Here is a 57,266-nt window from a genome sequence, read left to right as displayed (position 1 = left end):
GCGCTCGAGGATGGCGTGGCGCCGCTGATCTCGCGCCGCGGCGCCGTCACCTGCACCTTCAACTTCCTCGCCCGCGTCGCCGCCTTCGATCAGAATTTCTGGGAGGGCTATGCCGCGCGTACGATCCGCGAGGCCATCGGCGGCCAGCGCGCCAACCGCACCGTCTACGAGCGGCTGGGGCACCTCTCCATCCCCGACGAACGGGCCCGCGTCATGGCAACGGCGCGCAGCGCGGGCCTCATCCCGATCGATGACATCCCGCCCTATCACCGCCGCCTGCTGCGGCTGCATCACCCCTTCCGCTAGGCCGGTTCAGGCGCGCGCGGCCTCGGCGCGTTCCGCCATGAAGCGCTTGAGCCGCGCAAGCCCCTCCTCGATGTCCGCGGTGGCGCGGGCATAGGAAAACCGCAGCGTGCCGCTACCGCGGGTCTTGTCGAAATCGTGGCCCGGCGTCACCGCCACGCCCGCCTGCTCGAGGATCTCGCGGGCAAAGGCCAGCGAATCCGTGGTCAGGTCACGCACATCGGCATAGATGTAGAAGCCCCCGTCGGGCGGCGCGATTCGGGTGAACCCGGCCTGCGGCAGCCCCTCCAGCAGCAGCGCCCGGTTGCGCGCATAGACGGCCAGGTTCTCCTGCAGCTCGTCGCGACAGTCGATCGCCGCCAGCGCAGCCACCTGGCTCGCCGTGGGGGCACAGATGAACATATGCTGGGCAATGCGTTCCACCCGCCGCACGTGGTCCTCCGGCACCACCATCCAGCCCACGCGCCAGCCGGTCATGCTGAAGTACTTGGAGAAGGAGTTGATGACATAGAGATCGTCGCTCAGCTCCAGCGCGCTCACCGCCCGCTTCTCGTAATGCAGCCCGTGATAGATCTCGTCCGAGATCAGGCTGATGCCCTCCTCGGCACAGGTCTCCACGAGGTCGCCGAGCGCCGCCCGCGACAGCATCGTGCCGCTGGGATTGCCCGGAGAGGCCACCATCAGCCCGTCGAGGCCGCGTCCCTTCAGATCGGACGGCACCGGCTGATAGCGCGCCTCGGGCGAGGTCTCGATGATCTCCGGGGTCAGGTCCATCGCCTTCAGCAGCTGCAGATAGCTCGGATAGCCCGGCGCGCCGATGCCCACCTTCTGCCCCGCGTCAAAGAGCGAGGTGAAGCTCAGCAGGAAGCCCGCAGACGACCCCGTGGTCACCACCACCCGCTCCGGATCCAGGTCCACGTCGTACCATTCACCATAGAGCTTCGCGATGCGCTCGCGCAGCGGCGGGATGCCCAGGGTCAGGGAATAGCCCAGCGATTTTTCCTCCAATGCCCCGGCCAGCGCGCGCCGCGCGCCCTCCGGTGCTGGGGTCCCCGGTTGGCCGACTTCCATGTGGATGATCCTGTGCCCCTCCGCCTCCAGTTCGGCGGCCCGGGACATCACATCCATCACAATGAAGGGATCGACCTCTCCGCGGCTTGAAACTCGCATGTGCTTCTCCGACAGTGATTTCGCTCAGGGACGCTTTCATCAGCCAAAGGTCACGACGTCAATGCGTGGAGGAATCTTAACGCCGTGGAGCCAGGTGCGCCTGCGCACAGTTTTGGCAGCATTCCTCGTTCTGCTGGCATTTCCCGCACAGGCCGTGTCGCTTTTGCGCGATCCGGATGTCGAAAACGCGCTAAATCGCCTTGCAAAGCCCATCCTGAATGCCGCCGGTCTCTCCACTGCGACAAAAATTCTCGTGGTGGATTCCGACACGATGAACGCCTTCGTCATCGACCGCACCGCCATCTACCTGCACGCCGGGCTGATCATCCGCGCCGGTTCCGCCGAAGAGCTTCAGTTCGTCATCGCCCACGAGGCCGCGCATATCCTGAACGGCCACCTCGAGCGGCGCGCCCTCAATGCCGCCTCGGCCGGGCGCATCGCCAATATCGGCATGGCGCTGGCCGTGGCCGCCGCCGCCGGCACCGGCCAAGGAGAGCTCGCCGCCGCCGGCATGGGCATCGCAAGTTCGGCCCAGGGCGCCTTTCTCAGCTACACCCGCGCCGAGGAGAGCAGCGCCGACCTCTCCGCCATCCGCACCATGGCCTTTGCCGGCGTCGGCACCCAGGGCGCGGTCGACATCACCCAGAGGCTGGCCAATCAGGTCAATGGCGTCGAGAGCAACATCAACGCCTATGCCCGCGCCCATCCCCTCACCACCGACCGCCTGCGCGCCCTGACCGAGCTTGCCGATCGCTATGGCCGCGCGCCCAAGATCCCGCAGACGGAAAACGCCTACTGGTTCGACCGCGCGCAGGGCAAGGTTTCCGCCTTCCTGCGTCCGCCCGCCTGGACAGAGGCCCGCGCCGATCGCTCGCTCACCCCCGATATCGCTCTGATGCGGCGGGCCGTGGCGCACCACCGCAACGCAGACTGGCGCGGCGCCGTGGCCCTGATGGACCAGGCGCTCGCCGCCCGCCCCGACGATCCCTACTACTACGAGCTCAAGGGCCAGATCCTGCTCGAGGGCCGGCAGTTCGCCGCCGCCGAGGCCGCCTATCGCCAGGCCGAGGCGCTTTCGCCCTATGACACGCTGATCCTGGCCTCGCTCGGCCATGCGCTGGTGGTCCAGGGTGGCACCGGTCGCCTGAACGATGCCGTGGCCCTGCTCGAACGCGCCCGGATCTACGATTACGGCAACCGCATGGTGCTGCGCGATCTCGGCTCGGCCTATGCCCAGCTGGGCCAGCCGGGACAGGCTGCCCTGGCCACGGCAGAGAGTTACGCCCTCGCGGGCGACATGGACAATGCCGCCATCCAGGCCGGGCGCGCCGCAGGCCTGCTCTCCGCGGGGTCACCGGACTGGCAGCGCGCCCAAGATGTGCTGAATGCGGCTGACACCGCCCGGGCCAGGCGTTAGCATCGCCCGAAACCAGACACCGGCGGTCCCTCCCCGGCCCGCCCCCTGCCGCCCCGGCACCCCCTTTCAGCGCCCGCACCGCCGGGCCGGACACTCCGGGATCGAAAACAAGGAGATCTCCATGCCCAAGCCCCTTCGCAAGCTGCTGCTGGCCGGCGCCGCGGCCCTCGCGCTCGCCCCCACCGTGCCCCAGATCGCCAGCGCCGACATGAGCGAGACCGACCGCGACGAGTTCCGGGACGAGGTCCGCGACTATCTCCTCGACAACCCCGAGGTCATCGTCGAGGCGCTCCAGGCCTATCAGAACCGCCAGGCCCAGGCCGAGGCACAGGCCGATGTCGACCTGGTGCGCGCCAATGCCGATCAGCTCTTCGACGACGGCTTCTCCTGGGTCGGCGGCAATCCCGATGGCGATGTCACCGTGGTGGAATTCATGGATTACCGCTGCGGTTACTGCCGCAAGGCCTTTGACGAGGTCGAACAGCTGATCAGCACCGATGGCAACATCCGCTTCGTGCTCAAGGAGTTCCCGATCCTGGGCGAGGATTCCGTTTCCGCCTCGCGGCTGGCCATCGCTACCCGTCAGCTCGAGGGCGACGAGGCCTACAAGGCCATGCACGACGCGCTGATGACCTATACCGGCGGCTTCGACGAGGTCTCGATGAACCGCCTGATCAGCGGCCTCGGCTATGATCCCGCCCCGATCATCGCCCGCATGGACAGCGACGACGTGACCGAGGTCATCGCCCGCACCCATCAGCTGGCCCAGCAGCTGCAGATCTCCGGCACCCCGACATTCGTCATGGGCGACCAGATGCTGCGCGGCTACGTGCCCCTCAACGGCATGAAACAGATCGTCTCCGAGGCCCGCAGCTGATGCTGCGCTCTCCTGCCGTCCTGGCGCTCCTGCTGCTGCCCTTCGCGGCCTCGGCCGAGGGCGACTGGCGGCAGGCCATGAAGGAGAACCCCTCCCTCTTCAACGAGGAACTCCGGATGCTCTTCCTGGATCAGCCGGAGATCCTCGCCAGCGCCCTCGACCAGGCCCGCGCCGCCGAGATGGAAGACCGTCTCGCGGCCGCCTGGTCGCCTCTGCAGACCGAGATCGAGACCGACCTCGCGCGGATCGAGGCCAATGCCGCCCGGCTCTTTGCCGTTACGGCGCAGGGTTTCGGAAGCGGTGACGGCCCCGCCGCGATCACCCTCTTCTCCCGCCTCGGCTGTACGCCCTGCGCCCGCGCCGAGGACGAGCTGCAGCAGATGGCCGCCCGCGACAGCGGCCTTCGGGTCGAGCTCCGCTCGACCTCCACCGCGCTGCCCGATCGCCTGGCCTATGTCATCGCCCGCGACACCGGCCCCGAGGCCGCCGCCGAATTCCGCCGTGCCGTCGACGCCATGCCGGTCGATACCGATGCGCTGCTAGACCGGGAAATGACCCGCCTCGGCGTCGAACCCGCCCGCGCCCGTGCCGCCGCCGACACCCCCGAGGTGCAAGCCGCCCTCGCCGATCAGGCAGATCTCTTCACCGGGATGGGCCTCGATACCGCGCCTTCCTACGTGCTGCCGACGATGCTCATCCGCGGCCGGATGCCCGCCATCGTGCTGCAGAAATACCTGGCGCCCTAGAAATACCTGGCACCTTTTGCCCCGGCTCCGCTCCCCGAACGCAAACGGGCCGGGCACATGGCCCGACCCGTGCAAATCTGCCTCGCAGGTGGCGCCTATTCCGCCGCCTGCGCCTCCACCTTGCCATCCTCGATGGCCTGGGCGCGCTTTTCGACCTCTTCCACGATGTGGTCGATCATCTGCGCGTTGCTCATCTTGTGGCTGGCCTTGCCCGCCAGGTAGACCATGCCGCTGCCCGCGCCGCCGCCGGTAAAGCCGACGTCGGTCATCAGCGCCTCGCCCGGCCCGTTCACCACGCAGCCGATGATCGACAGGCTCATCGGCGTCTTAATGTGCTCGAGCCGCTTCTCCAGCGTCTCGACCGTCTTGATCACGTCGAACCCCTGCCGCGCGCAGCTCGGGCAGGAAATGATGTTCACGCCGCGGTGCCTAAGGCCCAGACCCTTCAGGATCTCGTAGCCCACCTTCACCTCCTCCACGGGATCGGCAGAGAGGCTCACGCGCAGCGTGTCGCCGATCCCCATCCACAGCAGGTTGCCCATGCCGATAGCACTCTTGATCGTGCCGCTCATCAGCCCGCCGGCTTCGGTGATGCCAAGATGGATGGGCGCATCGGTCTGCTCTGCCAGCATCTGGTAGGCCGCCGCCGCCATGAAGACGTCAGAGGCCTTCACGCTGATCTTGAATTCGTGAAAATCGTGGTCCTGCAGGATCTTAATGTGATCCAGGCCCGATTCCACCATCGCGTCCGGGCAGGGCTCGCCGTATTTCTCCAGCAGGTGCTTCTCCAGGCTGCCGGCGTTCACGCCGATCCGGATCGAGCAATTGTGGTCCTTCGCCGCCCGGATCACCTCGGCCACGCGCTTCTCGTCGCCGATGTTGCCCGGGTTGATCCGCAGGCAGGCCGCGCCGGCCTCGGCGGCCTCGATCCCGCGCTTGTAGTGAAAGTGGATGTCCGCAACGATCGGCACCGGGCTCTCCCGGCAGATCTCCTTCATCGCCTTGGCACTCGCCTCGTCCGGCACCGACACCCGCACGATATCCGCGCCGGCCTCGGCCGCGCGGATCACCTGGCCCAGGGTGCCCTTCACGTCGGTGGTCACCGTATTGGTCATCGTCTGGACGGAAATCGGCGCACCGCCCCCCACGGGCACGTTGCCCACCATGATCTGCCGGCTCTTGCGACGATCGATGTTGCGCCAGGGACGAACGGGATTGTGAGACATGAACAGACCTCTCTTGCGGCGCTTGAAACAGGTGGCGCCCGCGCACTGGATAACGCCTGCTTCGCCCGAGGGCAATCACCGCCCCGCGCAGCCCCGCCCATGCTGCCCCCTGGCCACCTCGCCGCAAACCACCCGACAGGCCCCGTCCCCGGCCTCCCCGTCATCTGGCCATAAATATCCCGGGGGAGCGCCGCAGGCGCGGGGGCAAAGCCCCCGCCCCCTCTCCCTTGTCGCCCGCCGGCGACGGAGGGCAGAGCGCAGAGCCTTGGCATACCCTCTCGGGCCCCGCACGCCGCATCGGCCACGAAAAAACCCGGCTGCCGAGGCAGCCGGGTTTCCCCAAATCCATCCTGCGCCCGCGCGCCGGAGTCACTCGGCCGGTGGCACCTGGTCGATCTCGGCCTGGGCCACGGAATAGACGCGCTCCGCTTCCGGATCGAGCGTCAGGTCGGCCAGCTGGTAGGACTTCTTCAGGTCATCGACCGAGAGCGCCACGTTGCGCACCACGCCGGTGCCCTTGCCCGCCGGGCCATAGAGCGCTCCATCCACCTCGAAGTAGACCGAGCCCGACATGCCCGCACGCAGGGTCGGCGCCTCTTCGGTCTTCGGCAGCTGATAGCTCTCGCCGGCATCCAGCGTCTTTTCGAACAGGATCGTGCCATCGGCGCTGCGCACCCTCACCCAGGCGGGGCGCACGGCAAAAAGGTTCACGCCCGGCTTGGCCTTGGCCACCACCTGCGGCACCGTCGGCGTGGCCTCGCCCGTCGATCCGTCCAGCCCCAGCGCCATCGCCACGGCGCGGTCCTCGCTGCTCTCGCCGTCCGTGCCGGGCGCCATCGGGGTCAGGTTGCCGGTATCGGCCATGTAGGTGCCCACCTGCGACGGGTTAAGCGTCGAGATCGGGGCATCGCGCGACACCACCACCGGCACGTCAAGTGCCTTGGGCCGATAGAGACGGTCCACAGCATCGCGCGGCGGGCTGAAGACGCCGGCGGCCTGCGCGGCACCGCCCTGCGGCACCGGATCCTCGACCACGCGGGTCACACCGGCCAGCGGGTCCAGGTCGGCCATGACGTCGGGGGTGTTCTCCACCGGGGCGAACTGCACGCGCTGGATCTCGTTCAGCACCGCATAGCCGCCATAGGCCAGCCCGCCGATCAGCGCCAGCAGCACCAGGCCGGAGCCGATCGCGGCCGGCTCGACGCGGCTGAACATGCTCTCGCCGGCGGGAATGAAGGGGGTATTGGGCGAGGTGAAGGGATCACGTTCGGCCTTGGCGGCCCTGGCCGACCTGCGCCGGCCGGTGAACTCGTCCTCGTGCTTGCGCGAGGAGGCCTGCGCCGACATGCCATGGGCGGTGGTAAAGCCGCTTTCGGCACAAAACTGGGCATAGGTCCGGTCCGGGTCCATGCCCAGGTAGCGCGCATAGGAGCGCACGTAACCGGCGATGAAACCGGGGGTATCAAAGGCTTCCGGGTCGCAGTTCTCGATCGCGGCAATGTAGTTTGCCTTGATCCGCAACTCGCGCTGAACGTCGAGCAGGGACTTGCCCAGCGTCGCACGTTCCCCGCGCATGACGTCCCCGAGCCTGATCTCGTAGTCGTCAAAGCTCTTCGGTTCCTGAGTTGCCTGGTCCCGGTCAGGCTTGCCCTTCCGACGCATCATGTCGCTGCCCCATTTGCGATAGAGTGACCCGAACCTTCCCCCGATTCGAGTCCTCCTCTTTGTTTCGGAGACGTTACCACACTTCAAGGAAAATTGCTTAAAACGCTGATTTGCCGTGAACCTTAAGCGTCATATCGCCAGTGGGACCGCGCAGCGGCGCGTCTTTTCGCCCAGCTTTCGCTGGGGCCCAACTGACACTTGCATGAGGGTCCAAAGCACCTGCCGCGCTCGTCAGCCTTCCGGTATTGCCGACCGGTCCGCGCCGTTCCCTGCCGGGGCCCTCCCCGACCGGCGTCATGATCCGCTCCGCGGCCTTGCCGCTCCCGCCATTCCCCGCCGTTTCCCGGCTGTCGCGGGGCCGGCGGTCGTTCCGCCCCGTGCCGGTCCCGTGCGGGTCCGGTCCGGGCCCCTGCATCAGATGCCGGGCCCGAGCCATTGCCTGATCGTCCGTGATGTGACCTCTGTGGCCCGCGCGCCGGCTGTCCCGCGCGCCTGTGCCGGCTCTCTTCCGCCCCGCCTGCGGGGCACCGGCGACGGCCGAAAAGCCGTCCGAACGATGTCAAGACTCTCTCAATCCGCGGTTAACGAGTGGTTAATATCCACAGGTGACCTGCCGTGATTTTTAAGATAATTTCCGGGGGGTTGACCGAAGATCACCGGCCTCGCCATCAGCCCGGGCACCGGTCCCGACCTGATGCATTCGCATCCGGCCCGGAACGCCCGGCGACACACCGCAGCGCGCCGGCCCCGAGAGGCCAGACCGCGCAGTCTCTTGACCCGTCTCTCAGCCCGCCATGTCCTGGCGGTTCAGCGCGCAATGCGACCAGAGCTTGTCCATGGCACGGATCAGCTTCTCGATCTCAAGCGGGCCATGCACCGGCGAGGGCGTGAAGCGCAGCCGCTCGGTGCCGCGCGGCACGGTGGGATAGTTGATCGGCTGCACGTAGATCCCGTGATCTTCCAGCAGCATGTCCGACAGCATCTTGGTGTGCACCGGGTTGCCCACGATCACCGGCACGATGTGGCTGCCATGATCGATGATCGGCAGGCCCATGCCCTTCAGGCGGGTCTTCAGGATCTTGGCGTTTTCCTGGTGCTTGTCGCGGATCCCCTGGTCGTGCTTCAGGTGCGCGATCGAGGCCGCGGCCCCCGCGGCCACCGTCGGCGGGATCGAGGTGGTAAAGATGAAGCCCGGCGCATAGGAGCGCACGGCGTCACACATCTTGGCGCTGGCGGCGATATAGCCACCGAAGACGCCAAAGGCCTTGCCCAGGGTGCCGTTGATGATGTCGATGCGATGCGCCAGGTGGTCACGCTCGCTCACGCCGCCGCCGCGCGGGCCATACATGCCCACCGCGTGCACCTCGTCGAGATAGGTCAGCGCGTTGAATTCGTCGGCCAGGTCGCAGAGCTCCTTGATCGGGCCGAAATCGCCGTCCATGGAATAGACCGATTCAAAGGCGATCAGCTTCGGCGCCTTGGGATCGTCGGCCTCCAGCAGCTCGCGCAGATGCGCCAGGTCATTGTGACGGAAGATGCGCTTTGCCCCGCCGTTGCGGCGGATGCCCTCGATCATCGAGGCATGGTTCAGCGCGTCGGAATAGATGATCAGCCCCGGGAACAGCTTCGGCAGGGTCGAGAGCGTCGCGTCGTTGGCTATGTAGGCAGAGGAGAAGACCAGCGCCGCTTCCTTGCCGTGCAGGTCGGCAAGCTCGGCTTCCAGGCGCTTGTGATAGAGCGTGGTGCCGGAGATGTTGCGCGTACCGCCGGAGCCGGCGCCGACCTCGTCGATGGCATTGTGCATCGCCTCGAGGACAACCGGGTGCTGCCCCATGCCAAGGTAGTCGTTGCCACACCACACCGTCACCGGCTGCTCCACCCCGTCGGGGCGGCGCCATGTCGCGTGCGGGAACTGTCCCTTGTGCCTCACGATGTCGATGAAGGTCCGATAGCGGCCTTCTTCGTGCAACTTGCCGATGGCCTGGTCCAGCTGGCTTTCGTATGTCACGGGCTAACTCTTTCTTCTCATTCACGCCTTGGGCGGGTCTGATCGGTCTAACATTCCATTCTCGGATTTGGAATGAAAATAAACCGCTCTGTTCGCTGCCTCAGACTATCCTTCTACCGGCTTCCGGCCTTGATTTCGGTCAATACGCGCACAGGAATTAACCTGATTTGCGTAAAATGTGCCGAATTCAGCGCCAAACCTCAATTCCTCACCCCGGTTCCAGTTTATTACTTTACGGGACGGCACCTGGCGACCCATCCTGTAACCAGAAGTTGAAGATATTTTTATCCAGTCATTGAACTGACCAGAGCCTTTCTCAAAAAGCCCCGTCTTCCCCCTGGAAGGCGGGGCCTTTTTTACTTATGCTCATGCCCCCAGCGGTTCCACCCCAAAATGGGCCCTCAAATGTGACCTTGCGCCGCACCTTTGAAACAAGGATTTTTTTCCCGTTTTCCAAGGATTTCTCAAGGATCTGCACCAGCCGGGTGCCGATCGCGGGCCAAAACCCGGCCTCTGCGGCCCCGCCTGTCGCACCTCCGCATCGCGCCGCGCTACAGACTCACGGCCCTCGCACGGCCCTTCCGGCGGGGGAATCGGCGCTGCAGCGCAGCATGCCCCCCCCCCCCCCGCCCCTGCGACGGGCGGCTTCCGACAGGCCACCTTCCCACAGGCCCGCCCCCGCAAACGCGCTCTCTGGACACGGGCGCCGCCGGTGCTACGGTCGCGCCTGACCGAAAGACGCTACTGACAGGAGCCGCCATGTCCCTCGCCCCCGTTCTCGCAGAGCTCGATTCCGGGCTGCCCCGCGCCCTCGAACGCCTGATGGAGCTGCTGCGCATTCCCTCGATCTCCACCGATCCCGCCTACAAGGCCGAATGCGACACCGCCGCCGACTGGCTGGTGGCCGACCTCAAGAGCTTCGGCGTCGACGCCAGCAAGCGCCCGACCCCGGGCCACCCGATGGTTGTGGGTCATGTCGAAGGCCCCGAGGGCACGCCGCACGTGCTCTTCTACGGCCATTACGACGTGCAGCCGGTCGATCCGCTGAACCTGTGGAACGCCGATCCCTTCGATCCCAAGCTGGAAGAAACGCCGAAGGGCAAGGTGATCCGGGGCCGCGGCACCGCCGACGACAAGGGCCAGCTGATGACCTTCGTCGAGGCCTGCCGCGCCTGGAAGAAGGTCAACGGCGCCCTGCCCTGCTCCATCACCTTCTTCTTCGAGGGCGAGGAGGAGAGCGGCTCGCCCTCCCTCATCCCCTTCATGAAGGAGAACGCCGAGGAGCTGAAGGCCGACATCGCGCTGATCTGCGACACCGGCCTCTTCGATCCGCAGACCCCGGCCATCACAACGATGCTGCGCGGCCTGCTGGGCGAGGAGATCACCATCAAGGCCGCCGACAAGGACCTGCACTCCGGCATGTTCGGCGGCATCGCGATGAACCCGATCCGCGTGCTGGCCGACATCATCGATGCGCTGCACGACGAGCACGGCCATGTCACCGTGCCGGGCTTCTATGACGGCGTGCCCGAGATCGACCCCGAGATCATGGCGCAATGGCAGGGGCTCGGCTTCGATGCCGCGGGCTTCCTCGGCGGCGTCGGCCTCTCGGTGCCCGCCGGCGAAGAGGATCGCACGCCGCTCGAGATGATCTGGTCGCGGCCCACCTGCGAGGTGAACGGCATCTGGGGCGGCTACACCGGCGCCGGCTTCAAGACGGTGCTGCCCGCCGAGGCCCATGCCAAGCTCTCGTTCCGCCTCGTCGGCACCCAGGATCCGCTGAAGATCCGCGAGAGCTTCCGCGCCATGGTCAGATCCATGCTGCCCGCCGATGTCGAGGTGGAGTTCAAGGACCATTCCTGCTCGCCGGCGGCACAGATGGCCACCGACGACCCCAAGTTCGAACAGGCGCGACAGGCGCTCTCGGATGAATGGCCCCGGCCGGCGGCCTTCGTGGGCTGCGGCGGTTCCATCCCGATCGCCGGCTACTTCAAGACCTATATCGACATGGATTCCATGCTGATCGGCTTCGCCAACGAGGACGACCAGATGCACTCGCCCAACGAGAAATACGATCTTAACTCTTTCCACGCAGGAATGAGGAGCTGGGCCCGCGTGCTGGACGCGTTCTCCCGGGGCTGAGCCCGCCAATCGCGGGATGGCCCTAGGGGGCCGTCCCGATCCGCAGGTCCGCCCGGCCTGCCCGCCGCCCTGATGCGCCGGCCACTGCCGGCCCTTGCGTTTCAGGAGGTGCCCATGGCGCTGAACATCGAGGAAGAGATCGACGCGCGCATTGCCGCGATGGAAGCCGAACCCCAGGCCTCCACCCCCTCTTCCGAGGTCCGGCGCGAGATCCTCTTCATCAACGACACGATCCACACCACCGGAGCCGAGAGCCGCGAGGGCGTCCGCGGTCTCGCCCAGATCGAAGTCTACGGAATCGCCACGCCCAACAGCAACGTCGCGCGCGGCATCATCCGCTTTCGCCCCCGGCCCGAGCTGCGCCCCCCCTACTTCAAGGAAGCCGATCAGACGATCCGTCTCTGGCTCGACATCGCGCACCTGAATCATGTCTCGATGCAGCTGACCCACCGCAAGCGCTGGCTCTGGATCGGCATCTGGCCCGACGGCTATACCTACGCCGACCTGCACAGCCGCCCCTAGGCCCCCGCGCCCGGGCCTCCCCTTCCTGCAATCGCATCACCCGGAGGGGGCTCTGCCCCCGCCGCGCTGGCGCGCGCCTCCCCCGGGATATTTATGACCAGATGACGAGGGAGCCGTGACGCTCCTTCATCTGGCCGGAAATATCCCCGCCGGAGGCTTCGGGCTGCGCCCCGCGCGGCCCGAAATCATGGCCGTTCCGCACCGTCGCGATACCGACGCGATACCGACGTAATACCGACGTTGGAATCCGGCCTTTTCAGGCACTTGCAGATATTCTTTTCCTGGAATTCGAGTACGCCCTCGATGACCCTGGAACAGGGTGTCACGTCATCGATGAAGGGGGAGAAAGTGGCGCGGTTGACGGGGCTCGAACCCGCGACCCCCGGCGTGACAGGCCGGTACTCTAACCAACTGAGCTACAACCGCGCGTGAGGGGGTGAATAAGGGGAGGCGGCTGTGCCGTCAATCGGAAAATCGCCCGAATTCGCGTTTTTGCGACAAAACCATGACCGGGGATGAAACGGCGTTGAAACGGGCCCTGAAGGGGTTTTTCTCCCCCGGCGGGGGCCCTCCGGGACAGGCCCCGAACAGCAAAAAAGCGCCCCCTGAGGGGCGCTTTTTCTGTACAGCAGTGGCGCGGTTGACGGGGCTCGAACCCGCGACCCCCGGCGTGACAGGCCGGTACTCTAACCAACTGAGCTACAACCGCGCTCTTGCTGTGGAGGGGGTTCTATGGTGCTGACCCGGGGCCGTCAAGCAGGAAAAACACCTTTTCTGAAATTTGCCGAAAATCTCGTGTTTTCAGCCGGTTGACCCCGCGTCGCGGCCCTTTGCCCCGCCACGCCCCGGGATCCACCCTCCGGTTTGGCGGGAAGTGATCCGTCCCGGCATGTCCCGGCGCCCTCAGAGCGCTCCGGGCCCCCGCAGCACGCCCATCACCGCGTTTCGCTGCATCGCGATCATGGCCTCGCGGTCATCGGGCAGCATGGGCCCGCCCCCCATCTGCTTGCGCATGGAGATCAGGATGATCAGCTGCAGCCCATGCTGCAGCCGCGTCCCGACCGGCGGCGCGATCTCGTCGCCGAACTCCGCCATCAGGCGCCGGACCAGCTCGCCACCTGCCCGCTCGGTCAGCGCATAGAGACGTTCCCAGATCTCGTGGTCGCGGTGCGCCAGCTCCTCGGCCGCCCGATAGACGCCGATGTTCCTGGCCATCAGGTCGATCGTCGCGCCGATGATCCGGCTGATCGCCCCCTCGAGGCCCCCCTGCTCCTCGCGGCTGATCGAGACCCCACGCACCGCGCTGTCGATCTCCTCGCCGTAGCGGTCCAGCATGACGTGGAACACGCCCTCCTTGTCGACGAACCGGTGATAGAACGAGCCCGTCGAACAGCCCGAGAGCCGGATGATGTCCGAGACCTTGGTGGCGTGGAAACCGTGTTCGGCGAACAGGGTTTCGCTTGCGGCAAGGAACTTCCTTTCCGTTTCCAGGCTGCGTTTCTGGCGTGCCGGTCGATAATTCCTTGGTGATCCGCCCGCTGATGCGTCCAGCGTGGCAGGTGTCGCATCCCCTGCGTTGTCGACCTCTACCGATCGGCCCATTACCCAACTCATCCCAAATGGTGTGTTCATCATATTGAACATCACCGAGACGGACAGTTCAAATGCCAAGGCGCATTCCAGGGCCGCTGTGGCCCGCCTGCCGCGCGCCAAGCGGCCGGGCGCCCGTTCGGCGGGCGTTGGCCCGGCACTGGGCGCCCCTTTCGCGCAACCGCCCGTCGTCGCGCCCCCTTCGGCCGTCGGCGCAGGGGGGCAGACCTGCGCCGACGACCGCCCGGGGTCGCCCCCCCGCGGGGACAATTCGGGGCGATCGTTTCCCTCTCGACCGCGCCGCAAACCGCATTGGCCGGCCACGTGCCCGTCCCCGAACTGGCACGCATCCGCCGGCCCGGCGGCGCCCCGATCCCTCCGGCATCTGCAATACCGCCGCAAGGACCCGGCAGGGTTTCGGCGGGAGATCTTCCGCGCCCGCGCCCAAGGCAACCCGGCAACCGGGAGCGCGCACAATCTCCCCCTCCTCATGTCTCGCCCGCCCGGAAAAATTGGGCGTGGGTCCAACGGATCGACGGTGCGGGACAACGGGATGATCCGCAGCCGGCCGAACAGATGCGCTTTTGCACCGGGCCGCGCCCCCTGCAAATCCCCCGAACAGGTGTTTTTCGCACCCGTGCGATCCCCCGTGCGATCCCCACTTACGATCGCCCGACGGCGTCAGTCCTGCGCGCCGGCGCGCCCCAGCCAGAGCGCCATCAGCTCCGAGCGGCTGCTGACCCCGTACTTGCGAAAGATCCGCTTTACGTGATCGTGGGTGGTGTGCGGGCTCTGGCCGTTGGCCTCGGCGATGGCCCGTTCGCCCAGCCCCTGCAGCAGCCCCTTCAGCACCCGGCGTTCGGTGGCGGTCAGGCTGGCCGAGGCCACGCCCATCCCCTCGCTGATCATCTGCTGGCGATGGAACCAGCGCAGCCCGCGCAGGCACAGCCCCGCGATCATCGCCTCGCGGCGGGCAAAGGGGGGCTGGCTTTCATCGCGGTGCAGCCCGATCTGGATCTCGGCATCCTCGTTGACCGGCACCCCCACCCAGATCGAATCCTTGCGGTCGATGGCGGCGTACCACTCGCGGTAGGCGCGGGTATCATACCAGCCTTCGGGCGCCAGGTCGCTCAGCAGAAGCGCCCGATAGCGCCCCGCCATGACCGCGTTGCGCGTCGTCGTCACGTCGACATTGCCCAGGTCCATCTGCCGGAAGGCCTGCCTGATCCCCGCGGTGATCTCCGGATCAGGGTTCAGCACGGTCAGCACGCGGGGTCGCCAGCCGTTCAGCGGATCGCGCCGTGGCACATTGTCCAGCCGCACCGCGCCGATCCAGTCGGCGTTCTGCGATCCGGTCAGCGCACAGAGCGCCGCAAGCATGTGGTTGCGGGCCTCCAGCGCATGGCCGACCTCGAAATCCGCAAGCTCGTCCCAGAGGCGAAAGATCCCCTCCAGGGTCTCCGGCGCAATCTGCCCCGCCCCTTCCGAGATCTCCGGAACCGCGATCTCCTCGACCAGGTAGCCGTTGCCGATACCGATATTCATGTCCCTCTCCCTCGCCTGCAGCCGCGTTTCGCGGTCTGCGGCCTATCCTGCGGGGGGCTTCAATTGGCTCGCGACCTGGCCCGGGCCTTGGGCTTGATGCCCGGCATCCCGCCGCTCCGCAGCGTTCAGAAGAAGGATCCCCCCGGCACCTTCCTGAAAACAGTTTTTCACCGGAGCAGCATCTCGTTGCAATACACGAAAACGACAGCCTCATGCAGAAACCCGCATTTCACCCGGCCCCCGCGCCCCGCGGCCTCCACGTTGCCGCTTTTCCCGCCACCCCGCTGCCTCTCTCTCGGGCAATGGCATCCCCGGGAACGCCCGTATTGGCCCCTCTGCGACCTCCGTAAAGCATTCCGCGTGGTTTTCCGGGCGCAATCGGGGCCGACAGCACGGCACTTCCCCGCAAACCCCTGCAAAATTCTTGCCCCGACACGCGGCCATGCCCTCAATGAGCGCAGTTTACGGCGGTCCGGCCGGGCAAGCATTACCGGATCATTTTCAGCACATGATTTTCGACAGGGGGACATGTCACCATGGCAATGCAGCGCAATATCGGCCTCGTCGGCCTCACCTTCGTGGCGGTCGGGGGCGTGCTCGGTTCGGGCTGGCTCTTCGCCCCGCTGATGACCAGCCAGATCGCCGGCCCCGCCGCCATGCTGGCCTGGGTCATCGGTGCGGTGGCGGTGCTGCTTCTCGCTCTCGCCTTCGCCGAGATCACCACCCTCTTTCCCGTCGCCGGCGGCATCGCCCGCATCCCGCAGTTCAGCCATGGCCGCATGATGGCCATGCTCATGGGCTGGACGGCCTGGGCCGGCTATTGCACCACCGCCCCGGTCGAGGTCGAGGCAGCCCTGGGCTATGCCTCCGACTGGTTGCCCTGGCTGCAGGAGAGGCCCGACGGCGAGCTGACCGGCGCCGACATGATCACCTCCGCGGTGTTGCTGGCGCTCTTTACCGTGGTCAATGCCTTCGGGGTGCAATGGTTCGCCCGGATCAACACCGCCATGACCTGGTTCAAGCTGGTGGTGCCGGCGATCTTCATCGTCGTGGTCATCGCGGCCCAGTTCGACGGCGGCAATTTCACCCGCTACGACGGCTTCATGCCCTATGGCATCTCGGGCGTCTTCTCCGCCGTGGCCTCGGGCGGCGTGGTCTTTGCCTTCACCGGCTTCCGCCATGCCATCGACATGGCCGGAGAGGCGCGCAACCCCCAGCGCACCATCCCCCTCGCCCTGATCCTGTCGATCGTGATCTGCTTCGTCATCTACGCCGGGATCCAGATCGCCTTCCTCGGCGCCCTCACTCCCGGCGATCTCGCCAACGGCTGGTCCGGCCTCGCCTTCACCTCCGATCTCGGCCCCCTCGGCGCCATCGCCTCGGCGCTCGGCATCCTCTGGCTGGTCAGCCTTCTCAACGTGGCGGCCGTGGTCTCGCCGCTGGGCGGCGGCCTCGTCTCCACCGGCTCCAACGGGCGGCTGGCCATGGCGATGGCCGAAAACGGCGTCTTCCCCGGCATCTTCGCCCGGCTCAACGTCTTCGGCGTGCCGCTCCATGCGCTGATGCTGAACTATGTCGTGGCCATGGTCATCCTGCTCACCATGCCGTTCCAGGAAATCGTCGCCCTGAACGGCTCCGCGATCATCCTCTCCTTCGTCAGCGGCCCGATCGCCGTGGCCGCCCTGCGCAGCCTGGCCGCCAACCGCCCCCGCAGCTTCAGCCTGCCCGCCGCCCGCCTCCTGGCGCCGGCAGGCTTCGTCATCGCCACGCTCATGGTCTTCTGGTCCGGCTGGGATACCACCTGGCGCCTGCTGGTGCTGGTGGGGATCGGCCTCCTGCTCTTCCTGCTGCGCCTGCTGATCGCCGGCCGAGAGGAGCTCGACGCCCGCGGCGTGATCTGGTTCGCGCCCTTCATGGCGGGGCTGGCCCTGCTGTCCTGGCTCGGCACCTACGAGGGCGGCCGTGGCATCATCCCCGCCCCCTGGGACAGCCTGATCACCGGCGTCTTCGCCCTCGGCATATTCTATGTCGCGGTCTCGAACCGCCTGACTCCGGACCAGTTCGAGGCCTTCATCGAGGGCGAGCGCCGAAACGAGGAAGAGGAATACGGCCCCGGCGGCAGCACCATCTGACGCGCGACCGCCCCGCCCGGCATGCGGGCGGGGCAGCGGTGTTCACAGGCGGAAATCGCGCACGTGATCGGGCATCTCCACGCCCTCCAGGTTGCGCGGGTCGGGCACCGGCGCGCCCACCTGCACCGAAACCGGGATCACCCCGGCCCAGATCGGCAGGTCGTAATCGGCATCCTCGTCGGCGGGCCCGCCGGTGCGCGCCTTGGCACTGCCCTCGGCAATCTCCATGCCCAGCACCATCGTCGCCTTCAGGTCCTGCGCATGATCGGGCCGCAGCCCGTCATAGCGACCGGGGAACAGGCCATCGACGAAGCGCCGCAGCTTCTGCAGCTTCTGCTCCGGGTCCACCACCTGGAACGCCCGGCCATAGAGCGTGACCGAACGCGAGTTCACCGAATGGTGCATCCCCGACCGCGCCAGCACGAAGCCGTCGAGCAGCGCCACCGACAGGCAGACCTCGGCCTCGCGCGACGATCTCAGCGCCCGGCTGGCCGCGGACCCGTGCCAGTAGACATGGTTGCCCTCGCGCCATTGCAGCGTCGGCGTGACAAAGGGCCTGCCGTCGATCACGTATCCCACGCTGCACATCGGCTGGGCATCCAGGATCGCATTCACCGTCTCGCGGTCAAAGCTGCCGCGCACATGCGAGCGCCGCAGGCGGGTTCTCTCGGTGACGGCAAGGGTGTCGGTTCCGGTCTCAAGTCGGGTATCAGGCATTTCTGGCTCCAGGCGTGTAATCGCGCCTTGATGCCTCAGGATTGGCCTCATACAAATGTCCAATATGGCAAATTCTGATCAGGCCAATCTACCGCGCGCCCTCTTCTCGCTCAGCCTCGATCCCGCCGCGGATCGCCCGCTTCAGGCCCAGCTCCTGCAGGCGCTGCGCGACATCATCCTGTCCGATCCACGCCACGCCGGCGCCCGCCTGCCGCCAAGCCGCACCCTCGCGGCCGAGCTCTCGGTCTCCCGCACCACGGTGCAGCTCGTCTATGACCAGCTGATCAGCGAGGGCTATCTCGCCGCCCGCCAGGGCAGCGGCACCTTCGTGGCCGAGGAGATCCCGCACCTCGCCTCGCCGCCCCCGCGCAGAACGCCCGCGCCGCGGCCACCGCGCGACTGGCTGCCGTTTCAGCTCGGCCTGCCGGATCAGGCGCTGCTGCCCTACCGGCTCTGGGCGCGCCACCTCGAACGGGCCTGGCGCACCCCCGCGCCGGCGCTGCTGGCGCGCCCCGATCCGCTTGGCTGGCTGCCGCTCCGTCAGGCCATCGCCGATCACCTCGCCGCCTGGCGTCAGCTCTCCTGCACGGCCGAACAGGTGGTGATCACCTCCGGCGCGCGCGAGGCGATGGAGATCATCTTCCAGGGCCTGGTCGCGCCCGGCGCCACCGTCGCGGTCGAAGACCCCTGCTGGCCCCGCACCCACGATACCCTCGCCGCCACCGGCGCCCGGCCGCGGCCGCTGCGCATCGACGCAGAGGGCTTCGATGCCGCCGCCCTGCCGCCCGGCATCACCGCCGCCATCGTCACCCCCTCGCGCCATTATCCCACCGGGCGCGGCATGCCCCTGCCCCGGCGCCTCGCGCTGCGCGACTGGGCCGCCCGCAGCGGCGGCCTGGTGATCGAGGATGATTACGACAGCGAGTTCCGCTATCGCGGTCAGCCGCTGCCGGCGCTCTCCGGCCTCGACGGTCTGCAGAACACGCTCTACCTGGGCAGCTTCTCCAAGCTGATCAGCCCCGCCCTGCGGCTGGGCTATCTCGTTCTGCCGAAACACCTGTTGCCACAGGCACGCGCGCATCTGTCCCGGCTTGGATCCCGCGCCTCTCTGGTGCCACAACCGGCTCTCGCCAGCTTCATGCAGGGGGGCGAATTTGCCGTGCACCTGCGCCGGATGCGCCGCACCTATGCCCGGCGTCAGGCGCATCTGCTCGCGGCCCTCGCGCCGCTCTCGGACCTGCTCGATCTTGCGCCCGATCCCTCGGGCATGCATCTCTGCCTCGGGCTCTCGCCCGCGCTGGCCCGCCGTGCGGGCGATCTCGAAATCGCGGAAAGGGCCCGGGCGCTGGATCTTCAGATCGGCGCGCTCTCGGCCCATTGCGTCCTGCCGGATCCGCTTCAGGGCCTGCTCCTGGGCTATACCGCCTTCCCGGAGGAAGCGCTTTCGGCGGCGGCGGGGCGTCTCGCCACCCTGCTCCGCAGCCTGTGATGGCGCGCCCCCGCCCGGGGGCACGCCGGGCCGTCAGGCGGCGGTGCCGCGCAGCGCCATGGCCACGGCCGAGGCCGCGATGGCCGGCAGCCGCAGCAGCGTCTGGATCTCCTCCACCCGCTCGGGGGTGTAATAGCCCTCCTCGTGCAGGATGTTCATCGTCGCGATGACCTTGCCGCCCATGACGATGGGCAGGTTCACCACCGAGCCGCAGCCCAGCTGGCCGATCAGCTCGGCATCGGGGAAGACCGTGTCGATATCCGCCAGCGTGTTGGAGACAAAGCTCTCCTGCCGGGTCAGCACCGTCTCGAACCAGCGGTCGATCACGATCGGCTTGGAGCCCGAGGTCGGGTAATGTTCGGCATCGTCGGTATAGGCGCGGCGCGCCACCATCGCCTCGGTGTCCGAGGTCATGATGGTAAAGAGCTTGGCGCCCACCGTCGCCTTGGTCAGCGCGCAGAGCGCATCAAAGGCGGCCTCTTCGCTGGTCGCGGCGGCCAGCGCATCGGTGAAGGCGGCAAGCGCCGTGGATCTGTCGGTCATTGGATTTCCTTGTCGTTCCGGGCGCTCTCCGGCGCCACTGCATCCCCGGCGCCCTCCGGCGCCACTGCATCACCAGCGCCGGAGGGCGCCGTTGCATCACCGCCCGCGGCGGCAGGTTCCTCGGCGCCGGCCCTGTCCGGGTTCCCGCCCGAGGCGGCATAGAGCGCCCGGGTATAGGGTTCGGCGAAACTGCCGTCATAAAGCGCCTCGCGCGGGGCGATCTCGACGATGCGCCCCTTGTTCATCACCGCCATGCGCTCGCACATGAAGCTGACCACCGGCAGGTTGTGGGTGACCATCAGGTAGGTCAGCCCCTGCTCGCGCCGCAACCGTTTCAGCAGGTTCAGGATCTCGGCCTGCACCGAAACGTCGAGCGCGCTGGTCGGCTCGTCCAGCAGCATCACCTTGGGCTCCAGGATCAGCGCCCGGGCAATCGCCACCCGCTGCCGCTGCCCGCCCGAGAGCTGGTGCGGAAAGCGGAAGCGGAACCGCTGGTCAAGGCCCACCGCCGAGAGCATCTCGGCCACCTTCTCGCTGCGCCGACCGATGCCGTGGATGGCCAGCGGCTCCGACAGCACGGTATCCACCGTCTTGCGCGGATGCAGCGAGGCATAGGGATCCTGGAACACCATCTGGCAGGTGTCGGCAAAGGCCCGGTCCACCCCGTGGCCGCGCGGCTTGCCCAGCACCTCGATCTCGCCGGTCCAGTCGGGGGCCAGCCCCGCGATGGCCTTCAGCACCGTCGACTTGCCCGATCCGCTCTCGCCCACAAGGGCAAAGCTCTCGCCCTCGGCCACCTCGATGTTCACGTCCCGCACGACGGTCACGTCGCTATAGGAAATGCTCAGGTTCTTCAGGGAAATCGCCGCTCTCGTCATGTGCCGCTCCATGCGCTGCGGTCCAGCACCGGCAGCTCGTCCCGGGTTTCCTCCATGCGCGGCTGCGCCGCCAGCAGGCCCCGCGTATAGGGGTGCGTCGCCGCGTGCAGATCCGCCGCGCGGCAGCTCTCCACCACCTCGCCCGCGTTCATCACCAGGATCCGGTCGCAGTAGCGCGCCACCAAGTTCAGGTCGTGGCTGATCAGGATCAGCCCCATGCCGTTGCCCGTCACCAGCTCCTCGATCAGGTCCAGCACCTGCGCCTGCACCGAGACGTCGAGCGCGCTCGTCGGCTCGTCCGCAATCAGCAGTTCGGGGCGCGGGATCAGCATCATGGCGATCATCACCCGCTGGCCCATGCCGCCCGAAACCTGGTGCGGATACATCTCCGCCACCCGCTCCGGATCGTTGATGCGCACCGAGTGCAGCATCTCGATCACCCGCGCCTTCAGGGCCCGGCGCGGCAGGTTCTCGTGCACCCTCAGCGCCTCGGCGATCTGGGTGCCGATGGTCATCACCGGGTTCAGCGAGAATTTCGGATCCTGCATGATCATCGAGATCCGCGCGCCCCGGATGCGCCGCATCGCCCGCGGCCCCTGTGTCATCAGGTCGGTGCCGTCAAAGGTCAGCCGGTCGGCCAGCTGTTCGCCCGGCGCCCGGATCAGCCGCAGGATCGCCCGCCCCGTCATCGACTTGCCCGATCCGCTCTCGCCCACGATGCCCAGCCGCTCGCGCCGCGCCAGGTCAAAGGACAGGCCCTTGACCACCTCCACCCGGCCCTTCGGCGTCGGAAAGCTCACCCGCAGGTTCTCGACCCGCAGCAGGGGGTGCTCGCTCTCGCTCATTTTCCGCCTCCCTGTTTCGGGTCCAGCACGTCGCGCAGCCCGTCGCCCAGGAAACAGAAGCCGAGCGAGACCAGGATAATCGCAAAGCCCGGCATGGTGGCCACCCACCACTGATCGAGGATGAAGGTCCGCCCGCGCGAGATCATCGCGCCCCATTCCGGCAGCGGCGGCTGTGCGCCCAGCCCGAGAAAGCCGAGGCCCGCCGCCGTCAGGATGATCCCCGCCATGTCGAGCGTCACCCGCACGATCATCGAGCTGGTGCAGAGCGGCAGCACGTGGCGCAGGATGATGCGCCCATGCGAGCCGCCCACCAGCCGCATCGCCTGGATGTACTCGGCATTGCGGAAGGTCAGCGTCTCGGCCCGCGCGATCCGCGCATAGGCCGGCCAGGCGGTGATCGCGATGGCGATGATCGCATTCTCGATCCCCGGGCCCAGCGCCGCCACGAAGGCCAGCGCCAGGATCAGCTTGGGCAGCGACAGGAAGACATCCGTCACCCCCATCAGCAGCTTGTCGGTCCAGCCGCCGAAATAGCCCGAGATCGCCCCGATGATCAGCCCCAGCGGCGCCGAGATCACCGCCACAAGCGCCACGATCATCAGCGTGATACGCGCGCCGTAGATCACCCGGCTGAAGATGTCGCGGCCCAGCTCGTCCGTGCCCATCCAATGTGCACCCGAGGGCGGCAGCAGCCGGTTTGGCAGGTCCTGCCCCACCGGGCTCTCCGGCGCGATCCAGGGGGCAAAGGCCGCCGCGATCAGCAGCGCCGCGATGATCACGACGCCCACCATGGCCAACGGGTTGCGGGCCAGCGCCGTGGCCATCCGCCAGGCGCGGCCCATGTTGGCCTGCCACAGGGTGGCGGGCGACTCGTCCAGCAGCCAGTCACGGGTGCTCATGCGCGTGCTCATGCCTCGCTCCTCGGATCCAGAACGCGATAGAGCACGTCCGACAGCTTGTTGATCAGGATGAAGACCGCGCCGATGACGAGCGTCGCGCCCAGCACGGCGTTCATGTCGGCATTCAGCAGCGCCACGGTCAGATAGTTGCCGATCCCAGGCCAGCTGAAGACCGTCTCGATCATCACCGAGCCCTCCAGCAGCGCCGCATAGCTCAGCCCGATGACGGTGATCAGCGGCACCCGGATCGGCTTGAAGCCGTGGCGCCAGATCACCCGCCATTCCGGCACGCCCTTGACCCGCGCCGTGGTGATGAACTCCTGCCCCAGCTGATCCAGCATGAAGCTCCGCGTCATCCGCGCGATATAGGCCAGCGAGAAGAAGCCTAGGATCGAGGCCGGCAGGATCAGGTGCTGCAGTGCGTTGTGAAAGACGTCCCAGTCGCCGGCGATCGCCGAATCCACCAGCATCACGTTGGTCACCGGCGGCACCAGCCCCTCGTAGAAGATGTCGAGCCGCCCCGGCCCCGCCACCCAGCCGAGCCCGGCATAGAAGATGGCCAGCCCCACGAGGCCCAGCCAGAAGGCCGGCACCGAATAGCCCAGCAGCGCCAGCACCCGGATCACCTGGTCGATCCATTCGCCGCGCCGCGTCGCCGCCCAGACCCCCATGGGCACGCCCAGCACCACGCCGATGATGATGCCCAGCGTCGCCATCTCCAGCGTCGCCGGGAACACCCGCTTCAGGTCTTCCGCCACCGGGCGGTTGGTCGAGATCGAATGCCCCAGGTCCCCGTGCAGCACCGCCCAGACGTAATCGGCAAACTGCACGATCAGCGGCCGGTCCAGGCCCATCGCCGCCTTGGCCGCATCGTATTGCGCCTGTGTCGCGCGGTCGCCCACCACCGAGAGCACCGGGTCGATGGGCACCACGCGCCCGATGAAGAAGGTGATCGCCAGCAGCCCCAGAAAGGTCAGCGCCGTGACCACGACGAACCCGCCGAGGGCCTTTGCACCACGCCAGAGCCGGCCGCTCGTCCGTGACACCATGGTTGCTTCCATCGTCAAGTTTTTCGCCCCTCCGGCCCGCGTTCGACCTGCACCCTGTTACCCGTCCGAAGCCCCGCAAGGGCGCGCCCCGCAGGCGCTCCCTTCCCCGGGATCCGGAAAAAATCCTCGCCGCACGTTACAAAAATTTTTGCCTAAGTAAAATTTTTTTTGTAGCCTTCGGGAAATCGAACCGGGAAAGGCAATCACATGGCAGCAGGCGCAGCAGGTGAGCGACAGAGGGCGGAACCGCAACTTGGGCCGCTGATCCGCAAGCGGCGCAAGCAGCTCGGCCTCACGCTTCAGGCGCTCTGCGACCGGGCCGGCGTCTCCGTGGGCTACCTCAGCCAGGTCGAGCGCGACAACGCCACCCCCTCGCTGGGCACCCTGGCGCAGATCGCGGCGGGCCTCGACGTGGGGCTGGAGTATTTCATCACCACCCCCGGCCCCGCCGCCTCGCTTACCCGCGCCGGCGAGCGCCCGCAGTTCTCGCTCAACGGCTCCTCCATCGGCTACGAGAACCTCGCCACAGATTTCCCCGGCGCCGAACTCTCCAGCTACCTCCTCCACGTGCCCCCGGGCTATGCCTCCGAGGTGGTCAGCCACGAGGGCGAGGAGATCATCTATATCCTGGAAGGCGAGATCGAGCAGACCCTCGACGGAGAGGTCATCCGCATGATCGCCGGCGACAGCCTGCATTACAGCGGCCTGCGCCCGCATTCCTGGACCAACCCGACAGACAAGCCGGCCCGCATCCTCTGGACGGGCACGCTCGCGGTGCTGAACCGCCGCGACGGCATGAAACTTCCCGAAATGGCGCCACTAGAAGCCTGAAAAGCCAACCGGACCGACATCCACCAAAGACATCCAACAAGGAGATTTCCATGAACATGCTGAAATCCGCGTTCCTGGCCACGGCGCTCGCGCTGCCGCTGGCCGGTACCGTGGGCGGAACCGCGGCGCTCGCAGAGACGCCCGACAACATGCTCGTCGTGGCACAGAACATCGACGATATCGTCGCCATCGACCCGGCCCAGGCCTACGAGTTCACCTCCGGCGAGCTGGTCACCAACCTCTACGACCGCCTGGTGCAATACGATGCCGAGGATCCCACCGTCCTCTCGCCCGGCCTCGCCACCGAATGGACGGCCGATCCCGAGGCCAAGACGATCACCTTCACCCTGCGCGACGATGCCGTCTTCAACTCCGGCAACCCCGTCACCGCCGATGACGTGCTCTTCTCCCTCGGCCGGGTGATCAAGCTCAACCTCACCCCCGCCTTCATCCTCACCCAGCTCGGCTGGACGCCGGAGAACATCGACCAGATGATCACCGCCGAGGGCAACACCGTCACCGTGCATTACGAGGGCGACTTCTCGCCCGCCTTCGTGCTCAACGTGCTGGCCGCCCGCCCCGCCTCCATCGTCGACGAACAGACCGTCATGGCGCACGAGGAGAACGGCGATCTGGGCAATGCCTGGCTCAATGCCAATTCCGCCGGCTCCGGCCCCTTCGCCCTCACCAGCTACACGCCCGGTCAGATGGTGCGCATGGCCGCCAACGAGAACTACTTCAAGGGCGCGCCCGAGATGGAGCAGGTGGTCATCCGCCACGTGCCCGAGGCCGCCACCCAGCAACTGCTGCTGGAACAGGGCGACATCGACCTGGCCCGCAATCTGACCCCCGATCAGATCGCCTCGCTTCCCGAGGAGATCAAGGTCGAGACCTACCCCCAGGCCGCCGTGCACTTCCTGTCCTTCAACCAGAAGACCGACAGCCTGACCAACCCCGCCATCTGGGAGGCCGCGCGCTACCTGGTCGACTACAAGGGCATGACCGACTCGATCATCAAGGGGCAGATGGAAGTGCACCAGGCCTTCTGGCCCAAGGGCTTCCCCGGCTCCTATGACGAGACGCCCTTCACCTACGGTCCCGAGAAGGCCAAGCAGATCCTGGCCGACGCCGGCGTCGAGACCCCGATCACCGTCACCCTCGACGTGATCAACGCCGCGCCCTTCACCGACATGGCGCAGTCGCTTCAGGCCAGCTTCGCCGAGGCCGGCATCAACTTCGAGATCCTGCCCGGCACCGGCGCGCAGGTGATCACCAAGTACCGTGACCGCACCCATCAGGCGATGCTGCTCTACTGGGGCCCCGACTTCATGGATCCGCATTCCAACGCCAAGGCCTTCGCCTACAACCCCGACAACTCCGACGACAACTACCAGGCCACCACCACCTGGCGGAACGCCTGGGCCGTGCCGGACGAGATGAACAGGGAAACCATGGCGGCCCTGTCGGAAAGCGATCCCGAAAAGCGCCTCGCCATGTACCAGGACCTGCAGAAGAAGGTTCAGGAGAACTCGCCCATCGTGATCATGTTCCAGGCCGCCTACGAGGTTGCCATGGGCCAGAACGTCAGCGGTTACGTCAATGGCGCCACCTCTGATTTTGTCTACTACCGACTGGTTCACAAGGACTGAGCCAGGTGATTAATACAAGGGGCCGCCGGGACACCGGCGGCCCCTTTCCTTTCAGGAGAATACTATGGCTTATCTCAAGCAGGCCGAAGACCGCCTGGCGCGCCTGCGCCGGCGCATGGCAGAAACCGGCACCGATCTCGTGGTGCTCGGCCCCTCCAGCCACATGGTCTGGCTCACCGGCCTCAGCCCCCATGGCGACGAACGCCCCGTGATGCTGCTCGTCACCCCAACCTATGCCGGCTTCCTGATGCCCGGCCTGAATCAGGCGATGGCCCGCGACGGCACGCCGCTGCCGCTCTTCACCTGGTCCGACGACGAAGGCCCCGCCGCCGCCCTCGACGCCCTGCTCACCGCCTGCGACGCGAAACGCCCCGGCCTCTCGGTGGTGATCGACGAGACCATGCGCGCCGATTTCGCGCTGCTGCTGCTCGATGCGCTCGACGCCCCCAGCCGCCGCTTCACCGACGATACCGTCGGCCTGCTGCGCGCCAGCAAGGACGCCGGTGAATCCGCGCTGATCAAGGCCTCGCACCTGCTCAACGACCGCGCCGTCGAGGCCGCCTTCGCCGCGCTGAAACCCGGCATGACCGAGGGCCAGGTCGTCGATTTCATCGATGCCTTCTACAAGGAGAACGGTGCCACCACCGCCTTCTGTTCGGTCTGCTTCGGCGAAAACGGCGCCCATCCGCACCACACCTCGGCCGGGGCACAGCTCGCCGACAACATGGTGGTGCTGATCGACACCGGCTGCATCCTCGATGGCTACCCCTCCGACATGACCCGCACCCGCTGGTTCGGCGACAGCCCGGATCCCGAGTTCATCAAGGTGCGTGACATCATCGAAGAGGCCGTGCAGGCCGCCATCGCCGCCGCCCGCCCGGGCGCAAGGGCGCACGAGGTCGACGATGCCGCCCGCGGCGTGATCACCAAGGCCGGCTATGGCGATTACTTCCTGCACCGCACCGGCCACGGGCTTGGCATCGACATCCACGAGCCGCCCTATATCACCGCCACCTCCGACGTGGTGCTGGCCGAGGGCAACGTCTTCTCGATCGAGCCCGGCATCTACCTCGCCGGCCGCTTCGGCTGCCGCCTGGAAGAGATCGTGATCCTGCATCCCGAGGGCGCCGAGGTCTATTCCGAGATGCCCCGCGTCTGACTCTCGGCATGAAACACCTGTCGCGCGCCGGCCTTCCCGGCGCGCGTCGCCGCCCCGGGCACCGCGCGCTGCCTTAACCCGGCCATTTCCCCCGATCCGCACCGACGCGATACCGACGTAATACCGACGTGATACCGACGTCGGATTTTTCGCCGCTTCGCCCTGTTAACCAAGGGATCCGGGCCCTGATTCGCGCCATTCCGCCCGCCAGGCGCTCCCGATCCCGTAACCCTTCGCTAACCGGCGCCCGGCGCCTGCGGCAGCCCGCCCGATTGCACCCCCCTCACGTTTGCGCTCTACTGGGGCAAAGGACTCAAGGCAGAAGCAATGAGCGACGATCCCTACGACGTGCTCGGCGTGGCCCGGACGGCCACCGCCGATGAGATCAAGAAGGCCTATCGCAAGATCGCCAAGGAGAGCCATCCGGATCTCCACCCCGGCGATGCCGGCGCAGAGGCCCGGTTCAAGGCCGCCGGCGCGGCCTACGACCTGCTCAAGGATCCCGAGACCCGCGCCCGTTTCGACCGCGGCGAGATCGGCCCCGATGGTCAGGAAAAACCCCGCGAGCGCAGCTATTACCGCGATTTCGCCGAGGAGCCGGGCAATCCCTATCGACAGGGCGCGCGCTACGAGGGCTTCGGCGATGCCGATGATATCTTTGCGGAATTCATGCGCCGACAGGCCCAACAGGGCGGCGGCGCGCGCGGTTCCGGTGGTGCGGGTGGCTTCCGCGGCCAGGGCTTCGACCTGCGCGGCGCCGATGCCCATTACGCCCTCGAGGTGCCCTTCCTCGACGCTGCCAACGGCGGGTCGATGCGGATCACCCTGCCCGATGGCGGCGCGCTCGAGGTCAAGATCCCGAAGGGTGTCGCCGACGGCCAGAGCCTGCGCCTGCGCGGCAAGGGCAGCCCCGGCTTCGGCAAGGGCGCGGCCGGCGACGCCTATGTCACCCTCTCCATCGCGCCGCATCCCGTCTTCCGGCGCGAGGGCGACGACATCCTGCTGACCCTGCCGATCACCCTCGACGAGGCCGTGCTCGGTGCCAAGGTCGAGGTGCCCACCATCGCCGGCCCGGTCAAGGTGACCATTCCGAAAGGCGCCACCAGTGGCCAGGTCCTGCGCCTGCGCGGCCGCGGCATCGCTGCCCCCAAGCGCCCCGCCGGCGATCAGCGCATCGAACTGCGCATCGCGATGCCGAAAACCATCGACGATGACCTCGCCAGCTTCATGGAAGACTGGCGCAAGAGCCACGGATACGACCCGCGCAAGGGGATGACCGCATGACCCAGCCCTCTGGTTTCCTTGATGAAAAAGAGATCCTGGCCACCGTTGCCCGTCTCGACGTGACGCGCCTCGAACGTTTCAAGCGGACCGAGGTGATCAGCCCCGCCGAGGCCGGCGGGCGTGTCGTCTATCGTCAGGTCGACGTGGCCCGGATGGAGCTGCTCTGCGATCTCTGCGACGATTTCGACCTCGACGATGATGCCCTCGGCATCGTCATGGGCCTGGTCGATCAGCTGCATGGCACCCGCGGCGACCTGCGCGCCCTGATGGCCGCCCTGGCCGAGGAACCCGAAGAGGTGCGCATCCGCGTGATGGCCCGCCTCGACCCGCAGGGCTGATCCCCGCCGCCCGCAGCTGATCACCGTGCGCCCCGTTCACCGGCAGCATACCCTTGCCCTGCTAGAACAGGCGTGCGCGTACCGCAGCGCCCGCCCCCCTCCTGGTGCTATCGGGCCCTGTTGTCCGCATCTCATGCCTCGAGGCATGCACGCTATCAAAGATCGGGCACAGGTTCCTTTCTCAGCTGCCCCTCCGAAAACATTAAAGTTGCGATATATGTTGTTGAAAGAGCACTATCTTTCGCCTCCCCGCTTGCATTTCCCCGTCTGCTGACGCAGGGAACGGGCACCCCGAGACCGAGTGTTTCGGTCAGGGAACGGGAGATCAAATATGAAGATCAAAAAGTTGTTCACACAGGTGGCAGCCGCGGCATTCTCCGTGGCGCTTGCCGGTCAGTCTGCAATGGCATGCACGGGGATCGTGCTGCACGCAGAAGACGGTACCACCGTGCCTGCCCGTACGATGGAATTTGGTTTCAACCTTCACTCCGACATCGTGGCCGTGCCCGCGGGAACGCAGTTCTCCACGCTGGCGCTGAACCCCGATGAAACTGGCTTTACTTATACGACCAAGTACGGATTTGCCGGCGCCAACGGCTTCGGCAAGCCGATCGTGGTCGATGGCATGAACTCCGAAGGGCTCTACTACGGTGCCTTCTACTTTGCCGGCTCGGCCGTGATGGCCGACCTGACCGAGGACAACCGCGCCCACGCGATCTCTTCCGAAGAGATGGGCAACTGGATCCTGGGTCAGTTCGCCACCGTCGCAGAGGTCCGCAAGGCGGTTCCCGAACTGACGGTCGTGGGCACGGACATCGCGGAGATCGGCGGCAAGGCCCCTGTGCATTATTTCGTGACCGACGCCAGCGGCGACTCGATCGTGATCGAATACACCAAGGACGGCCTGCGGATTTTCGACAACACCGTCAACGTGGTGACCAACAACCCCTCCTATGACTGGCACCTCACCAACCTGCAGAACTACATCGGCCTGCAGGCCGAGAACCACCAGGCGATCACCGTCGGCACCCAGACGCTGCAGCCCTTCGGGCAAGGCACCGGCCTCGCCGGCCTGCCGGGCAATTCCACCTCGCCCTCGCGCTTCGTCCGGGCAGTGGCCTTCGTCAACACGGCGCTGCCCTCCGCAACCGCCGATGACGCGATCTTCGAGGCCTTTCACATCCTCAACAACTTCGACATCCCCAAGGGGTCGATCCGCGAGGAGCACAACGGCGAGACGGTCACCGACTACACGCTCTGGACCTCTGCCTCGGACACGCGCAACCGGGTCTACTACTTCAAGACCTATGACACCCAGGCAGTGCAGAGCATCGACGTGAACAAGGTGCTGGAAGGGCTCGAGAAACCCGAGACGCTGAAGATGGAAACGGGCTTCTCCGTGACCGACCGGACCGCCGAATTCTGAGGTTGTCCGCCCGGCCGGCTGCCTGCCCCCCGGGGCCGCCCCGGATCAGGCGGCCGGCCCTGAAACGGCCCGTGCGCGCATCAGCCGCGCATGGGCACATCCCGCCGGCCCCGCGCCTTTCTCAGCTCCCGGCAAGCCCCTCCGCCAGTGCCCGGGCGAGCTCGGACGGCGGGCAGGGTTTCTGCAGGATCGGCGCCACGACGCTGCCCATGTCGCTGGCGCTCACTCCGGTGTATCCGGACATGTAAAGGATCGGGATCTCGGGGCGGCGCTCGCGGATCTGCCGCGCCAGCTCGAAGCCCCCGATGCCGCCCGGCATGACCACATCGGTCAGCAGCAGGTCATAGGCGGCCCCCTGCTTCGTCAGCTCCAGCGCCTCTTCGCCCGAAACCGCGGTGACGATCTCATAGCCCAGGTCCTGCACCACTGCCGCCACGAGCATCAGGAGCTCCGGCTCGTCCTCCACGATCAGGATCCGCTGGCCGCTGCCCATGCTGCGCTCCGGCCGTTCCTGCGCCCCTTCGCGCAGGCCGTCGCTGGTGCCCCGGGGCAGCATCAGGCGCACTGTGGTGCCGTGGCCCTGCTCGGAATAGATCCGCATTTCCCCGCCCGCGGCCTCCACAAAGCCATAGACCATCGACAGGCCGAGCCCGGTGCCCGAGGCCAGCCCCTTGGTGGTGAAGAAGGGATCGGTGGCGCGGCGGCGCACCTCCTCGGTCATCCCCGGGCCGTTGTCGGTGACGGAGAAATCGATGAAGCGCACCGTCATATGCGCCGGCAGTCCCTCCTCGCCGGGCCGCGGCGGATCGCTCTGGATGTGATCCTCGGCCAGGCCGCGCACGCTCACCACGATGCGGTCGCCCCGCCCCGAGGCGATGATCGCATCGCGGCTGTTGATCACCAGGTTCAGCAGCGCGCTCTCCAGCTGCGCGGTATCGCAGAAGACCGACAGACCCTCATCGTGGATGTCGTATTCCAGGGACACGCCCGGCTCGACCGTCAGGTCCGAAAGGCTCTGGAACTCCTCCATCACGTCGCGTACCGGCACCGCCCTCTCGACGCCGGGGTTCTGTTTGGAAAAGGTCAGCAGCCGGCGGGTCAGCTCGGCCCCCCGCGCAACGGTCTTGCGGATCGAGGCAAGGTACTCCCTGGCCTTCTCCTCGGGGGCGCCCTCGATCAGCGTGGCGGCGTATTGCACGGTGGCCAGCAGGTTGTTGAAATCATGCGCAATCCCGCCTGTCATCTGCCCAAGAGCATCCAGCCGCGCCGAGCGTTCCGCCTTCTGGCGGTTGCGTTCGTGCCGGGTGACGTCGTCCAGGATCACCACCGTGGCCACGTCACCCGGCGCCGGCGTCGGCACAGGGGCGCTCGACACGCTGATATAGCGCAGCAAGCCGTTTCGATCGCCCTGCCGCAGGATCGAGACCTCGCCCTTCAGCGCCGCACCGGCCAGCGCGCGGTTGATCGGATCGCGCGAGGCTTCCAGCGGCTCGAGCGTCTCCGGCTCGACAAAGGTGATCCCCTCGGGCCAGCGGAACGGCAGCGTCCGGCCGGGCTCGGCGATGATCTCGAGCGCCCCGACATTCGCCACCTGGATCTCTCCGCCCCGGTCAAACCCCAGGATCCCGCTGCGCGCGGCGTTCAGGATCGCGCTCAGCCGTGTCGAGAGGCTCTCCATTTCCCGGGCCCGCAGCATCGCCCGCCGCCTGGCACGCAGCACCAGCACGAAGGTCAGCACCACCACGACAACCACCGCCGTCAGCGCACCTACCCTGGCCCATCGCAGGCGCTCCGCGGTCCAGAAGGGTTGCGGCGCAAGCCATTGCGTCCGCAGCTCCTGGTAGTCCTCCGAGGCCAGGTAGCCCGGGATCACCGCATCGAGACGCTCGCGCACCGTCGCAAGGCCGCGGCGCAGGCCGATCGCCCGTTCCGACACCGCCACCGGCGGCGCCACCGCCCGGATCTGCGCACTCGCCCCAAGCCGCTCGGCCACCGTCCGAAGCGTGGCGTTGGCATAGATCACCGCATCGACATCCCCCGCGGTCAGCGCCTCGAGCAGCGCCTCCTCCTCCGGCAGGACAACCTCTTCGAAGTCGGCGTCCGGCCGCACCAGCGACCGCGCCCAGCTGTTGCGGGTAAAGCCCACCCGCAACCCCGAGAGATCCTCCATCCCGGTAATCGGCCTCGGATCGTCGGCCCTCAGAAAGATCGAATAGGGCGATTCCTGCAGCGGAATGGTGAAATCCATCAGCCTCTGCTTTGCTTCGGTCACGCTCAGCGGCGGCAGGATGTCATAGGTGCCCACCGTGGGGCCATCCGCCCATTCGTCGGAACTCAGCGCCACGAAGCGCAGCTGCAGGCCGGCACGCTCGGCAATCTGCTTCAGGGCCTCCACCCCGTATCCCGTAAAGGTGCCGTCCTCCTCGATCACCTGATAGGGCGGAAACCGCGACACGCCTGCCGTCAGCACCTCGGGCGCGGCCATCGGCTTGGTCACGTTCCAGTCCGCCATCAGCCGGTCCAATGTGCCATCCGCGCGCAGCCGCGCGATGGCATCTTCGACCCTCGGCATCAGCGCGGCCCTGTCGGGCGACAGCACTGCATAGATATCCTCCACACGCAGGGCCGGCTCCATCGTCCGCACGCGATAGTCGAGCTGGGTTTTGCGCAGCACATCGGCCGCGAACTTGTAGGTGGTCACCACCCCGTCGATCCGCCCCATGATCAGCGCGCCAAAGGCATCCCGCAGATCATCAAAGGGCACCACCTCGCCCGCGCGGCCCTGCAGATCTCCCAGGTCACTGCCCGCCGCCCGCGACACGACGCCGATCCGGCGCCCCTGCATGTCGTCAAGCGTCAGCTCCGCCGGCTCCCTCTCCCGGACAAACAGATAGGTGCCGCTCTCGCCCACGGGCTCTGAAAAGACCATGTCGGCCAGCGCCGGTGTCCGCGGCGCCCCGGCCACGAAACGCCCTCCGGCGCCCGCCCAGGATCCGATTGCCTCACGCGGGGTGGGATATTCCTCGAAGCGGAGCGACAGGCCGGCTGCATCGGCGATCGCCTTCGACAACTCCGAGTAGAACCCGGTATAGGCGCCCTCCGCCGACTTCTCGAACTGGCCGGGCCACTCTGCCCAGGGCACGATCAGATCCTGAGCCAGATCCTGCCCCGCGTCCTGGTTCAGGTCCTGCGCACGGACGGTCGCACCGGTGCCCAGCCACAGCGCCAGGAGCATCATGAAAGCGGTCAGAAAGCGGCAGCGGAATGGCATGATCTCGCCCGGTCAGTGTCTTACGGGTCATACACAACCCTTGCGCGCATGTCATCCGGGAACAATCAATTCCAGCAACCCCTACGGCCGCTGTCATGGGCGCCCTCCGACCGCCCGCAAAGCGGCGGCACAGGCGCCACACCGCCCCCCTTGCGCCGCCCCTGCGCCGCCCCCCTCCTGGCGGATCTTCGATCGGTCAGAGCGTGCCGCTGCTGAACAGGAAATGTCGAAAGCCACCGGCTCACGGCCCGGCAGAAGCCCTCGCCGGGCCGAAACACCGCCAGCGACCGGGCCGAAATTCGCTTTCCCTGCGAAAATTTCCGGAAAATTACCCAATACGTAAGACATTCGCCTTTTTGTATACGATATATCCTGTTAACCTTAGTGCCAAGGAGTGTCCCCAACCTTTGCCTTCTACCCGGGCCAAGCAACTGCTCCCTCCGCGTCCTACCCCGAAGATCAAGAGGCGCGTGGTCGGGTCCCGATCGACACGCTCATCGGCACCCGGCTCTTTTTTCCATGAGTTTTCCCATGAACCTGGAAACGTCGCGGGCCGCCGCATCAGCCCCGTCGCGACGTATCCCGTGCCTGCAGCGCGTCGAGCGCATCGGCATTCTCCCGCCCCCAGCAATAGACCCGTTCGACCAGATCCACGAACCGGTCGCCGAGCGGTGTAAGACGGTAACGCACTGCCGGCGGCACGACGCTTTCGACCTCGCGTTCGATAAGGCCGCTCCGCTCCATCTCACGCAGGGTCTGCACCAGCATCTTCTTCGAGATGCCCGGCAAGCTGCGTTGCAGAACGCCGGTGCGCGCCTCGCCGTCGTGTCGCGCGTGCAGCGTGTGCAGGATCATGCTGGTCCATTTTGTCGAGAAGATCTCGAGAACCCGCCGCGGTGCGCAATCCTCGCGCCATTCGTCGTCCTTGCTGCCTGCCTGCATGGTTACCTCCTGGTGACTACGTCCCGATTTGGTGCCGTCTAGCGCCGCTGCGCCCCCGTGTCTATCTGGGCGGTGTCTATCTGGGCGGTGTCCATCTGGACCGTCACACGAAAAGGAGAGCAAGACATGACGAAACGTGCATTGGTCGTCGGATCCACCGGCATTCAGGGCAGCGCCCTGGCGGCCCGGCTTGCTGCCGAAGGCTTCGAGGTCTTCGGCCTTGCCCGGCGCCCCGCGCAAATGCCCGGCGTGACACCAGTCGCTGCCGACCTGCTTGACCCGCAGAGCCTGGCCACCGCCCTGCGGGGGATAGGGCCCTCCCATGTCTTCCTGACGACCTGGCTTCGGATGCCGACCGAGGCCGAGAATATCCGGGTCAATTCGGCGATGCTGCGCAACCTGTTCGCGGCCCTGCGGCCCAATGCAGCGATAGAGCACGTGGCCCTCGTGACCGGCCTCAAGCACTATCTCGGCCCGTTCGAGGCCTACGGCAAGGGCATCCTGCCCAAGACGCCCTTCCGCGAGGATCAGGGCCGGCTCGAGGTGGAAAACTTCTATTACGCCCAAGAGGATGAACTCTTTGCCGCCGCCGCGCAGGACGCCTTCACCTGGAGTGTTCACCGCCCCCACACCATGATCGGCAAGGCCCTGGGCAATGCCATGAACATGGGCCAGACACTGGCCGTCCATGCCACGATATGCCGCGAAACCGGGCGCCCCTTCCGCTTCCCCGGCTCGCAGGTGCAATGGGACTCCCTGACCGACATGACCGACGCACGGCAGCTGGCGGCGCAGGCAATCTGGGCCGCGACCACCCCGGCAGCGCAGAACGAGGACTTCAACGTGACCAATGGCGACGTCTTCCGCTGGAGCTGGATGTGGCACCGGATCGCCGACTGGTTCGGCATCGAGGCGGAGGACTTCGACGGGATCGAACGCCCGCTGGAAGAGCAGATGGCCGGCGACGCGGACGTCTGGGCTGAGATCGCCGAACGCCACGGCCTTGCCGAACCGGATCTGGCACGACTCGCCTCGCCCTGGCACACCGATGCCGACCTCGGGCGCCCGATCGAGGTGGTGACCGACATGTCGAAGAGCCGAAAACTGGGCTTCACCGGATATCTCGCGACCGACGAGGCCTTCTTCGATCTGTTCCGTCAGCTCCGCAAGGACCGGATCATCCCGGGCACCTAGCCAGCGGCACGGTATCCGGGGGCCTTCGACGGATCCCGGATACCCGTCCGCATACGCGGCTACGCGCCGAGGATCGCCCGGATAAGGTCTGCCACATGACCTATCCCCGGATCATTGGCATTCCTCTGGTGCCACGCCAGATGCAGGGGAAAGCTCTCGAGCGCGAGCGGCGGCGGCAGCCCGATCAGATCATCCTCGCAATGGTCCTCGAACGACTTGCGGGGCAACATGGCAAGCAGGTCCGTCGAGCGGAGTATATCCGGCACAAGCTGGAAGGACGGCACCACGAGGCCGATCTGCCGGGACAGGCCCTTCGCGCGGAGGGTCTCGTCCAGGGGGGTGAACCGCTCGCCCCGGCCCGAAACCACGACATGCGGCCATTTCAGCCAGCCCTCGAGATCGAAGTTCTCGGCGGCCGGGTGATCCCCGCGCATGGCCACGACATAGCTGGTCTCGAGCAGCTTCTCCGTCTCGATATGCTCGGCGCGTCTGGCAAAGAGCGCGACCCCCAGCTCGGTATCCCCGTTCAGCAACTCCTGTTCGAGCGCATCCGGGCCCGCCCATGGCTTGAAGACGACCGAAATGCCGGGCGCGCTCTGCCCGAGCCTTTCCAGCAGCGGGCGCGCCAGGAGGGCGGTCGGCGCATCGGCCGCGCTGATGCGGACGACCTGCACCAATTGTGCAAGTTCGGCGACGGGCGGGTCGAGCAGCTGCTCCACCTGCGCCAGGATGTCACGAAGCGGCCCGCGCAGTCTCTCGGCCTTGGGGGTCGGCTTCATCTTGCCCCGCCCCCGTTCGAGAAGCGGGTCGTCGAACAGGGCGCGACAGCGTTGCAGCGCACTTGAAACGGCCGGCTGCGAGAGGTTCAGCCGCTGCGCCGCACGGCTGACATGCGCTTCGTCCAACAGCGCATCAAGGATCACGAGCAGGTTGAGGTCTACAGCTCTCAAATTCATGACGCGAATAATAGGCTATATCTTATATCTTTTGGAATAATTTCTTGAGGTGCGCCATCTTGGGATCATCACCAGCCCCAAAGGAAGCAAGAATGTCCCGCACGCTCATTCTCCTGTTCCACCGGAACATCGCGAAATCCACCGCGAACAAGGCGCTGCGCGCCCGCGCCGCAAACCTGCCCACCGTCGAGGTTGTCGACATCCAGAGCCTCTACCCGGATGGCGTCATCGACATTCGCACCGACGCCGCAACCGAGGCGCAGCGCCTGCTCTCGGCAGACCGGATCGTGCTGCAATTCCCGATGCAGTGGTACGCCACCCCCGCCCTTCTCAAGGCCTGGCAGGACAGTGTCCTGACCCGGATGTACTATCTTTTCGCCGAAGAAGAGGGGGGCCGGCTGAAGGGCACCCCGCTGATGGTCGCGGCCACCGCCGGCAACATCCCGAGCGCCTATGCGCCGGAAGGGGCGAACGGTTTCACGATGGACCAGATATTCACGCCCCTCAAGGCCACCGCGCACCGCTGCGGCCTGCCCTGGCACGCGCCCTACGTCGTGTTCAGAGCGGACAAGCTGGATCAGCCCGGCCTGACGGCAGCCTCCGAGGGCTACGCCCGTGCGATCGAGGCATTCATCGCGGCCACCCCCACCCTGTCGGAACGAGAGGCCTGCCGAGCATGACCGGGCAGGCAATGCTCGCCTCTCTCGCGGCCCGAGGCCCCCTTCAGACCTTGCCCGATGCGTGCCGGGGGCCGGCCCGGAGCGGCGTCCGCTCGGGATCCGCGGGCGGACGCTGGGCGAAGTGCCGTTCCACGGCAGCATCCTCCGTTTTGGCAGACGCCCTTCCACCAGAGTTTGCAAACCCTGCGGAGCTGTGAGCCTGCGCTATCACAAGGCAGGTTCCGGTGTCGTCAGCGAAGGTCCGAATTGCGGCCCTTCAGGAGAGACGGGTTCCGTCAGAGCTATCACGCGCATCGTCAGACAGCCCTGGAATCCACGATATCCTTTTCGGACCAACTGGTCATTTATGTTCTCTGAAAGCCCGGAAGGCGTTGCCCCGTCCGCGCATCCCCGAGGGCCCTCCGCGTCGGCTTTGACCTTTGAAAGGGCATGTCCTCATGCCCCCCCGCCTCGGACAAGCGAGGCACAGCGCAGCCTGCAGCTTTAGAGGGAAGCGCGATCAGGTGTCCGCTTGCGGGCGCAGTCATCCGCGCAAAAAAGGGTCGCAAAGATGCCACCCGAAACTGGTCGGCCGGCGAAGAGCGTCTTGGGCGAGAGCGGCTTGGCGCCCCGTCAGTCTGCGGCCGGGCAGCCGGTGAAGATCGCGTCGATCTGCGCCGCAAAAAGCGCTCCCCCATCGACCTTCTTGTCCTGGCTAAGCATCCCGTTGTGAACGATCGCAAACCAGAGCGGCGACAGGAGCAGGTGCGCCAACATCTCGGGATCCTTGGCCGGGTCGATCTCGCCTTCCTTCTGCGCGGTCGCGACGATCCAGGACAGATGCCCCTTCAGGGGAAGGTAAACACCGGTCTGATAAAGCGCATGCAGCACCGGAAAGGTCTTCACCTCCTGCAGAACGAGCCGCGCAAGATCCCCCCGCCCGGAGCTTTCCGTCGTCATCATGCTGGGCAGCAGCGTTCTGCGACAATAGGCCTTCAACGTCTCGCCCTGCTCCCGAGAGACGTTGCGCACCTCTTCAAAGGTTCCGACAACGCGCTCGGACACGATCTGCAAAAGCAGCTCCTCCTTGGTGCGGAAGTACCGGTAGAGCGTCCCCTTCCCGAAACCGCACTCTGCCGCGATCTGATCCATCTTCGTCAGGGCAAAGCCGTTTCGCACGAACTGTCGAAGCCCGACCTCGATGATCCGCTCCCGCGTTCGGCTGGTTTTTTCGGGGCTTGGCCCCCGCGTGGCCTTCTTTGGCTTCTTTGCCTGGGGCATCGCAACCTGACTGCTTGTTCGGATCTCGTGATGACTGAGTGCATCATTTCGCCCCCGGAATGCAAGATTTGATGCGTTTCCGGCTTGCGCAAAGCGGACTGCCAGGTCACATAAAGAATTGCATACGATGGTACACCTCGCCGGGCGGATGGCGAGCCGATGCCGGAAGTACAAGGCCCTACCAGGAAGGAAAGCCAAATGAGTGAATTTGAGAACAAGGTCGCCATGGTCACAGGCGGCGCATCCGGAATCGGCCGCGCGACGGCTCTTAAGCTCGCCGCCGGGGGGGCAAAGGTCTTGCTTGCCGACATGAACGAGGAGAAGCTGGCCGCTGTCGCATCCGAGATCGAAGCTGCTGGCGGCGTCGCACAATATCGCGTTTGCAATGTCACCAGCGACGCCGACGTAGCAGCAACGGTGCAAGCCGCAGTGGACACCTACGGTCGCCTGGACTACGGCGTGAACAACGCCGGCATCACCGGCCCGATCGGGCCACTTGTCGATTACGATCTTGATGCCGCACGTCAGATCGTCGCGATCGACCTCATGGCAATCCTCAGCTGCATGCAGGCCCAGATGAAGGTCATGATCCCGCAAGGCAGCGGGGCCATCGTCAACACCAGCTCGATCTGGGGCCTCACGGCCTCCGCGAATTTCGTGGCCTACTCCGCAGCAAAGCATGGCGTGACCGGCGCGACCAAGGCAGCCGCGCTGGAAGTCGCGGAGCAAGGCATTCGCGTGAATGGCATCGCGCCGGGGTTTACCTATACACCGATGGTTTCCGAGCAGGGCATGAACGTCAAGGAAGATACCCCGGAATATACCGCCGGCGCCGCAAACCATCCGATGAACCGCTGGGGCAAGCCAGAGGAAATGGCGGACGGTATCACCTTCCTGCTCTCCGATCGCGCAGCCTTCATCACCGGCGTGATCCTGTCGATTGACGGTGGTTTTGTCGCGCGCTGACCCCATGGAGAAAGGTATTCGGGCGGGCTTCGGGCGGGCTTCGGACGGGCTTCGGACGGGCTTCGGACCGGCCCATGCCAGGAGGCCGAGCAATGGATGAGCACCTCCGGCGCGTTTCGGCCCGACCGGCTCGGGTCACGCCATGGGACCGCAGGGATCGACCGGCGGGTTGATCCGTTGCCTGCATCCTGCGTCGGGCTTCTTTCGGAAAAGGGCAACACCTCATGGTGCTGCCCTTTTGCCGATGTCCGAGCCCTTTGCGCCAGGCGCCAAGCGCCAAGCGCGAAAGCTGCGCAAAACACATGACACGCGAAACCATGCTGCTGTTGCCCGACTTCGGGAAACACCCTGCGCGGATTCGGACCCATCAGAATAGCGGAGCCAGCAATCAGTTGATAATGGTGGGTGATGAGAGACTCGAACTCCCGACATCTTCGGTGTAAACGAGACAAGAACCTCCCTAACCCAATGATATAGCGTTATATCCGCTTCCCAAGATGCGCGCAAATTATTGCAGACAAGACGAGAACAGAACAGGAACCTGGGAAACGCTACGGGTGCTCTAACTAGCCTCGTTGAGTGGCGCCAACGGTCAATCCTGAAGCCTCTTACGCAGGCGGTTCCGTTGCTTCCTTGGCGCCCTTAAAGAACCAAATATTCTCGACAGCGACGCTCCCGCGGACCCCGACCGAATGTTGAAAAGCCTTGGCAGGTGTCTTGTCGCAGCTCGACAGCCCGATGCGGTCAACCATGTGGGCCTTCACGTGCCGCCCAGTTCAGACACCAAGGGCGGTGAGCTGTCATTCGCTGTGACTGGCGCGAATGACCGCGATGCGCAGGGTGCGGCAGTTCAGGCCCGGGCTCGCACTGCGCGGCTAGCGCAGGTAGAGGCTTGTCATCGTGTCGCAATAGCCGATCTCATAAGTGCCTGCACATGTGCACGCCAAGCCGCTACTCGGAGCAACGGCAGAAGTACGAAGGCGGCAGCTCTAGGTGTCGTTCCCCAGTGGATCGCTTAGAAGAAAATCGTCCACCTTTAAGTTCTCACCTGAAAAGTGGTGGAAGCCTCTTAGGCTAGTGCGAAAAATACTAAACCTCTCCAAGATCAAATTCTCTTCTGACCAGCTGCATGCATCTCGACGGGGTGATGATCGATTTATTTTGGCGATTCTCTAGTTCAGACCGGCTTAAAAACAACTGCCATATTTGCAAGAATCTTTTGCGTTCATCGCCTGGAACCCAATCAGCCCGCGATCGCCAGGATGTCGCCCACCTAGAGCACATTTCTTTAAATAAAGAGCGATTAAATGTTGTTACCAAAGCATGAGTTGAGGCGGTGGCGTCCTGGAGGAAACCAAAATCAACTCTAATGCTCGCGGAACCAGTTCTTTGCGGGACGTCAATCTGAACTGCGTTGCGGCCAGGTAGCACCCCATCATTATGGACCAATCCGTGACGCAAATGACAAATGGCGTCAAAGTTATCGAACACATCTGAAAATTGAGAGCCTTTCATATCAAATCCTAGATAGCCCTTCGATGCAGATATTATCTCCTTGGAAGATGTAAATGACATGTGCTCAAAGGCGCTTCTTCGAAATTCCTTTGCGCCATGCCAAAGCACCCCGCCTAGGTTGATGTTCTTTTCGGCAGAAACATTCTTTGAAACTGGACATACATTGAGGCTCGACGCCAAAATCGAGCGAAAATACCCTTCAGTTGCAGAGATGACACCCAGCAGCAGAAGCCCACCCAACTTCTCCAGTTCTGCTAGTCGTGACACCGTTCCGTACCCAGTAATCTCACTAACGCTCTTGAGATAAGCGTCTATTGGTGAAATCGTTTCATGATCCACTATGCAGCCATCAATGCCTTGGAGCGGTTCAGATGGCGGTGCCGCGCAAACGAAATCCTCAATATTCATTGCGCCATTCAAGACACATACTCCTCCGCGGCGCCGACGATTTTTACAGCGCGCGCCTTCTTGATGTACTTAATAGACATTAGTTGTTCGCGGCTGTTGTCTAGCAGAATATCCTTCACCTTGCGAATCTGTGAGTTCTTTTTGATGCGGTCCTTCATAGCCTTCGAGATGTCGAGAACAGAAATGTCTTGCTCAGCAAGCGCTTCGTAGGTCGATGCTGACTTTAGGCGCGCCCCGCAGTTTGGGCAGAACTTTGCTTCCGGGTTCGGACGTTCCGTGCCGCAAGATTGGCATTGAGGAAGCGAAATAGTGAAATCATTAGGAGAGACACGCGATGCTTCCAAGATCTTGCCAGAGTATGTCCTGGGCCAAGCTTGATGCTTCTTTGCTCTGAGAACATCTAGGAAAAGAGCTACAGACTTAGTCCTTCGCCCAACGATCGCGTTGTCGGTGACGAGATCTCCCGCATGTAGTTCATAAACAGAGAACACGCCATTCTCGCCTCGTGAGAACTCGCCCATGTGCATGACTAGCCCTGCATACTGATAGAAGCTAATCACCTTCTCCAAATTTGAATCTATTGGACTCCTGATTCCAAACTGGAGGGTTTGCTCGGCACGATCCTTGTTGGTGTTAAATTCCTTAATGCTATTCAGCAATGTGCGATAGATTGTAGATCCATTTTTGACATAACTCTTTAGAGATGGCAGCTTCGCCTCTAGGGAGTTGTAAACGCTATGGGACATTTCCTTTCCGCTTCTCGACAGGGATAAAACCTTGGATTTCGACAAAGTCCCATCAGAATTAAAGTAAGAATCTTGGGAGTTGTAGACTGTTCGCAGCATCCCCAAAAAGGCTCGTGGTATCCCAAAGGAGCAATATGCCAAGAATGCGATATCATCCTTGCTGCTATCAGAGATGTTTATGGAAGTGCCATTGAACCGCTTCCGCGCCAATTCAAGCATAAATACTTCGTACTCCTCTCCCGCTGGCTTGACCCAAACGTCAATTTGCTCTGCATCGTGGCCAATTTGAAAGGAGGGGGAATGGGATGTTATGCCCGGGTAAACTGCAGCCTTAGGGGAGATTGATTTCGACTTCACGGCTCTAAAGAAGTCGAAGAAATCTTCTTGTTGCTTCTCGGAGAACGCGTGAGCCGCATCGTCAATTAGAAGAACGCAACGACCTAAGTTATTCTCCTCTAGGCATTGATCGAGGGTCCGCTGTAGAAACGAAATACTGAACTCCGCTACTTCATTCTCTGATGTTATTCCAGATTCGATGCTTTGAATCGCGCGAGATACCTGCTGCCTTGAAGGAAACTCAGTTGGCAGGGACCATCCTTTTCTCCCTTCAATGGTTCCTCTCAGGGATTCGATCACTTTAAGGGCCAGCCATCCTTTGAACCAGTAAGGAGCGTTGGCGCCCTTGCTGTAAAGTGGTTCCACCTTTAGCGCGAGCTTGAAGTTGACATACACTGGAAGAGCCCGTGAGGCCGGGTCATCTATCATTTTCTGGTAGGCTTTGAGCATTAGCGTGCTTTTCCCGCACCCCCGTGGCCCGATTAGTAGTTTGGCCCCGCCGCCCATCAATTTTCTGAGGATGGAACCCTCATGTGGATGCTCGATAGTCAGCGCTGCGAAGTTGGCGGTGTCGATGTACTCTGCCTGCTCGATAAAATTGACCTCGAAGGGGAGCTCTTCGTCAGATTCTGCTGCTGTGCTTCGGTTCGCCATGAGAGGATTATCCCGTCTATAGTGCTCACCTTAGGTGAGCTCGTACTGTATCTCGCATCACATAGCCACGTAGGGCTTTTGTTCACAAGTCTTAGTCCGGAATGGTGCGCGTTGCATATGGATGATGCAGCATGGGCTCGTTGGCTTATGCAGTTCGCCCATTGGATTACTTCGCGACTTTAGGCTGGGAGTCGAGCCTGATCCGGCAGTCAGTTCTAGTCTCAGTGATTTGGCACCCTGCGCATGACGCCAGCGCACGCTCTGTGACTTGGAGAACCCTTTGGGTGGCGCGCCCCTCGATTGTTCGCTTCCGCGCTGACACCGGTCATCCGCCGCGTCTGGCACGAAGGTCGGCATAGGGCCGTAGATCGCTAATCGAGAACAATGGGATATCACTTCAGTTGCAGTATACAGCTCGTCGAATCCTAGATTTTGCCGAGGTCGTCTCCAAGTGCCGGTAACGCCCGCCGGAGTAGCGCCGACAGTCGAGAGCATGGCCCGCCGCGATGACGGCGGCACCAATGTCTTGCCCGTCTGCATAGCATATCCCGACCAGACGGTCATAAGTACGCTCACGGTTCAAATGGCATTCGATCGACCGGCCCTTTAAATAGTTGATCATCCACTGTTTGGCATCTTGCCCTGCTCGAGTTTCCAGTTCCGGTGCGTCTACACCATTCAAACGCACCGGTGTGCCGTTGACGACAATAGTGTCAGCGTCGCGAACGCGGACAGACTGCGCGGAAGCGAACTGCGGCAGAGCAATGAGGGCAGCGAGAACAAGGATTTTCATAGCGAGACGGTAAACGTGTACGACCGCATCGACAACCTTGAGGCTATCTCGGCGCTTCAGAATCTCTGCAGCGGGCACAGTGATCCGAACCTTCCGGTGGCTTGGCGCAGGTATCGCTCGCCGGATTTGGCCCCTCACCCTTAGGTCCGAAATTGTCGCTAGCAAGATCGTTCGAGCGATGTACAGTCAGAACTCCAAAAGGGAGGTGCAAAATGAAATATCTAGGATTAACCTTAGCCACTTTAGGCGCCTTGTGTTTTTTGGCATTTCCCGCCGGCGCCCATGGAGGTGGCTGTCGGAAATCTTCTCCTCCAGGTCAGTGCTGCCATGCCGACAACAGCAACGGTGGCCGAGTACACTGCCACTGACTTTCGGAGGCTGGAGTTATATATCTGCTGCAGGCCGCTCAAGAACTCTCGGAGCACTCATCCGATATTCTCGTTAGCTCGCCGGAGACGGCCCTATGCGGCCATTCACAAGGCGGGCTATCGCTGCGCCGCAGCTCCCCGAACCAGCCCTTCTTGGCAACGTGCAGCATAGTTTTCCAGCCTTAGGTGCGCAGTGCGGACCAAGCTGCCGTTGGGACGGCGCGGGCGAAGCCATGTCGATTGATCGAAACGTGACGTCTCACACGGCCGCGTGTTTCGCACTTGAAAACCATGCATCGGACACGAGCGATGCCGCTGCCTTTGCGAGGCCGCTGCCGTCATCGGCGAGGCGGATGAGTGTTCGGGGAAGTTTGGGCAGCCCGTGCTCGGCCGGGACCTCGACAAGGTCGCGTCCCGCAAGAGAGCGGGGGAGCGCGGCGATGGCGAGATCGGCACGGAGCGCGGCGAGCTGGCCCATGGAGGTGTCGCTGGCATAGGCGATGCGGTGCGCCCGCCCCTGTGCATCAAGCCCTGCCAGGGCGGCCGCGCGCCAGGCGCAGCCAACCTCCGCCGTGGCGATGGGCAGCGGATCGCGCTTCACGGCCCCGCCGCCGTCCAGCATGAGCCAGACAAGAGGTTCGCTCGAGACCTCGCGCGACGGCCAGTCGGGGTGGCCAACATCGTTGAACAGCGCCAGATTGGCAGTACCGTCCCGGACGGCCGCCAGCACGTCGGCACTCGCGCCGAGACGCACATCGACCCGCAGGTCCGGATGCGCCTCGGCGAGACGCCGCAGCAGTGGCGGCACCATCGAGATCCCCAAGTCGTGCGGTGCGGCGAGCGTCAGGCGCCCTGACAGCGCCTCCCGGCGGAAGAGGGCTACAGTCTCGTCATTCAGGCGAAGAAGCTGGCGCGCCTGCCGCAGCAGGGATTCGCCGCCCTCCGTCAGAACGACACGCCGCGCGTCGCGTTCGAAGAGGCGGGTCTCAAGCACCTCCTCGAGCCCCGCGATCTGCAGGCTGACCGCGGAGGGCGACTTCGCCACCAGCGTCGCGGCCCGCCGGAACGAGCCGGTCTCGCAGATCGCCGCGAAGCTGCGCAGAGCGGTCAGGTTCAGCGTTCGACTGCCCGGTAGGGATTTGGTTTTCTGCATCATAGGTCCACATTATATCGTTTTTCGCGACATCGCGCAGGCCCTAATCTTCCGTCCATCGCAACAGGAGATTCCCCATGACCCGCAGCATCCCGATCGGTCTTGCCTGGGCGGCCGCCGCCATCCTGATCTGGTCGGGATCGCTGGTGATGCTGCGGCTCGGCGTGACCACCTCGCTCAACGCCTACGACCTGACATTGCTGCGCTTCGGCGTGGCGGCCGTGATCCTCCTGCCGGTCTTCTGGCGGCGCGGGATCGGAACCGCGGGACCGGTGGCGGCGGGGGCAATGGTGGTGCTTTTCGGCGCGCCCTACGTGCTCCTAATTTCCCTTGCGCTCACCACTGCGCCGTCCGCCGCGGCCGGCGCGCTCAATCCCGGCGTGATGGCCATCGCCACGGTGCTGCTGGGCCGGGCGACCTTCGGGGACCGGATCGGTGGCGTGCATTTCACCGGCATCGCAGTCACGGCGCTCGGCATCGCACTGTTCACCCATGCAGGCGGTCCGATCACGATGGGCCACCTGATCCTCGTCGGGACAGGTGTGATGTGGGCGGGCTACGCCCTGACGGTCAGGCGCACGGGTGTCCCGGCGCTGACTGCCACGGCCATCGTCGCGGTGGGATCGGCGGTCTTCTACCTGCCAATCTATCTTTTCGCGCTCCCCAAGGAGATAGGCACCGCCTCGGCGGCGGATATCCTGCTCCAGGTCATCTTCCAGGGCGTACTGGTCAGCATTTTCGCGATCTACGCCTTCAACCGCTCGGCGGAGCTCCTGGGGCCCGTCGCGGGCGCAACCCTTCCGGCGCTCATTCCTGTCGCGACGCTCGGCCTCGGCGCCTGCGTTTTGGGCGAAGTCGCTGGCTACCTCTCCTTGGCCTCAGCAGGTCTGATCGCTGTGGGACTCGCTCTGATTCTGGTCGGCCCGAGCGCGCTCGGCCGCCTCAAGAGGAGGCGCCTCAGCTGACGCGGCGCTGAAACGATAGAGCCACGGCAAAGAGGGCTCGGAGCGGCCCTGCGGCACCGTGGCAGGCTCCTCGCCCAAGTCAGCCAGGTCCGCAGGTGCACTCCGGCCCTGACCTGCCGTTCGTCATTGTCGCAGCCAAGGTCCGCTCTGTAGACGCGGACCTAGTCGCAAGCGCGCTTGTGGCCTGGCTCCCCGGCGCCTGGGGGCCAGAGCGGCCGTCCGCCGGGCGGTTCATGGCCGTCCCGTGGCATTCTCTTCCATTTGGGGGCTTTGCTGCTGCGACACGAAACCAGGGGCGCCCCTTCGGTCCGAAGTCCGGCGAGAGGGCAAGGGCCCTCTTGCATGTTTCGCCCAGTTCCCTCAGTCCATGGGGATCGAGCTCTGCATGGCTTCCACACCTGCCATCAATTCGTTCGGAATCCTTGTTTGCAGGGCTGTCATAGTCCAGATGCCATCCTCTGCGTGGATCGACTTGAACACCTCGGGGGTCGACCACACTCCGATTTCTCCGTCCGCTGCCAGCCGGAACAGGTGGCCCGAAATATCGGAGGCGTCGTCTGAGGCAAGATATGCCAGAAAAGGGACCATGCCTTCTGCCGTGCGTTTTATTGCGTCAGGTGCTCCGGCTTCGATCGCCTCGCTGGGCACACCTTGCAGCCGATAGGCGGCGGCCGCGTTGACCCAGGCGCGCGTGCGCGCCAAAGGCGTATAGGCATTCATGGTGATCCCGAGACCTCGAACGTCAGATGCAGCAGCTTTGGTCAGTGCGACTATGCCAGCGTTGGCGGCGCCGTAGGCGGCATACCCTTCAACCCCGAGGTACGCATCGGACGAGGAATTCAATATCCGTCCAAAGCCCTGCTCCTTCATGTGGGGCAGTGCGTGGTGCATCAAGTTGAAGGCGCCTTTGAGCTTGGAGTTGATGCTGATGTCCCAGAGCGTTTCGTCCATGTCCATGATGTTGCCCACCCAGTTGGACGACGCATTGTGGACGACGATGTCGATGCGGCCAAAGGTATCACGGGCGGCGTCTACCATGGTGCCAGCAGTGTCGAAATCGCTGACATCCCCAAACACCGGGAGGGCTTGTCCACCGCGCCGACCAATCTCGTCAGCGGTCGTTATTGCGTCGCCCGAAATGGCTTCCAAGGCGGCGCGTTCGGCTTCGGTGAACGGGATGTCGGTTTTTTCAAAAGCATTCAGGGATGAGCCAGGTTTGCGGTTGTTGGTGATGACCGCCGCGCCTTCCAACGCCAAACATAGCGCGATGTCTCGACCGATACCCTGACCCGACCCTGTTACGATTGCAACTTTTCCTTGGAGGGGTCTTTCCATGGTTTCTCTCCTTATTGTCATTACCAATCCGCTTGGTTGGCTGATCCGGCTATACCGCTCCAGAATTGATGCGGTTCAGTATCGTCATACTGCAATGGCCCTCAGGTCCGTACCGAGCATGACGGGATCGAAGTCATCCTGATCAAGGTGAATAAGGTCGAGCTTATGGCTACAGTCGGCAAGGCTGGTCTGGATGCTCTCCAGAACGGCGGCGCAATAGCTGCCCTCGTAGGGATGATTGAAGACGACGAGAACCTTCATGGTCGGTTTCCATCGCGAAAAAGTTGGAAAGGGTCAGGCGGCGATTGGCGCCACGAGGGATGCGAAGCTTTCGATCGCCGCGACACGGTCATGGGTTGCAATTTCGCCGATGTAGCCATCCGGCCGGATCAGGATCAGTGTGTCACCCTCGATCCCGTAATTGGCCCGGAAGGAGCCCTGCGGATCGGTCAGCGCGCGCGCATCGCCGGCGGTTCCGTCGATGGCCACACGGGTCAGCGCGGCTCCGCCATCCGGCCAGCTGATGGCCGCGAGGTCCGCCAGGGCGTCTTGTCCGACGGCGATCAGCGTGAAGGCCGGGCCGCGGGTCACATCGAACAGGCGCAGGGGTGTGCCGTCCTGGCCCGCGAGCGTCGCGTCGGGGGCACGGTCACCCGACTGCAGAGTCGTGGTTGCCTCGGTATCGGAGCTGGCCAGCGGGCCGCCTGTATAGGTAATGCCGAGCTGCTTCTCATCCGCGCCCCGCTTGATACTGGCAGGATCGAGCCGATTGAGTGCCTCGTATTTCTTAGTCGACAGGCCGAGCACCCGCGCGGCGATTGGTTGCCGCTCGGCCTCGTAGCTGTCGAGCAGCGCCTCGGGGGCGCCGGCCAAGACCTGGCCGAGCTTCCAGCCGAGGTTATAGGAATCCTGGATGCCGGTGTTCAGCCCCTGGGCCCCCATGGGCGTGTGAACATGCGCCGCGTCGCCTGCCAGGAATACACGGCCTTCACGGTAACGCGCCGCCAGCCGGATATTGGGACGGAAGACGGTCTTCCACTGTATGTCGCTCAGCCGCAGCTTGCCGGAGCGCGTCTGCTTCCGGAACCGCTCGTTCAGCGCGGCATCGGACAAGTCGGGCTCCTCGCCCGGCTGCAGGCGGATCATCACCTGAAAGAGGTCGCCATGCGGCAGCGGGCAGGCCCCGGCAAACCGGCCCTTGAGACCGGGCCAGACGTGCCAGTGATTGCGTCCCAGGCCTTCGATCCGGCAGTCGAGGATGATCATCCGATCGGCTTCGTCGGTCTGCCCCTCGAAGGCGATGCCAACGCTCTTGCGTACAAGACTTGCACCACCATCGGCCCCCACGACATAGCGGGCGCGCAGCTCTTCGGGTCCGGAGGGGCCGGCGATCCGCGCCGTCACCCCGTTGTCGTCCTGCTCGAGCCCGAGAAGTTCCGTGCCGTATTCGACCTGCACCCCGAACGGCGCAAGCTGTTTCTGGATAACGGCGTCAGTGCTGAACTGCGGGATCAACCAGGTGTCGCGGTAGGGAGTAACGTCGCTTTCGGGCGCCGGCTTGAACATCCGCTTGGGGATTCTGACCGGCCCCAGATGGATGCCCAGAGGTGGGTAGGGAGACCCGGCAGCGAGGATGTCGTCCAGCGCGCCGAGGTCTTCGAACACTTCGAGAGACCGGGGCTGTATGCCCTTGGCGCGCGATCCGGGAAATCCGTGCGAACTCTTGTCGATGATGCGGGTGCTCACGCCGCGCCGTGCAAGGTCGACGGCAAGGGTCGAACCCGCCGGTCCCGCGCCGACGATCAGAACGTCGAGAAGTTCGAGCATTTGCATGCCTCCGATATGTGTGCGAAATGCACATAAGTGGATCTGGCAATACCATCAAGAGAAACCATGCGAAATACTTACATATCGGCACTTACCCGCAACTGCATATCGCGTTGCTCGACATCATCGCCGTGATGAACTACGCGCAGGTTAACGAGCAGATGGTTCGAGCATCTGGGCTTAGCCTCGACCGCGCCCTCTTCGCGCTGCTCGTCAGTGTCGAGAGGTTCGGTCCCCTGGGGGGGCGTGGAGTTGGCAGACCGCGTCGGTCGTGACTACACGACCGTCAGCCGCCAGGTGGCCAAACTTGACGACCTCTGCCTTGTCAAAAGGCGCGGCAGTTGCAAACGACCGCCGCGTCCGCGAAGCCTGCATCACGCCGCATGGGCAGTTGATGACTGACGCCGTCGATGCTGCCCGCGCCAGGATGGCCGGGGTAATATTCGAGTCCTGGGACGAGGAAGTGGTTGGGGAGCTCGTTCATCTCGTGCAGAAGCTGGCGAAAGGAATGGGCGAAGTGACCGGCTCGACACCGTTTGACACGCCATAGCGTAGACGATTGAGATCACTAAGCGGACTTCCTCTGCAACCGAACCGTCCTGCCAGTTTCGGGAAATCGGCCGAAGGTCGGGAAAGTCCCGCACATGGGACCTTGATGAGAAGCGCAGCGAATGTCCACTTCCCGCCCTCTTGCGACCAGGACTGTTCGGCCCAATGCGGCCGTTGGCCAGGCCGGCCCCGCTGCGTCGCATCTTCCCCATATCGGACATCGATGACATCGTGCAGCATGGACTGATAGCCCAAGGTCCGCAGTGCGGACTCAACGAACGCTCTCCTTCATATGGATCAATAGAAATCGGCGCGTGTTGACCGTTTTAGCGCGCTGCCTTAGCGTTGACATCAGGCACCGCCCTGAATCGCGAGAATTGATCCGGCTTTCCGGCACCGACCGGCCCGGTCAGATCGCATCCGAATCTTGAAGGGTATGGCTATGCTCACAGAAAACTCAGCGCCTGTACGGTTGGGTCGTATGGCTCCGACACTTGGGGTCAAAGACATCGAAGCGTCCTATCACCTTTATAAAGCTCTGTTCGGCCTGGAGAACGTCTTCGAAAATGGCGATCCCGTAGGCTTTATGATCCTCAAGAAAGACGATGCAGAGCTGCATTTGACACTGCAAAAGGATCACAAGCCCGCACAATTCAACGTGGTCCACCTCCTGGTATCCGATGCAGACGCCGCCTATGCGCTTTGCCTCGCGCACGACCTGAGGATCATCAAGCGGATCAAGGACAAGGAGTACGGGCTCAGAGCATTCGTGTTCGCAGACCGAGATGGAAATCGGATCGACGTTGGAGAAATCAGGGTAGGTGGAAGCACAGGAACCTGAATTTCCGGGCGTGGGCGTGGGCGCCGGGCTCCAAGCGGCAGCCTCCTCGCCTAGGTGAGCCGGATACGCGGGGGGTGGGCGGCCCTTACCGGACCTTCGCGCCAAGCGCAGCAGATGACCGGTCCCAGCCCGAAACTGCCCTTCCCCTCGATATTTCCGGCTCGCGCTTCTAACGTTCTAAGAATGGAAGAGACTTGCTGTTTCCGTCTGCAGGAATTCCACGAAAGCCCGGACGCGCGCGGGAATGAAATGCGCAGAGGGATAGACGGCGTGGACGTCCAGCGGAGCATATTCATAGTCAGGGAGAACACGTTCCAGGCGCCCGTCTTCCAACTCGCGTCTGATCAATGGCATTTGCGCGGCGCCCAGGCCAAGACCTGCGACCAGCGCCCTCGTCAGTGCGTAGGCATTATTGGCCTTGAAGACAGTTCTTACAGGGCATTCTTCAGGGCCCTCCGGGCCGATCAAGGGCATGGCATCGCCGTGAGGGGTGGCGTTGAAGCGCACTTGGACATGCTGTTTCAGATCCACGATGCTCTCCGGTATCCCATGTGCGGCCAGATAGGCGGGAGAGGCCACCAGAATCCGGCGCACCTCGCCTAGGCGCCGCGCCACAAGGCCCGAGGACGGTAAGGTCCCGAGGCGGATCGCGACATCGACGGCTTCAGCGGTGAGGTCCGCAATACGATCATCCAGCACCAGGTCGAGTTCCAGATCCGGGTGCAGCTGATGAAACCTGACCGCTGCATCCGCGATATGGCTCTGCCCCAGCCCGATGGGCGCATGCACCCGGAGCGCCCCCCTGAGCGCAGCCTTGCCATCGGACGCCACCTCGGTCGCTTCATGAACCGCATCCAAGATGCGCAGGGATCGTCTGCGAAACTCCTCTCCGGCATCGGTCAGTGTCAATCGCCGGGTCGTCCGCTGGATCAGTCGGGCGCTGAGATGCCGCTCCAGCGCTGCAATCTGCTGGCTGACCGCCGACTGGGACAGGCCAAGGTCCCTTCCCGCTGCCGTAAGGCTGCCGGTATTCGAGACACGAAGGAAGATCGTCATTGCGCGCAGCATATCCATTGAAATTCATTCTTGCAGCTAATGTATCTTAGAAGATCTGGCCAACTTATCGCGCCATGACTTATGTGTGAAGCCTTGTCCATCGCAACACAAGATGGAGAAGACCGATGGAAACAGCAGCAAAAGTGGCGCTTGTGGTCGGGGCAAATGGCGTGATCGGCGGCAACTTGATCGACTATCTGTCAACGCTGGATGACTGGCAGATCATCGGGCTGTCGCGCCGCGGCGGACAGTCCACCGAACGCATCCGCTACATCAGCGTCGATCTGTTGGATGCGCAGGACACCAGCGCAAAGCTCTCGGGGCTCACCGAGGTCACGCATATCTTCTACGCAGCCTATCAGGATCGCCCGAGTTGGGCTGAACTGGTGCCCCCCAACCTGGCCATGCTGAGCAATGTGGTCGACGCGATCGAGCCGGTGGCACCGAGACTGAAGCATGTCAGCCTGATGCAGGGATACAAGGTCTACGGCGCACATCTCGGCCCGTTCAAGACGCCGGCACGAGAGGACGACCCCGACCATATGCCGCCGGAGTTCAACATCGACCAGCAGGCCTTTCTTCAGCGTCGTCAGGCCGGCAAAGACTGGTCCTGGTCGGCTCTGCGTCCCTCGGTCGTGATCGGCTTCGGTCTGGGAAATCCAATGAACCTCGCCATCGCAATCGCTGTTTACGCCTCGATTTCCAAGGAACTAGGGCTGCCCTTGCGGTTTCCGGGTAGACCGGGTGCCTATGACAGCCTGCTGGAGATGACGGATGCCGCACTTCTGGCCCATGCGACAGTCTGGGCCGCGACCACACCAGCCTGTGCCAACCAGGCGTTCAACATCACAAACGGCGACATGTTCCGCTGGTCAGAGATGTGGCCGAAGATCGCAACATATTTCGACCTGGAGGTTGCGCCGCCTCTGCCCATGTCCCTGTCCACGATCATGGCAGACAAGGGGCCGCTTTGGGAGAATCTGGTATCCCGTCATGACTTGGCCGTTTCCTCCTACGAGCAGGTCTCTTCCTGGGAGTTTGCGGATGGGGTGTTCGGCTGGAACTACGACTTCTTCTCTGACGGCTCGAAAGCACGGCGCTACGGCTTCCACGAATTCGTCGACACCGAAGCGATGTTTCTGTCGGTCTTTGACACCCTTCGGACGCGCGGGATCATACCATCCGCAAGATAGCGACTATCCCGAGCCGCCTGGGTAGACGTGATCAAGAGGCAGCGCGCTCGGACGGTGAGCTGTCAGAATGCCGATATGAGGCCAAGGCAGCAAGCGTTTCGGGTGGGAGCTCTCCTGGGGGCAAGTCCGCTCGCTGCGCATCGGTGCCGTTCGTTCAGGACGCAGCGAATGTCGGCTCACCGCCCATTTAGCTTTCTGGTTTGTGCGGAGACGCGCAGGGAGGGCTGCCTGAGCCTCGAGGCCCTGCCATCGGCAGCCAAGGAAAAAGATCTGCACCCCACCTCTCCGAGAGGCGCGGAGCAGAATAGGCCGGCTAGCATCCTTGTACCCATGGACCCTCACTAACTTGTTGTTAACCATGACGACGGAAGGTCCCAACATGCGAAAGTGGATCTTCTTTTTTGACGAACTGAACGACGGAAGCCTGCCTGCCGCAGGCTACGTCGTTGCGCCAACGGCCAGAGACGCGCTCCTCCTCTTCGGCAACCATCCTCATGTGAACGTGGTTCAGACTTGGGATGAGCTGGACCTTCCCGAGGGCAGTGGCCCGGTCTGGTATGTATCGGGTCATAGAGCGCCCATTTCTTGAACGCTGTCCAGGCTGACAGCGGCCAAGTCAATCCCCGACTACGCCCGTCGCCCCCTCATACGCCTCCACGGCAATCCCCCTGCGCGCGTCGCAGTCCACCAGCGCCTCCCCTACCCGCCCGAGGTAGACCTCGACCTCTGCCGGCGTCAGCGCCCGCCGCGGCACGATCTCCCAGGGCGCGGGGCACGGCTGCACCACGGCGGCGGGCAACGGATCAAGGCGCACGCCACCGCCGGTGGAGGCGCTGCACGCGCTCAGCACTGAGACCAGGGCTGTTGTCAGGATCTTGCCGTGCGGCATCTTCGAGCTCCAATGCGAGAGGGACCTGTTCGGCCCGAGCGGCTTCCAGCGCCCCGGCCAGCTGCGCGATGCGGGCGCCGAGCTTGTAGAGGTCCTCCTGGACCTTCTGGCGGGCCTTCTCTGCCCGGGCCTCGGTGACGAAGACGCCAAGGCGATAAGCATAGATCGCTGTCCCGCCCCACACGGCCAGCGCCCCGATGATCAGCACCGGCACCAGGTAGCGGGCAATCACGCGGCCAAGCACAGATCCCGCTCCGCGCTGCGCCGGTTCACCAGCCCGCGGATCACCCGCCCGCCGGCCTTGTTCCACCAGGTCAGCGCCTGGCAGGCGCCGGTGATGTTGCCGGCGTTCAGGCGCCGCGTTGCGGTGCTCTTGCCGGCGGCCGCGATCCCGACATTGAAGGCAAAGCTGATCCAGGCGGCATCACGCGCCGGCGGCAGGCGATAGGCCAGGGTCTCGGCCTCAAGGTAGCGATGCACCCCGCGGCGATACTCGGCCGCCTCGCGCCAGAGAAGCGCATCGCATTGCGCTCGTGTCATCCGCATGCCGATCTCGATGCCCCGGGTCGAGCCACTGCAGATAGTCGGCACGCCGACGATGTCGCGATAGGCTACCAGCTCCACGCCCTCCCAGCCCTGGATGAAGGGCACCGCGATGGCGAGGGTCTCGGCCTCGCGCGCGGGCGCCGCCCGGGCCAGCGTCGTGCTCGCCGCGAGCGCCGAGAGCACGATCAGCACCGTCACCGCCACGATTCGGATCGTATTGCGGAAGGTCGAGCCGCGCTGCGCGATCACCCGGCCGATCAGGATGAAGAGCAGCAGCCCCACCTGCAGGCACCAGAGGAAGACCGGGTTCATGTCCCGGCCGGTGGTGGCAAAGAGTACCTCAGGGCCCACCAGCGCCAGCAGCGCGATGACGGTGCCCCAGAAGGTGTAGGAGCTGAAGACGACGTGCCGGGCATCCGGCACCAGTTCGATCCTGGGTTTGGTCCACATGGGCATTCTCCAATGCAAAAGGCCCCGCAAGCGGGGCCGGTGAGATGAGGGATTTTCAGGGGGAAGCTGAGGGCTATGCCTCAGCACGTAGAGCATTATTCTTTGTGTATGCGGTATATTGTGTTAACCATGGGACAAGGAGTGTCCCAACCTTCGCCTTCTACCCGGGCCAAGCAACTGCTCCCTCCGCGTCCTACCCCGAAGTTCTGCGACGCGCGGCCGGGTCCCGATCATCACGCACATCGGCACCCGGTTTTTCTTATCGAAGTACCTGGAACGGCGCGCTCGGCGAGCGCAGCGGCGCGACGTTCGGGCAATCCGGCCAGGAGACCAGCAGGTAGGCACGGGCGAACTCGTTCGGCTCGCTGGGCGCCACGCCCTGGTCTTCGGGGATCCGGGCCAGGAAGCGTATCGCCCGGGGCATGGTGGCGAGCGGGGCGGCGATGCTGCGGCCATCCTCGGCGGTGCTGCTCTTGTCGGTGAAGGCATGGCTGATGCCCTCGCCGTCGACAAAGAAGGCCTCGGCCACCGGCCGGCCGCATTCGCGGGTCTTCACGAACTGCACCTCGAAGCGCAGGAAGTCCCCCACCCGCCCCGAGGTCACCCGCAGGCTGTCCTCGACAAAGCGGATCGGCGGCATGCGGTCATCGCGGGCGGTCTTCTCCAGGGCGGCGATGCGATCCACCACGGCGGCCAGGGTCTCGGCCGTCTGTGCCTGCGTCTGGCTGATGGTCGAGAGCGTGCCCTGCTGGGTCTGCTGCACGCTCTGCAGGGTGGCCAGCGTCGTGGCGACGCTGTCGAGTTCCAGCTCGCGCAGTACCCAGGTGGTGACACGCGGCCCAAGGATGAACCATACACCCGCCATGAGCGCCCCGACCGCGATCAGCGTCGCCACCATGTTGCGCAGGAAGGCAGCCCAGGTCTCTAGTTTGGGCGCCGGCATCGTCTCAGAGCTCCCAGTCGAAGAGAACGGACCAATTGTCGATCCGCACACCTTCGAAGGCGATCACCGCGCCCTGGTTGTCCCGCAGGTTGCCGCCCAGTCCGATGAAGTTGGTCTTGCCCGCAACCACCGCGCCATAGCGCACCGTCCAGTCGGCCGCGGGTGCCGTGGCGCAGGTCAACCGCACCTGGTTGCCGTTGCGGATCTCCACCGCGCTCACCGTCACCTCGGCGCCCTGATCATCGAGCACCACAAAGCCCATGTTGGCCACCGCCGGCATGGCGGTGGTGTCGAACACCAGCCCTGCCTTGTTGAAGGTCAGCGTCACCTTGGTGCCCACCACACGGGCCTCCACGGGCCGCAGCGGTTCCCAGTCGAGGCCATCCACATAGATGCGCTTCCAGGCCAGGGCGTAGAGCGCCCCGAGGGTGCGGAAGCCCTGCTGATCCATGTGCAGGTTCAACCCGTCATCGCGATAGCTGAGCCAGTAGTTGGGCCCCGCCATGGAGATCAGCGGGCTCTCCAGCGCCGCATCGAGCTGCGCCAGGCAGACACTGCGGTAGGCCTCGCGCTGTGACACCTGCCTGGTCAGGAAGCGGTGCGGCGTGCTCTGGTATGCGCTGGCCTGCGTGTTGTAGGCCTCGGCCAGGTCGATCATGGCCTGCCGATGCGTGGCCCGATCCGCGCCGCTGTCCGCCTCGCCCTGCGTCCAGGTCGTCAGCCCGGTGATGGCGTTATGCGTGTTCCGGGAGAGCAGCTGGGTATAACGCGGGATCTGCTCCCAGTCCTCATACCAGCCTTCCCCGCCCGGCGAGAGCTGGGCGATGCTGCGCCCCTCCTTCGCGGTCTGCGCCATGATCAGCCGGTGATCGGCAAGGTCGCGATCCGTCCAGCCCTCCTCGTCGCGCAGCAGCTGGCTGTACATCGCCGCCATTCCGAACATCGGGCATTCACCCCAGTCCGAGCCGCTCGCCGGGTTG

48 protein-coding genes, 2 tRNA genes and 1 pseudogene (2 of these 51 cut by a window edge) are annotated in these 57,266 nt (G+C 64.7%); 21 read left to right on the top strand and 30 right to left on the bottom strand.

Annotation, left to right across the window (positions count from 1 at the left end):
• Positions 1-306: the 3' end of a helix-turn-helix domain-containing protein gene (locus AC0WR5_RS08045; protein ID WP_475868034.1), read on the top strand. It extends 528 nt beyond the left edge of the window; the window shows 306 of its 834 coding nt (coding positions 529-834); its start codon lies off the left edge, out of view; it ends in the stop codon at positions 304-306.
• 6 nt (positions 307-312) lie between these two features.
• Here the strand turns inward: AC0WR5_RS08045 and AC0WR5_RS08040 are convergent, their stop codons facing one another.
• Positions 313-1,473, bottom strand: coding sequence for a pyridoxal phosphate-dependent aminotransferase (locus tag AC0WR5_RS08040; protein WP_475868033.1), 1,161 nt, complete (start codon positions 1,471-1,473; stop codon positions 313-315).
• Between the two features lie 154 nt (positions 1,474-1,627).
• Between AC0WR5_RS08040 and AC0WR5_RS08035 the strand changes: the two genes are divergently transcribed.
• The 3 genes from AC0WR5_RS08035 to AC0WR5_RS08025 all read left to right on the top strand — a co-directional run bounded on the left by AC0WR5_RS08035 (position 1,628) and on the right by AC0WR5_RS08025 (position 4,513).
• The gene (locus AC0WR5_RS08035; protein ID WP_475868031.1) at positions 1,628-2,890 is read left to right on the top strand and encodes a M48 family metalloprotease; all 1,263 of its coding nucleotides are present in this window, start codon (positions 1,628-1,630) and stop codon (positions 2,888-2,890) included.
• Positions 2,891-3,011: 121 nt separating this feature from the next.
• Complete coding sequence (locus AC0WR5_RS08030) at positions 3,012-3,767, top strand: DsbA family protein (RefSeq protein WP_475868030.1); 756 nt, start codon at positions 3,012-3,014, stop codon at positions 3,765-3,767.
• Positions 3,767-4,513: a thioredoxin domain-containing protein gene (locus AC0WR5_RS08025; protein WP_475868028.1), complete on the top strand. Its 747-nt coding sequence runs from the start codon at positions 3,767-3,769 to the stop codon at positions 4,511-4,513. Before AC0WR5_RS08030 ends, AC0WR5_RS08025 begins: the two co-directional genes overlap by 1 nt.
• 95 nt (positions 4,514-4,608) lie before the next feature.
• On the opposite strand, the gene ispG is transcribed toward AC0WR5_RS08025, so the two are convergent.
• The 3 genes from ispG to hemA all read right to left on the bottom strand — a co-directional run bounded on the left by ispG (position 4,609) and on the right by hemA (position 9,412).
• Positions 4,609-5,739 (bottom strand): flavodoxin-dependent (E)-4-hydroxy-3-methylbut-2-enyl-diphosphate synthase, encoded by a 1,131-nt coding sequence (gene ispG / locus AC0WR5_RS08020; protein ID WP_475868026.1) that lies wholly within the window; start codon positions 5,737-5,739, stop codon positions 4,609-4,611.
• Between the two features lie 369 nt (positions 5,740-6,108).
• A complete protein-coding gene (locus AC0WR5_RS08015; RefSeq protein ID WP_475868024.1) occupies positions 6,109-7,404 on the bottom strand; it encodes a helix-turn-helix domain-containing protein in 1,296 nt (431 codons plus the stop codon).
• Between the two features lie 784 nt (positions 7,405-8,188).
• Complete coding sequence (gene hemA / locus AC0WR5_RS08010; RefSeq protein WP_475868022.1) at positions 8,189-9,412, bottom strand: 5-aminolevulinate synthase; 1,224 nt, start codon at positions 9,410-9,412, stop codon at positions 8,189-8,191.
• A gap of 759 nt (positions 9,413-10,171) precedes the next feature.
• Between hemA and AC0WR5_RS08005 the strand changes: the two genes are divergently transcribed.
• Positions 10,172-11,554, top strand: coding sequence for a M20/M25/M40 family metallo-hydrolase (locus AC0WR5_RS08005; RefSeq protein WP_475868021.1), 1,383 nt, complete (start codon positions 10,172-10,174; stop codon positions 11,552-11,554).
• A 114-nt stretch (positions 11,555-11,668) separates the two neighbouring features.
• Positions 11,669-12,076 (top strand): hypothetical protein, encoded by a 408-nt coding sequence (locus tag AC0WR5_RS08000; RefSeq protein ID WP_475868020.1) that lies wholly within the window; start codon positions 11,669-11,671, stop codon positions 12,074-12,076.
• Positions 12,077-12,425: 349 nt separating this feature from the next.
• Here AC0WR5_RS08000 and AC0WR5_RS07995 read toward each other — a convergent pair.
• The 4 genes from AC0WR5_RS07995 to AC0WR5_RS07980 all read right to left on the bottom strand — a co-directional run bounded on the left by AC0WR5_RS07995 (position 12,426) and on the right by AC0WR5_RS07980 (position 15,211).
• Positions 12,426-12,502 (bottom strand) — tRNA-Asp (locus AC0WR5_RS07995).
• A 206-nt stretch (positions 12,503-12,708) separates the two neighbouring features.
• Positions 12,709-12,785, bottom strand: a tRNA-Asp gene (locus AC0WR5_RS07990).
• 194 nt (positions 12,786-12,979) lie between these two features.
• Positions 12,980-13,678 (bottom strand): TetR/AcrR family transcriptional regulator, encoded by a 699-nt coding sequence (locus AC0WR5_RS07985; protein WP_475868018.1) that lies wholly within the window; start codon positions 13,676-13,678, stop codon positions 12,980-12,982.
• A 669-nt stretch (positions 13,679-14,347) separates the two neighbouring features.
• Positions 14,348-15,211, bottom strand: coding sequence for a helix-turn-helix transcriptional regulator (locus AC0WR5_RS07980; protein ID WP_475868017.1), 864 nt, complete (start codon positions 15,209-15,211; stop codon positions 14,348-14,350).
• Positions 15,212-15,747: 536 nt separating this feature from the next.
• Here AC0WR5_RS07980 and AC0WR5_RS07975 point away from each other — a divergent pair.
• Entirely contained in the window at positions 15,748-17,343 is a 1,596-nt protein-coding gene (locus AC0WR5_RS07975) for an APC family permease (protein ID WP_475868015.1), read from the top strand.
• A gap of 42 nt (positions 17,344-17,385) precedes the next feature.
• On the opposite strand, the gene AC0WR5_RS07970 is transcribed toward AC0WR5_RS07975, so the two are convergent.
• Complete coding sequence (locus tag AC0WR5_RS07970) at positions 17,386-18,060, bottom strand: pyridoxamine 5'-phosphate oxidase family protein (RefSeq protein ID WP_475868014.1); 675 nt, start codon at positions 18,058-18,060, stop codon at positions 17,386-17,388.
• A 64-nt stretch (positions 18,061-18,124) separates the two neighbouring features.
• Here AC0WR5_RS07970 and pdxR point away from each other — a divergent pair, with 64 nt between their 5' ends.
• Positions 18,125-19,549, top strand: a complete 1,425-nt coding sequence (pdxR, locus tag AC0WR5_RS07965; protein WP_475868012.1) for a MocR-like pyridoxine biosynthesis transcription factor PdxR — start codon at positions 18,125-18,127, stop codon at positions 19,547-19,549.
• A gap of 33 nt (positions 19,550-19,582) precedes the next feature.
• On the opposite strand, the gene AC0WR5_RS07960 is transcribed toward pdxR, so the two are convergent.
• The 5 genes and pseudogenes from AC0WR5_RS07960 to AC0WR5_RS07940 all read right to left on the bottom strand — a co-directional run bounded on the left by AC0WR5_RS07960 (position 19,583) and on the right by AC0WR5_RS07940 (position 23,775).
• Positions 19,583-20,092 carry a GAF domain-containing protein gene (locus tag AC0WR5_RS07960; protein ID WP_475868011.1) on the bottom strand — a complete coding sequence of 170 codons (510 nt, stop codon included), beginning with the start codon at positions 20,090-20,092 and terminating at the stop codon, positions 19,583-19,585.
• A 134-nt stretch (positions 20,093-20,226) separates the two neighbouring features.
• A pseudogene (locus AC0WR5_RS07955) lies at positions 20,227-20,970 on the bottom strand (ABC transporter ATP-binding protein); the annotation flags it as partial.
• Positions 20,967-21,815, bottom strand: coding sequence for an ABC transporter ATP-binding protein (locus AC0WR5_RS07950; RefSeq protein ID WP_475868009.1), 849 nt, complete (start codon positions 21,813-21,815; stop codon positions 20,967-20,969). The pseudogene AC0WR5_RS07955 and the gene AC0WR5_RS07950, both read right to left, overlap by 4 nt.
• Positions 21,812-22,714 carry an ABC transporter permease gene (locus AC0WR5_RS07945; RefSeq protein ID WP_475868939.1) on the bottom strand — a complete coding sequence of 301 codons (903 nt, stop codon included), beginning with the start codon at positions 22,712-22,714 and terminating at the stop codon, positions 21,812-21,814. The genes AC0WR5_RS07950 and AC0WR5_RS07945 overlap by 4 nt, the downstream gene beginning before the upstream one ends.
• Positions 22,715-22,722: 8 nt before the next feature.
• Complete coding sequence (locus AC0WR5_RS07940) at positions 22,723-23,775, bottom strand: ABC transporter permease (protein WP_475868936.1); 1,053 nt, start codon at positions 23,773-23,775, stop codon at positions 22,723-22,725.
• A gap of 195 nt (positions 23,776-23,970) precedes the next feature.
• Between AC0WR5_RS07940 and AC0WR5_RS07935 the strand changes: the two genes are divergently transcribed.
• The 6 genes from AC0WR5_RS07935 to AC0WR5_RS07910 all read left to right on the top strand — a co-directional run bounded on the left by AC0WR5_RS07935 (position 23,971) and on the right by AC0WR5_RS07910 (position 30,450).
• A complete protein-coding gene (locus AC0WR5_RS07935) occupies positions 23,971-24,594 on the top strand; it encodes a helix-turn-helix domain-containing protein (protein ID WP_475868008.1) in 624 nt (207 codons plus the stop codon).
• 50 nt (positions 24,595-24,644) lie between these two features.
• On the top strand, positions 24,645-26,243 hold the full coding sequence (locus AC0WR5_RS07930; RefSeq protein WP_475868007.1) for an ABC transporter substrate-binding protein: 1,599 nt from the start codon (positions 24,645-24,647) through the stop codon (positions 26,241-26,243).
• Positions 26,244-26,307: 64 nt separating this feature from the next.
• Positions 26,308-27,402: a M24 family metallopeptidase gene (locus tag AC0WR5_RS07925; protein WP_475868006.1), complete on the top strand. Its 1,095-nt coding sequence runs from the start codon at positions 26,308-26,310 to the stop codon at positions 27,400-27,402.
• Positions 27,403-27,729: 327 nt separating this feature from the next.
• The gene (locus AC0WR5_RS07920) at positions 27,730-28,686 is read left to right on the top strand and encodes a DnaJ C-terminal domain-containing protein (RefSeq protein WP_475868005.1); all 957 of its coding nucleotides are present in this window, start codon (positions 27,730-27,732) and stop codon (positions 28,684-28,686) included.
• Complete coding sequence (locus AC0WR5_RS07915) at positions 28,683-29,024, top strand: hypothetical protein (RefSeq protein WP_475868004.1); 342 nt, start codon at positions 28,683-28,685, stop codon at positions 29,022-29,024. Before AC0WR5_RS07920 ends, AC0WR5_RS07915 begins: the two co-directional genes overlap by 4 nt.
• Positions 29,025-29,355: 331 nt before the next feature.
• Positions 29,356-30,450 carry a linear amide C-N hydrolase gene (locus AC0WR5_RS07910; RefSeq protein WP_475868003.1) on the top strand — a complete coding sequence of 365 codons (1,095 nt, stop codon included), beginning with the start codon at positions 29,356-29,358 and terminating at the stop codon, positions 30,448-30,450.
• 121 nt (positions 30,451-30,571) lie between these two features.
• Here AC0WR5_RS07910 and AC0WR5_RS07905 read toward each other — a convergent pair whose 3' ends face one another.
• Positions 30,572-33,721, bottom strand: coding sequence for a transporter substrate-binding domain-containing protein (locus AC0WR5_RS07905; RefSeq protein ID WP_475868002.1), 3,150 nt, complete (start codon positions 33,719-33,721; stop codon positions 30,572-30,574).
• Positions 33,722-34,282: 561 nt separating this feature from the next.
• Complete coding sequence (locus tag AC0WR5_RS07900) at positions 34,283-34,663, bottom strand: winged helix-turn-helix transcriptional regulator (RefSeq protein WP_475868001.1); 381 nt, start codon at positions 34,661-34,663, stop codon at positions 34,283-34,285.
• A gap of 126 nt (positions 34,664-34,789) precedes the next feature.
• On the opposite strand from AC0WR5_RS07900, the gene AC0WR5_RS07895 reads away from it, so the two are divergent.
• Positions 34,790-35,857, top strand: coding sequence for an SDR family oxidoreductase (locus AC0WR5_RS07895; RefSeq protein ID WP_475868000.1), 1,068 nt, complete (start codon positions 34,790-34,792; stop codon positions 35,855-35,857).
• 59 nt (positions 35,858-35,916) lie between these two features.
• Here AC0WR5_RS07895 and AC0WR5_RS07890 read toward each other — a convergent pair whose 3' ends face one another.
• Positions 35,917-36,813, bottom strand: a complete 897-nt coding sequence (locus AC0WR5_RS07890; protein ID WP_475867999.1) for a LysR family transcriptional regulator — start codon at positions 36,811-36,813, stop codon at positions 35,917-35,919.
• A gap of 92 nt (positions 36,814-36,905) precedes the next feature.
• Here AC0WR5_RS07890 and AC0WR5_RS07885 point away from each other — a divergent pair, with 92 nt between their 5' ends.
• Positions 36,906-37,493: an NAD(P)H-dependent oxidoreductase gene (locus AC0WR5_RS07885; protein WP_475867998.1), complete on the top strand. Its 588-nt coding sequence runs from the start codon at positions 36,906-36,908 to the stop codon at positions 37,491-37,493.
• 612 nt (positions 37,494-38,105) lie between these two features.
• Here the strand turns inward: AC0WR5_RS07885 and AC0WR5_RS07880 are convergent.
• Positions 38,106-38,753 (bottom strand): TetR/AcrR family transcriptional regulator, encoded by a 648-nt coding sequence (locus AC0WR5_RS07880; protein ID WP_475867997.1) that lies wholly within the window; start codon positions 38,751-38,753, stop codon positions 38,106-38,108.
• A 198-nt stretch (positions 38,754-38,951) separates the two neighbouring features.
• On the opposite strand from AC0WR5_RS07880, the gene AC0WR5_RS07875 reads away from it, so the two are divergent.
• Complete coding sequence (locus AC0WR5_RS07875) at positions 38,952-39,719, top strand: SDR family NAD(P)-dependent oxidoreductase (RefSeq protein ID WP_475867996.1); 768 nt, start codon at positions 38,952-38,954, stop codon at positions 39,717-39,719.
• 1,089 nt (positions 39,720-40,808) lie between these two features.
• Here the strand turns inward: AC0WR5_RS07875 and AC0WR5_RS07870 are convergent.
• The 4 genes from AC0WR5_RS07870 to AC0WR5_RS07855 all read right to left on the bottom strand — a co-directional run bounded on the left by AC0WR5_RS07870 (position 40,809) and on the right by AC0WR5_RS07855 (position 45,695).
• Positions 40,809-41,654: a hypothetical protein gene (locus AC0WR5_RS07870; protein WP_475867995.1), complete on the bottom strand. Its 846-nt coding sequence runs from the start codon at positions 41,652-41,654 to the stop codon at positions 40,809-40,811.
• Complete coding sequence (locus tag AC0WR5_RS07865; protein WP_475867994.1) at positions 41,651-43,378, bottom strand: zinc ribbon domain-containing protein; 1,728 nt, start codon at positions 43,376-43,378, stop codon at positions 41,651-41,653. The genes AC0WR5_RS07870 and AC0WR5_RS07865 overlap by 4 nt, the downstream gene beginning before the upstream one ends.
• A 397-nt stretch (positions 43,379-43,775) precedes the next feature.
• Positions 43,776-44,249 carry a thermonuclease family protein gene (locus tag AC0WR5_RS07860; RefSeq protein WP_475867993.1) on the bottom strand — a complete coding sequence of 158 codons (474 nt, stop codon included), beginning with the start codon at positions 44,247-44,249 and terminating at the stop codon, positions 43,776-43,778.
• 549 nt (positions 44,250-44,798) lie between these two features.
• Positions 44,799-45,695: a LysR family transcriptional regulator gene (locus AC0WR5_RS07855; protein ID WP_475867992.1), complete on the bottom strand. Its 897-nt coding sequence runs from the start codon at positions 45,693-45,695 to the stop codon at positions 44,799-44,801.
• Positions 45,696-45,769: 74 nt separating this feature from the next.
• Here AC0WR5_RS07855 and AC0WR5_RS07850 point away from each other — a divergent pair, with 74 nt between their 5' ends.
• Positions 45,770-46,657, top strand: coding sequence for a DMT family transporter (locus tag AC0WR5_RS07850; RefSeq protein ID WP_475867991.1), 888 nt, complete (start codon positions 45,770-45,772; stop codon positions 46,655-46,657).
• Positions 46,658-47,017: 360 nt separating this feature from the next.
• Here the strand turns inward: AC0WR5_RS07850 and AC0WR5_RS07845 are convergent, their stop codons facing one another.
• The 3 genes from AC0WR5_RS07845 to AC0WR5_RS07835 form a co-directional block, all read right to left on the bottom strand.
• Entirely contained in the window at positions 47,018-47,992 is a 975-nt protein-coding gene (locus tag AC0WR5_RS07845) for an SDR family NAD(P)-dependent oxidoreductase (RefSeq protein WP_475867990.1), read from the bottom strand.
• Positions 47,993-48,076: 84 nt separating this feature from the next.
• A complete protein-coding gene (locus AC0WR5_RS07840) occupies positions 48,077-48,253 on the bottom strand; it encodes a hypothetical protein (protein ID WP_475867989.1) in 177 nt (58 codons plus the stop codon).
• Positions 48,254-48,286: 33 nt separating this feature from the next.
• Positions 48,287-49,819 (bottom strand): FAD-dependent oxidoreductase, encoded by a 1,533-nt coding sequence (locus AC0WR5_RS07835; RefSeq protein ID WP_475867988.1) that lies wholly within the window; start codon positions 49,817-49,819, stop codon positions 48,287-48,289.
• A 307-nt stretch (positions 49,820-50,126) separates the two neighbouring features.
• On the opposite strand from AC0WR5_RS07835, the gene AC0WR5_RS07830 reads away from it, so the two are divergent.
• Together AC0WR5_RS07830 and AC0WR5_RS07825 are read left to right on the top strand one after the other, a co-directional pair.
• On the top strand, positions 50,127-50,369 hold the full coding sequence (locus tag AC0WR5_RS07830; RefSeq protein WP_475867987.1) for a hypothetical protein: 243 nt from the start codon (positions 50,127-50,129) through the stop codon (positions 50,367-50,369).
• Between the two features lie 441 nt (positions 50,370-50,810).
• Complete coding sequence (locus tag AC0WR5_RS07825; protein WP_475867986.1) at positions 50,811-51,209, top strand: VOC family protein; 399 nt, start codon at positions 50,811-50,813, stop codon at positions 51,207-51,209.
• Between the two features lie 177 nt (positions 51,210-51,386).
• On the opposite strand, the gene AC0WR5_RS07820 is transcribed toward AC0WR5_RS07825, so the two are convergent.
• Positions 51,387-52,283: a LysR family transcriptional regulator gene (locus AC0WR5_RS07820; RefSeq protein ID WP_475867985.1), complete on the bottom strand. Its 897-nt coding sequence runs from the start codon at positions 52,281-52,283 to the stop codon at positions 51,387-51,389.
• A 107-nt stretch (positions 52,284-52,390) separates the two neighbouring features.
• Here AC0WR5_RS07820 and AC0WR5_RS07815 point away from each other — a divergent pair, with 107 nt between their 5' ends.
• On the top strand, positions 52,391-53,458 hold the full coding sequence (locus tag AC0WR5_RS07815; RefSeq protein ID WP_475867984.1) for an SDR family oxidoreductase: 1,068 nt from the start codon (positions 52,391-52,393) through the stop codon (positions 53,456-53,458).
• Positions 53,459-54,261: 803 nt separating this feature from the next.
• Here AC0WR5_RS07815 and AC0WR5_RS07810 read toward each other — a convergent pair.
• From AC0WR5_RS07810 to AC0WR5_RS07795, 4 genes are all read right to left on the bottom strand, one after another.
• Complete coding sequence (locus tag AC0WR5_RS07810) at positions 54,262-54,591, bottom strand: hypothetical protein (RefSeq protein ID WP_475867983.1); 330 nt, start codon at positions 54,589-54,591, stop codon at positions 54,262-54,264.
• Positions 54,576-55,343, bottom strand: coding sequence for a lysozyme (locus AC0WR5_RS07805; RefSeq protein ID WP_475867982.1), 768 nt, complete (start codon positions 55,341-55,343; stop codon positions 54,576-54,578). The genes AC0WR5_RS07810 and AC0WR5_RS07805 overlap by 16 nt, the downstream gene beginning before the upstream one ends.
• Positions 55,344-55,602: 259 nt before the next feature.
• Positions 55,603-56,286, bottom strand: a complete 684-nt coding sequence (locus tag AC0WR5_RS07800; RefSeq protein WP_475867981.1) for a hypothetical protein — start codon at positions 56,284-56,286, stop codon at positions 55,603-55,605.
• 4 nt (positions 56,287-56,290) lie between these two features.
• Positions 56,291-57,266: the 3' portion of a phage tail protein gene (locus AC0WR5_RS07795; RefSeq protein WP_475867980.1), read on the bottom strand. The gene runs 2,117 nt beyond the window's last position; 976 of the gene's 3,093 nt are visible here — the last part of the coding sequence; its start codon lies beyond the right edge, outside the window; the stop codon is at positions 56,291-56,293.

The organism is Pseudooceanicola sp. DL12 (genome assembly GCF_056270665.1).
Note: the sequence above shows the minus strand (reverse complement) of the source record. Positions and strands in the feature narration are given on the sequence as shown.

Coding starts and splice junctions, on each gene's coding strand:
- AC0WR5_RS08040 (WP_475868033.1), bottom strand. CDS start 1,473: ATGCGAGTTTCAAGCCGCGGAGAGGTCGATCCCTTCATTGTGATGGAT.
- AC0WR5_RS08030 (WP_475868030.1), top strand. CDS start 3,012: ATGCCCAAGCCCCTTCGCAAGCTGCTGCTGGCCGGCGCCGCGGCCCTC.
- AC0WR5_RS08025 (WP_475868028.1), top strand. CDS start 3,767: ATGCTGCGCTCTCCTGCCGTCCTGGCGCTCCTGCTGCTGCCCTTCGCG.
- ispG (WP_475868026.1), bottom strand. CDS start 5,739: ATGTCTCACAATCCCGTTCGTCCCTGGCGCAACATCGATCGTCGCAAG.
- AC0WR5_RS08015 (WP_475868024.1), bottom strand. CDS start 7,404: ATGATGCGTCGGAAGGGCAAGCCTGACCGGGACCAGGCAACTCAGGAA.
- AC0WR5_RS08005 (WP_475868021.1), top strand. CDS start 10,172: ATGTCCCTCGCCCCCGTTCTCGCAGAGCTCGATTCCGGGCTGCCCCGC.
- AC0WR5_RS08000 (WP_475868020.1), top strand. CDS start 11,669: ATGGCGCTGAACATCGAGGAAGAGATCGACGCGCGCATTGCCGCGATG.
- AC0WR5_RS07985 (WP_475868018.1), bottom strand. CDS start 13,678: ATGGGCCGATCGGTAGAGGTCGACAACGCAGGGGATGCGACACCTGCC.
- AC0WR5_RS07980 (WP_475868017.1), bottom strand. CDS start 15,211: ATGAATATCGGTATCGGCAACGGCTACCTGGTCGAGGAGATCGCGGTT.
- AC0WR5_RS07975 (WP_475868015.1), top strand. CDS start 15,748: ATGGCAATGCAGCGCAATATCGGCCTCGTCGGCCTCACCTTCGTGGCG.
- AC0WR5_RS07970 (WP_475868014.1), bottom strand. CDS start 18,060: ATGCCTGATACCCGACTTGAGACCGGAACCGACACCCTTGCCGTCACC.
- pdxR (WP_475868012.1), top strand. CDS start 18,125: ATGGCAAATTCTGATCAGGCCAATCTACCGCGCGCCCTCTTCTCGCTC.
- AC0WR5_RS07960 (WP_475868011.1), bottom strand. CDS start 20,092: ATGACCGACAGATCCACGGCGCTTGCCGCCTTCACCGATGCGCTGGCC.
- AC0WR5_RS07950 (WP_475868009.1), bottom strand. CDS start 21,815: ATGAGCGAGAGCGAGCACCCCCTGCTGCGGGTCGAGAACCTGCGGGTG.
- AC0WR5_RS07945 (WP_475868939.1), bottom strand. CDS start 22,714: ATGAGCACCCGTGACTGGCTGCTGGACGAGTCGCCCGCCACCCTGTGG.
- AC0WR5_RS07940 (WP_475868936.1), bottom strand. CDS start 23,775: ATGGAAGCAACCATGGTGTCACGGACGAGCGGCCGGCTCTGGCGTGGT.
- AC0WR5_RS07935 (WP_475868008.1), top strand. CDS start 23,971: ATGGCAGCAGGCGCAGCAGGTGAGCGACAGAGGGCGGAACCGCAACTT.
- AC0WR5_RS07930 (WP_475868007.1), top strand. CDS start 24,645: ATGAACATGCTGAAATCCGCGTTCCTGGCCACGGCGCTCGCGCTGCCG.
- AC0WR5_RS07925 (WP_475868006.1), top strand. CDS start 26,308: ATGGCTTATCTCAAGCAGGCCGAAGACCGCCTGGCGCGCCTGCGCCGG.
- AC0WR5_RS07920 (WP_475868005.1), top strand. CDS start 27,730: ATGAGCGACGATCCCTACGACGTGCTCGGCGTGGCCCGGACGGCCACC.
- AC0WR5_RS07915 (WP_475868004.1), top strand. CDS start 28,683: ATGACCCAGCCCTCTGGTTTCCTTGATGAAAAAGAGATCCTGGCCACC.
- AC0WR5_RS07910 (WP_475868003.1), top strand. CDS start 29,356: ATGAAGATCAAAAAGTTGTTCACACAGGTGGCAGCCGCGGCATTCTCC.
- AC0WR5_RS07905 (WP_475868002.1), bottom strand. CDS start 33,721: ATGCCATTCCGCTGCCGCTTTCTGACCGCTTTCATGATGCTCCTGGCG.
- AC0WR5_RS07900 (WP_475868001.1), bottom strand. CDS start 34,663: ATGCAGGCAGGCAGCAAGGACGACGAATGGCGCGAGGATTGCGCACCG.
- AC0WR5_RS07895 (WP_475868000.1), top strand. CDS start 34,790: ATGACGAAACGTGCATTGGTCGTCGGATCCACCGGCATTCAGGGCAGC.
- AC0WR5_RS07890 (WP_475867999.1), bottom strand. CDS start 36,813: ATGAATTTGAGAGCTGTAGACCTCAACCTGCTCGTGATCCTTGATGCG.
- AC0WR5_RS07885 (WP_475867998.1), top strand. CDS start 36,906: ATGTCCCGCACGCTCATTCTCCTGTTCCACCGGAACATCGCGAAATCC.
- AC0WR5_RS07880 (WP_475867997.1), bottom strand. CDS start 38,753: ATGCCCCAGGCAAAGAAGCCAAAGAAGGCCACGCGGGGGCCAAGCCCC.
- AC0WR5_RS07875 (WP_475867996.1), top strand. CDS start 38,952: ATGAGTGAATTTGAGAACAAGGTCGCCATGGTCACAGGCGGCGCATCC.
- AC0WR5_RS07865 (WP_475867994.1), bottom strand. CDS start 43,378: ATGGCGAACCGAAGCACAGCAGCAGAATCTGACGAAGAGCTCCCCTTC.
- AC0WR5_RS07855 (WP_475867992.1), bottom strand. CDS start 45,695: ATGATGCAGAAAACCAAATCCCTACCGGGCAGTCGAACGCTGAACCTG.
- AC0WR5_RS07850 (WP_475867991.1), top strand. CDS start 45,770: ATGACCCGCAGCATCCCGATCGGTCTTGCCTGGGCGGCCGCCGCCATC.
- AC0WR5_RS07845 (WP_475867990.1), bottom strand. CDS start 47,992: ATGGAAAGACCCCTCCAAGGAAAAGTTGCAATCGTAACAGGGTCGGGT.
- AC0WR5_RS07840 (WP_475867989.1), bottom strand. CDS start 48,253: ATGAAGGTTCTCGTCGTCTTCAATCATCCCTACGAGGGCAGCTATTGC.
- AC0WR5_RS07835 (WP_475867988.1), bottom strand. CDS start 49,819: ATGCTCGAACTTCTCGACGTTCTGATCGTCGGCGCGGGACCGGCGGGT.
- AC0WR5_RS07825 (WP_475867986.1), top strand. CDS start 50,811: ATGCTCACAGAAAACTCAGCGCCTGTACGGTTGGGTCGTATGGCTCCG.
- AC0WR5_RS07820 (WP_475867985.1), bottom strand. CDS start 52,283: ATGGATATGCTGCGCGCAATGACGATCTTCCTTCGTGTCTCGAATACC.
- AC0WR5_RS07815 (WP_475867984.1), top strand. CDS start 52,391: ATGGAAACAGCAGCAAAAGTGGCGCTTGTGGTCGGGGCAAATGGCGTG.
- AC0WR5_RS07805 (WP_475867982.1), bottom strand. CDS start 55,343: ATGTGGACCAAACCCAGGATCGAACTGGTGCCGGATGCCCGGCACGTC.
- AC0WR5_RS07800 (WP_475867981.1), bottom strand. CDS start 56,286: ATGCCGGCGCCCAAACTAGAGACCTGGGCTGCCTTCCTGCGCAACATG.